50 protein-coding genes, 1 tRNA gene and 3 pseudogenes (1 of these 54 only partly in view) are annotated in these 52,866 nt (G+C 61.8%); 26 read left to right on the top strand and 28 right to left on the bottom strand.

Annotation, left to right across the window (positions count from 1 at the left end):
* Nucleotides 1-101: pseudogene (locus FHW92_RS18275) on the top strand (electron transfer flavoprotein subunit alpha/FixB family protein); the annotation flags it as partial.
* Between the two features lie 34 nt (nt 102-135).
* Nucleotides 136-1,005 carry a 3-hydroxyacyl-CoA dehydrogenase NAD-binding domain-containing protein gene (locus tag FHW92_RS18270; RefSeq protein ID WP_168604687.1) on the top strand — a complete coding sequence of 290 codons (870 nt, stop codon included), beginning with the start codon at nt 136-138 and terminating at the stop codon, nt 1,003-1,005.
* 221 nt (nt 1,006-1,226) lie between these two features.
* Here FHW92_RS18270 and FHW92_RS18265 read toward each other — a convergent pair.
* The 10 genes and pseudogenes from FHW92_RS18265 to FHW92_RS18220 all read right to left on the bottom strand — a co-directional run bounded on the left by FHW92_RS18265 (nt 1,227) and on the right by FHW92_RS18220 (nt 10,804).
* Nucleotides 1,227-2,116 (bottom strand): annotated as a pseudogene (locus tag FHW92_RS18265) (IS30 family transposase).
* 164 nt (nt 2,117-2,280) lie between these two features.
* Nucleotides 2,281-2,466 (bottom strand): hypothetical protein, encoded by a 186-nt coding sequence (locus FHW92_RS18260; RefSeq protein WP_168604686.1) that lies wholly within the window; start codon nt 2,464-2,466, stop codon nt 2,281-2,283.
* Entirely contained in the window at nt 2,463-3,242 is a 780-nt protein-coding gene (locus tag FHW92_RS18255) for an MBL fold metallo-hydrolase (RefSeq protein WP_168604685.1), read from the bottom strand. Before FHW92_RS18255 ends, FHW92_RS18260 begins: the two co-directional genes overlap by 4 nt.
* On the bottom strand, nt 3,239-4,012 hold the full coding sequence (locus FHW92_RS18250) for a TatD family hydrolase (RefSeq protein WP_168604684.1): 774 nt from the start codon (nt 4,010-4,012) through the stop codon (nt 3,239-3,241). The genes FHW92_RS18255 and FHW92_RS18250 overlap by 4 nt, the downstream gene beginning before the upstream one ends.
* Entirely contained in the window at nt 4,012-5,556 is a 1,545-nt protein-coding gene (metG, locus tag FHW92_RS18245) for a methionine--tRNA ligase (RefSeq protein WP_168604683.1), read from the bottom strand. The genes FHW92_RS18250 and metG overlap by 1 nt, the downstream gene beginning before the upstream one ends.
* Before the next feature lie 101 nt (nt 5,557-5,657).
* Entirely contained in the window at nt 5,658-6,608 is a 951-nt protein-coding gene (locus tag FHW92_RS18240) for an AAA family ATPase (protein WP_292694013.1), read from the bottom strand.
* Nucleotides 6,605-7,246 carry a dTMP kinase gene (gene tmk / locus FHW92_RS18235; RefSeq protein ID WP_168604682.1) on the bottom strand — a complete coding sequence of 214 codons (642 nt, stop codon included), beginning with the start codon at nt 7,244-7,246 and terminating at the stop codon, nt 6,605-6,607. Before tmk ends, FHW92_RS18240 begins: the two co-directional genes overlap by 4 nt.
* A complete protein-coding gene (locus FHW92_RS18230; protein ID WP_168604681.1) occupies nt 7,246-8,496 on the bottom strand; it encodes a D-alanyl-D-alanine carboxypeptidase family protein in 1,251 nt (416 codons plus the stop codon). Before FHW92_RS18230 ends, tmk begins: the two co-directional genes overlap by 1 nt.
* 84 nt (nt 8,497-8,580) lie before the next feature.
* Nucleotides 8,581-9,798 carry an RlpA-like double-psi beta-barrel domain-containing protein gene (locus FHW92_RS18225; RefSeq protein WP_168604680.1) on the bottom strand — a complete coding sequence of 406 codons (1,218 nt, stop codon included), beginning with the start codon at nt 9,796-9,798 and terminating at the stop codon, nt 8,581-8,583.
* 19 nt (nt 9,799-9,817) lie between these two features.
* The gene (locus FHW92_RS18220; protein WP_246870266.1) at nt 9,818-10,804 is read right to left on the bottom strand and encodes a lytic murein transglycosylase; all 987 of its coding nucleotides are present in this window, start codon (nt 10,802-10,804) and stop codon (nt 9,818-9,820) included.
* Nucleotides 10,805-10,964: 160 nt separating this feature from the next.
* On the opposite strand from FHW92_RS18220, the gene FHW92_RS18215 reads away from it, so the two are divergent.
* From FHW92_RS18215 to FHW92_RS18190, 5 genes are all read left to right on the top strand, one after another.
* Nucleotides 10,965-11,054, top strand: a tRNA-Ser gene (locus FHW92_RS18215).
* Nucleotides 11,055-11,139: 85 nt separating this feature from the next.
* Nucleotides 11,140-11,301, top strand: coding sequence for a hypothetical protein (locus FHW92_RS18210; RefSeq protein WP_168604441.1), 162 nt, complete (start codon nt 11,140-11,142; stop codon nt 11,299-11,301).
* A 395-nt stretch (nt 11,302-11,696) separates the two neighbouring features.
* On the top strand, nt 11,697-12,710 hold the full coding sequence (locus FHW92_RS18200) for an aldo/keto reductase (protein WP_168604678.1): 1,014 nt from the start codon (nt 11,697-11,699) through the stop codon (nt 12,708-12,710).
* A gap of 126 nt (nt 12,711-12,836) precedes the next feature.
* Nucleotides 12,837-13,682: a VOC family protein gene (locus tag FHW92_RS18195; protein ID WP_168604677.1), complete on the top strand. Its 846-nt coding sequence runs from the start codon at nt 12,837-12,839 to the stop codon at nt 13,680-13,682.
* 26 nt (nt 13,683-13,708) lie between these two features.
* Nucleotides 13,709-14,125, top strand: a complete 417-nt coding sequence (locus FHW92_RS18190; RefSeq protein ID WP_168604676.1) for a putative quinol monooxygenase — start codon at nt 13,709-13,711, stop codon at nt 14,123-14,125.
* A gap of 50 nt (nt 14,126-14,175) precedes the next feature.
* Here FHW92_RS18190 and FHW92_RS18185 read toward each other — a convergent pair whose 3' ends face one another.
* Complete coding sequence (locus FHW92_RS18185) at nt 14,176-15,081, bottom strand: LysR family transcriptional regulator (protein WP_168604675.1); 906 nt, start codon at nt 15,079-15,081, stop codon at nt 14,176-14,178.
* Nucleotides 15,082-15,295: 214 nt separating this feature from the next.
* Here FHW92_RS18185 and FHW92_RS25580 point away from each other — a divergent pair, with 214 nt between their 5' ends.
* On the top strand, nt 15,296-15,868 hold the full coding sequence (locus tag FHW92_RS25580) for a hypothetical protein (RefSeq protein ID WP_210428570.1): 573 nt from the start codon (nt 15,296-15,298) through the stop codon (nt 15,866-15,868).
* 40 nt (nt 15,869-15,908) lie between these two features.
* Nucleotides 15,909-16,322, top strand: a complete 414-nt coding sequence (locus FHW92_RS18175; protein ID WP_168604674.1) for an SRPBCC family protein — start codon at nt 15,909-15,911, stop codon at nt 16,320-16,322.
* 273 nt (nt 16,323-16,595) lie between these two features.
* Here FHW92_RS18175 and FHW92_RS18170 read toward each other — a convergent pair whose 3' ends face one another.
* Nucleotides 16,596-17,501 (bottom strand): AraC family transcriptional regulator, encoded by a 906-nt coding sequence (locus FHW92_RS18170; protein WP_168604673.1) that lies wholly within the window; start codon nt 17,499-17,501, stop codon nt 16,596-16,598.
* Between the two features lie 99 nt (nt 17,502-17,600).
* On the opposite strand from FHW92_RS18170, the gene FHW92_RS18165 reads away from it, so the two are divergent.
* Together FHW92_RS18165 and FHW92_RS18160 are read left to right on the top strand one after the other, a co-directional pair.
* The gene (locus FHW92_RS18165) at nt 17,601-18,350 is read left to right on the top strand and encodes an SDR family oxidoreductase (RefSeq protein ID WP_168604672.1); all 750 of its coding nucleotides are present in this window, start codon (nt 17,601-17,603) and stop codon (nt 18,348-18,350) included.
* Nucleotides 18,351-18,601: 251 nt separating this feature from the next.
* Complete coding sequence (locus FHW92_RS18160; RefSeq protein WP_168604671.1) at nt 18,602-20,836, top strand: EAL domain-containing protein; 2,235 nt, start codon at nt 18,602-18,604, stop codon at nt 20,834-20,836.
* A 57-nt stretch (nt 20,837-20,893) separates the two neighbouring features.
* Here the strand turns inward: FHW92_RS18160 and FHW92_RS18155 are convergent, their stop codons facing one another.
* Both FHW92_RS18155 and FHW92_RS18150 read right to left on the bottom strand, forming a co-directional pair.
* Nucleotides 20,894-22,273 carry an ATP-binding protein gene (locus FHW92_RS18155; RefSeq protein WP_172249317.1) on the bottom strand — a complete coding sequence of 460 codons (1,380 nt, stop codon included), beginning with the start codon at nt 22,271-22,273 and terminating at the stop codon, nt 20,894-20,896.
* A 5-nt stretch (nt 22,274-22,278) separates the two neighbouring features.
* The gene (locus FHW92_RS18150) at nt 22,279-23,001 is read right to left on the bottom strand and encodes a response regulator (protein WP_168604669.1); all 723 of its coding nucleotides are present in this window, start codon (nt 22,999-23,001) and stop codon (nt 22,279-22,281) included.
* A gap of 163 nt (nt 23,002-23,164) precedes the next feature.
* Here FHW92_RS18150 and FHW92_RS18145 point away from each other — a divergent pair, with 163 nt between their 5' ends.
* On the top strand, nt 23,165-23,560 hold the full coding sequence (locus FHW92_RS18145; protein ID WP_168604668.1) for a hypothetical protein: 396 nt from the start codon (nt 23,165-23,167) through the stop codon (nt 23,558-23,560).
* A gap of 68 nt (nt 23,561-23,628) precedes the next feature.
* On the top strand, nt 23,629-24,054 hold the full coding sequence (locus FHW92_RS18140) for an EF-hand domain-containing protein (RefSeq protein WP_168604667.1): 426 nt from the start codon (nt 23,629-23,631) through the stop codon (nt 24,052-24,054).
* A gap of 142 nt (nt 24,055-24,196) precedes the next feature.
* Here the strand turns inward: FHW92_RS18140 and mdlC are convergent, their stop codons facing one another.
* The 4 genes from mdlC to FHW92_RS18120 all read right to left on the bottom strand — a co-directional run bounded on the left by mdlC (nt 24,197) and on the right by FHW92_RS18120 (nt 30,569).
* Nucleotides 24,197-25,762: a benzoylformate decarboxylase gene (mdlC, locus tag FHW92_RS18135; protein ID WP_168604666.1), complete on the bottom strand. Its 1,566-nt coding sequence runs from the start codon at nt 25,760-25,762 to the stop codon at nt 24,197-24,199.
* A 9-nt stretch (nt 25,763-25,771) separates the two neighbouring features.
* Complete coding sequence (locus FHW92_RS18130; protein ID WP_246870251.1) at nt 25,772-26,815, bottom strand: amidohydrolase family protein; 1,044 nt, start codon at nt 26,813-26,815, stop codon at nt 25,772-25,774.
* A gap of 99 nt (nt 26,816-26,914) precedes the next feature.
* Nucleotides 26,915-29,290, bottom strand: coding sequence for a TonB-dependent receptor (locus FHW92_RS18125; RefSeq protein ID WP_168604664.1), 2,376 nt, complete (start codon nt 29,288-29,290; stop codon nt 26,915-26,917).
* Nucleotides 29,291-29,345: 55 nt separating this feature from the next.
* Nucleotides 29,346-30,569: an MFS transporter gene (locus FHW92_RS18120; RefSeq protein ID WP_168604663.1), complete on the bottom strand. Its 1,224-nt coding sequence runs from the start codon at nt 30,567-30,569 to the stop codon at nt 29,346-29,348.
* A gap of 127 nt (nt 30,570-30,696) precedes the next feature.
* On the opposite strand from FHW92_RS18120, the gene FHW92_RS18115 reads away from it, so the two are divergent.
* Complete coding sequence (locus FHW92_RS18115) at nt 30,697-31,368, top strand: TetR/AcrR family transcriptional regulator (RefSeq protein WP_168604662.1); 672 nt, start codon at nt 30,697-30,699, stop codon at nt 31,366-31,368.
* Nucleotides 31,369-31,546: 178 nt separating this feature from the next.
* On the opposite strand, the gene FHW92_RS18110 is transcribed toward FHW92_RS18115, so the two are convergent.
* A complete protein-coding gene (locus FHW92_RS18110) occupies nt 31,547-31,813 on the bottom strand; it encodes a hypothetical protein (protein WP_168604661.1) in 267 nt (88 codons plus the stop codon).
* Between the two features lie 21 nt (nt 31,814-31,834).
* On the bottom strand, nt 31,835-32,986 hold the full coding sequence (locus FHW92_RS18105) for an AAA family ATPase (RefSeq protein WP_168604660.1): 1,152 nt from the start codon (nt 32,984-32,986) through the stop codon (nt 31,835-31,837).
* Nucleotides 32,987-33,033: 47 nt separating this feature from the next.
* Here FHW92_RS18105 and FHW92_RS18100 point away from each other — a divergent pair, with 47 nt between their 5' ends.
* Genes FHW92_RS18100 through FHW92_RS25575 form a run of 3 tightly spaced genes read left to right on the top strand, consistent with a single transcriptional unit; the run spans nt 33,034 to nt 33,760 of the window.
* A complete protein-coding gene (locus FHW92_RS18100) occupies nt 33,034-33,219 on the top strand; it encodes a hypothetical protein (RefSeq protein WP_168604659.1) in 186 nt (61 codons plus the stop codon).
* On the top strand, nt 33,216-33,341 hold the full coding sequence (locus tag FHW92_RS26115) for a hypothetical protein (protein ID WP_282599799.1): 126 nt from the start codon (nt 33,216-33,218) through the stop codon (nt 33,339-33,341). Before FHW92_RS18100 ends, FHW92_RS26115 begins: the two co-directional genes overlap by 4 nt.
* Nucleotides 33,338-33,760: a hypothetical protein gene (locus tag FHW92_RS25575; protein ID WP_210428569.1), complete on the top strand. Its 423-nt coding sequence runs from the start codon at nt 33,338-33,340 to the stop codon at nt 33,758-33,760. The genes FHW92_RS26115 and FHW92_RS25575 overlap by 4 nt, the downstream gene beginning before the upstream one ends.
* Here the strand turns inward: FHW92_RS25575 and FHW92_RS18085 are convergent.
* Both FHW92_RS18085 and FHW92_RS18080 read right to left on the bottom strand, forming a co-directional pair.
* Nucleotides 33,697-35,646 carry a tetratricopeptide repeat-containing sulfotransferase family protein gene (locus FHW92_RS18085; protein ID WP_168604658.1) on the bottom strand — a complete coding sequence of 650 codons (1,950 nt, stop codon included), beginning with the start codon at nt 35,644-35,646 and terminating at the stop codon, nt 33,697-33,699. The two genes, FHW92_RS25575 and FHW92_RS18085, sit on opposite strands and share 64 nt — an antisense overlap.
* Before the next feature lie 95 nt (nt 35,647-35,741).
* Complete coding sequence (locus FHW92_RS18080; RefSeq protein WP_168604657.1) at nt 35,742-38,258, bottom strand: TonB-dependent receptor; 2,517 nt, start codon at nt 38,256-38,258, stop codon at nt 35,742-35,744.
* A gap of 20 nt (nt 38,259-38,278) precedes the next feature.
* On the opposite strand from FHW92_RS18080, the gene FHW92_RS18075 reads away from it, so the two are divergent.
* The 5 genes and pseudogenes from FHW92_RS18075 to FHW92_RS25835 all read left to right on the top strand — a co-directional run bounded on the left by FHW92_RS18075 (nt 38,279) and on the right by FHW92_RS25835 (nt 41,057).
* Nucleotides 38,279-38,590 carry a hypothetical protein gene (locus tag FHW92_RS18075; protein ID WP_168604656.1) on the top strand — a complete coding sequence of 104 codons (312 nt, stop codon included), beginning with the start codon at nt 38,279-38,281 and terminating at the stop codon, nt 38,588-38,590.
* 66 nt (nt 38,591-38,656) lie between these two features.
* Entirely contained in the window at nt 38,657-39,016 is a 360-nt protein-coding gene (locus FHW92_RS18070) for a metalloregulator ArsR/SmtB family transcription factor (RefSeq protein WP_172249319.1), read from the top strand.
* Nucleotides 39,013-39,444 carry an arsenate reductase (glutaredoxin) gene (arsC, locus tag FHW92_RS18065; protein WP_168604654.1) on the top strand — a complete coding sequence of 144 codons (432 nt, stop codon included), beginning with the start codon at nt 39,013-39,015 and terminating at the stop codon, nt 39,442-39,444. The genes FHW92_RS18070 and arsC overlap by 4 nt, the downstream gene beginning before the upstream one ends.
* Nucleotides 39,441-40,490 (top strand): ACR3 family arsenite efflux transporter, encoded by a 1,050-nt coding sequence (gene arsB / locus FHW92_RS18060; protein ID WP_168604653.1) that lies wholly within the window; start codon nt 39,441-39,443, stop codon nt 40,488-40,490. The genes arsC and arsB overlap by 4 nt, the downstream gene beginning before the upstream one ends.
* Before the next feature lie 70 nt (nt 40,491-40,560).
* A pseudogene (locus FHW92_RS25835) lies at nt 40,561-41,057 on the top strand (hypothetical protein).
* Nucleotides 41,058-41,360: 303 nt separating this feature from the next.
* Here the strand turns inward: FHW92_RS25835 and FHW92_RS26110 are convergent.
* Nucleotides 41,361-41,492: a hypothetical protein gene (locus tag FHW92_RS26110; RefSeq protein WP_282599798.1), complete on the bottom strand. Its 132-nt coding sequence runs from the start codon at nt 41,490-41,492 to the stop codon at nt 41,361-41,363.
* Between the two features lie 234 nt (nt 41,493-41,726).
* Complete coding sequence (locus tag FHW92_RS18050; RefSeq protein WP_168604005.1) at nt 41,727-41,933, bottom strand: cold-shock protein; 207 nt, start codon at nt 41,931-41,933, stop codon at nt 41,727-41,729.
* A 310-nt stretch (nt 41,934-42,243) separates the two neighbouring features.
* Here FHW92_RS18050 and FHW92_RS18045 point away from each other — a divergent pair, with 310 nt between their 5' ends.
* Nucleotides 42,244-42,753: a YaiI/YqxD family protein gene (locus FHW92_RS18045; RefSeq protein WP_168604726.1), complete on the top strand. Its 510-nt coding sequence runs from the start codon at nt 42,244-42,246 to the stop codon at nt 42,751-42,753.
* Here FHW92_RS18045 and FHW92_RS18040 read toward each other — a convergent pair.
* Nucleotides 42,745-44,283: a tryptophan halogenase family protein gene (locus tag FHW92_RS18040; protein WP_168604652.1), complete on the bottom strand. Its 1,539-nt coding sequence runs from the start codon at nt 44,281-44,283 to the stop codon at nt 42,745-42,747. The genes FHW92_RS18045 and FHW92_RS18040 overlap by 9 nt on opposite strands.
* Entirely contained in the window at nt 44,273-44,995 is a 723-nt protein-coding gene (locus FHW92_RS18035; RefSeq protein ID WP_168604651.1) for a SapC family protein, read from the bottom strand. Before FHW92_RS18035 ends, FHW92_RS18040 begins: the two co-directional genes overlap by 11 nt.
* A 63-nt stretch (nt 44,996-45,058) precedes the next feature.
* On the opposite strand from FHW92_RS18035, the gene FHW92_RS18030 reads away from it, so the two are divergent.
* Nucleotides 45,059-46,054: a cupin-like domain-containing protein gene (locus FHW92_RS18030; protein ID WP_168604650.1), complete on the top strand. Its 996-nt coding sequence runs from the start codon at nt 45,059-45,061 to the stop codon at nt 46,052-46,054.
* A 61-nt stretch (nt 46,055-46,115) separates the two neighbouring features.
* Here FHW92_RS18030 and FHW92_RS18025 read toward each other — a convergent pair whose 3' ends face one another.
* Both FHW92_RS18025 and FHW92_RS18020 read right to left on the bottom strand, forming a co-directional pair.
* Nucleotides 46,116-49,046: a TonB-dependent receptor gene (locus FHW92_RS18025; protein ID WP_246870249.1), complete on the bottom strand. Its 2,931-nt coding sequence runs from the start codon at nt 49,044-49,046 to the stop codon at nt 46,116-46,118.
* A gap of 40 nt (nt 49,047-49,086) precedes the next feature.
* Nucleotides 49,087-51,510, bottom strand: coding sequence for a glycoside hydrolase family 3 protein (locus tag FHW92_RS18020; RefSeq protein WP_172249321.1), 2,424 nt, complete (start codon nt 51,508-51,510; stop codon nt 49,087-49,089).
* Between the two features lie 152 nt (nt 51,511-51,662).
* Here FHW92_RS18020 and FHW92_RS18015 point away from each other — a divergent pair, with 152 nt between their 5' ends.
* Complete coding sequence (locus FHW92_RS18015; protein ID WP_246870248.1) at nt 51,663-52,712, top strand: LacI family DNA-binding transcriptional regulator; 1,050 nt, start codon at nt 51,663-51,665, stop codon at nt 52,710-52,712.
* A gap of 4 nt (nt 52,713-52,716) precedes the next feature.
* Nucleotides 52,717-52,866 carry the beginning of an MFS transporter gene (locus FHW92_RS18010; RefSeq protein ID WP_168604648.1) on the top strand. Its footprint extends 1,128 nt past the window's final position, so the window shows 150 of its 1,278 coding nt (coding positions 1-150); the start codon lies at nt 52,717-52,719; the stop codon falls past the right edge of the window.

The following is a 52,866-nucleotide window of genomic DNA, read 5'->3' as shown; positions in this document are numbered from 1 at the left end:
CCATCAACAAGGACGAGGACGCGCCGATCTTCCAGGTGGCCGATATCGGGCTGGTCGCGGATCTGTTCCAGGCCGTGCCCGAACTGACGGGGAAGATCTAAGGCTGTCGTCTGAGGGATTTGAAAGGCAGAAATCATGAAAATCGTTGGTGTAATCGGCGCGGGCCAGATGGGCGTGGGCATTGCCCAGACTGCGGCGCAAACCGGACATAGTGTGCGGCTCTCGGACATCAGCCTGGAGCTGGCTGAAAAGGGCAAGGCGGGCATCGGCAAGTCGCTTGCACGGCTGGTGGCCAAGGAAAAGTTGAGCGAGGATCAGGCGCAAGCCATCCTTGCGGCGATCACGCCTGTGGGCGAACTGGCCGCCATGGCCGAGGCCGATATCATCATTGAGGCCGCGACCGAGCGCGAGGAGGTCAAACTCAAGATTTTCGAGAGTACGGCAAGTATCCTTGCCCCTTCCGCGATTCTGGCGACCAATACCAGTTCGCTCTCGATCACTCGAATGTCGCGTTCCGCGCCGGACCAGAGCCGCTTTATCGGCATGCATTTTTTCAATCCGGTCCCCGTTATGCCTTTGGTGGAGATGATCCCCGGCCTTGCGACCAGCGATGATGTCATCATCCGCACCAAGGCTTTTGGCGAAAAGCTGGGCAAGACGGTGGTGCTGGCGCAGGACGATCCGGGCTTTGTCGTCAATCGCATCTTTGTGCCTTTTATCAACGAGGCTATTTTCGTGCTGGGCAATGGCACGGGCAGTATTGTCGATATCGACGCCGGTGTGAAATTAGGGCTGGCGCATCCGATGGGGCCGCTAGAACTGGCCGATTTCATCGGGTTGGACACGCTTTACGAAATCATGATGGTCTATCTGCGGACTACGGGCGACAGCAAGTATCGGCCCGCGCCCTTGCTTCAGAAATATGTCGAGGCAGGCTGGTTCGGTCGCAAGAGCGGGCGTGGTTTCTATGATTATTCAGGCGAAAAGCCCACGCCCACGCGCTGATTTCATCCGATCCGTCATCGGGGATCTTGAATGCCGATCCTGATGGACAAGAAGACCAAGGTCATCACGCAGGGGATGCCCGGCAAGAGCGGTTGCAAGAAGCCGATGGCTGGCTTCATCGCTGGTCGTGTGATTTCCATTTGAAGCGCGAAAGTCGAGGGATTGGTTATCAGATCGCCGTGGGTGGGGCTCGTCCCACCCACGGCGATCCTACGTTATGCCTACAAGCAGGCGACAATCTGCTCTTTGAAAACTGCGGCCGGAGTTCTGAAGCCGAGGCATTTTCGGGGTATATTGTTCAGTCGATGGGTGAGTGCGGCCAAATCGGCATCGGATATCCGGTTGATGTCCGTGTCGGGTGGGAGGAAGCGACGGATCCTGCCGTTGCTGTTCTCGACACTGCCCTTTCGCCAAGGCGCTGAGGGCCGACAGAAATAGGCTGTCATGCCCAACTTACACTCCAGAGTGGAAAAAGCGGCAAATTCTGTCCCCCGGTCGAAGGTAATGCTCCGACGGAGTGGTTGGGGAAGGGGCCGAAGATACTGCTCGATGCCCTCCATAACACCACTGGAATATCGACTGGGGTTCCGAGCCAGTAGAAGGTAGCGACTGCATCGCTCGACCAGTGAGGTTAGGTTCGATTTCCCGTAATCCTTTTTGAAAGCAATGAGATCACCTTCCCAATGTCCGAACTGGACGCGATCTGCGATGATCGCAGGGTGCTGTTCGATGGTATTTCTGAGCGGAATATTCAGACCACGAGGCTTGCGCGCATACCGTCGACGGCGCACCTTGCGTTGCCTGGGCAAATAGTGTCAGAGGCCGAGCCTTCTGCCTTCGGGACCATGTATGAATTGGTAGATCGTCTCATGGCAAACCTTGGTCAGGTCATCATGCGCGAAACGGAAATGTCCCAAAATCTGTTCTGGTGACCAGCCTTGCGATGCGCCACACGGCTATAATAGCCACGGTACCAAGGATCTTCACCATACAGGAAATTGCGGCTGATTTCTCGATAGATCGTCGATGGATGACGGCCTAGTTCATGCGCAATTCGGCCAACAGGTACCCGTGCATCGCGGCGTTGCATGATCGTGTTTCGCTCGGCCATACATCGTGCATCCTTTCGAGTGGGGCATAAAATGCCCGGAAATCCTCAAAATTCGCACTTCCAATTAGAATCCACCTCGCCCTTGGAGGTTTTGGCATAATGGTAATTATGTAAAAAGAGATTCGTGGCTCTCTCCGCGCATGGGCTTCTGACCCTGTACGCTCCTACATTCCAAACTGCGCCGCCAGCAAGGCAATCAGCCCAAAAGCCACCAGCCACAACAGCGCCATGCCCAGTTTGCGACCCGCGCCCAGCCGATAGCTCGACAGATTGCGCCAAGCCAGCATCAGCATCAAAGCCACCGCGATCAGCGCGACAATCTGGTCCATGCTGATCGCGGCCGGGTTCATGCCGTGATGACCATCCCGTCAAAGCCGACATCGACATGGGCCGGTATTTCATGGCTCAGCGTTGCGTAATCCATGCTCTTATCCAGATGGATCAGCGCCACCTTCTTCGCCTTGGTCAGGTTCGCCAGTTCCAGCGCCATGGTCAGATTAGCGTGGGTCGGATGCGCCTCGCGCCGCAGACAGTCGGTGATCAGCACGTCCGAGCCGTAGAACAGCGAAACCATCTCATCGGTAATCTCGCTGAAGTCCGTAGCGTAACTGATTGTCTTGCCATCACAATCAAATCGAAAGCCGGTGCTCTTGGCCGGTCCATGCGGCATTACCGTCCAACCGATGCCGATCCCGGCGCACATCCGCAACTGGTTCAGCGTTTCGAGCTGAACAATCGTGTGATAGCCAAATTGTCCTGCAAAAACATAGCCAAACCGCTGACGCAGTCGCCGCACGGTTTCATCCACGCCATAGCCGGGGATCGGACCACCCCGACCATAGCGCAGCGGGCGCAAATCATCGATGCCATGGGCATGATCGGCATGATCGTGGGTCCAGAAAACAGCGTCTATCTTATGGATATTATTGGCGATAAATTGCTGACGCAGATCGGTGGACGTGTCCACCAGCAGACGCGTTCCGGCATCGTTTTCGATGATGATCGAGGCGCGCGTGCGGCGGTTGCGCGGCTCTTCGGGATCGCAATCGCCCCAATCCAGCCCGAATTCGCCGCCAATGCGCGGAACGCCCGTCGAGGTGCCGCTGCCCAGAATGATCGCCTTCATGCCGCTTTTCCAAACAGCTTGCGGAAATTCGCCGTGGTCTGCGCGGCCAGTTCCTCAACACCAACGCCCCGCAGGCCCGCCACAAAACGCGCGGTGTAGGCGGTATAGGCCGGTTCGCAAGTCTTGCCCCGATGCGGCACCGGCGCCAGGAAAGGCGAATCCGTTTCGACCAACAGGCGATCCGCCGGAATTTCGGCGGCAAAGGCCTGCAATTCGCGCGCGTTCTTAAAGGTCACAATGCCTGAAAGCGAGATGGTCAGCCCAAGTTCCACCATCCGCGCCCCAAATCCAGCCGAGGCAGTGAAGCAATGGATTAGCGCCGGAAAGGTCCCCTCTCCCATCTCTTCCTCGATGATGCGCGTGGTGTCCTCCTCGGCATCGCGGGTGTGAATGACCAGCGGTAGACCCGTTTCGCGCGCCACGCGAATATGGGTGCGGAACAGGGCTTGCTGCACCGCGCGGTCGGAATGGTCGTAATAATAATCGAGGCCCGTTTCCCCGATCCCGATCACCTTGGGATGGCGCGTCGCCTCCAGCAAAGCCCCCTCGCCCAGATCAGCATGCTCGCCCGCCTCATGCGGATGGATGCCCACCGTGGCCCAGACATCGGGGTTGCGATCTGCCGTGGCGATCACCGCATCCCATTCGCTTTGCCGGGTCGAGATGTTTAGGAAACCGCCGATCCCGGCCGCGCGGGCGCGGGCCAGAACCTTGTCCTGATCCTCGACCAACCCCTTGTAATTGAGGTGACAATGCGAATCGATCAGCATCAGTCCTCCGTAGGCAGTTCGAGGCGGGGGAATACGCCGACCGGCTGCGACAGGGTGAATTGCCCTGCCAGCGCGGCCAGCCAGTCGGTATCAAGCGCATCATAATCGCGCGCTTCAACGCCCATCTGGTCGAGCAGACGGTCAATCGCGCTCGGCACCACCGGCCGCACCGCCAGCGCCAGATCGCGCACGCAGCGCAGCAGTGTCATTAACACCGCCTCCATCCGCGCCGGATCGGTCTTGCGCAGGGTCCAGGGGGCCTGTTCATCGACATAAGCGTTGCAGGCGAAAACAGCGCGCATCCAGCCATCAAGGCCTGCGCTGAAATCATAATCGGCAAAGGCCTTGCGCATTTCGGCAATGCCGGCGGCAACCGCATCATGCAGCGCCACATCGGCCTCGGCCACCGCACAATCGGCCTTCAAAACCCCGCCCATATTCTTGAAAATCATGGACAAGGTGCGCTGCGCCAGATTGCCGAAACTGTTGGCCAGCTCCGCGTTGCACCGCGTGACAATCGCCTCGGCGCTGTACGAACCGTCATTGCCAAAGCTGACCTCGCGCAGGAGGAAATAGCGCAAGGAATCCACCCCGAACCGTTCGGCCAATTCGAGCGGATCGACCACATTGCCCAGCGATTTCGACATCTTCTCGCCGCGATGCAGCAGGAAACCATGGCCGAACACCTGCTTGGGCAGGGCCAGATCCGCGCTCATCAGGAAGGCGGGCCAATAGACGGTGTGGAAGCGGACAATATCCTTACCGATCAGATGGATATCGGCGGGCCACCACTTGTCCATCTCCGGCGTCTTTTCCGGATAGCCCAGACCCGTCAGATAGTTGGTCAGTGCATCGACCCACACATACATCACATGCCCCGGCGAACCCGGCACCGGCACGCCCCAATCGAACGAAGTCCGGCTGATCGAAAGATCGCGCAGGCCGCCTTCGACAAAGCGGATCACTTCGTTGCGGCGACTCTCGGGCTGAATGAATTCGGGATGCTCTGCATAAAGCGCTAGCAGCTTGTCACCATAGGCCGAGAGACGGAAGAACCAGCTTTCCTCCACCGTCCATTCCACCGGCGTGCCCTGCGGCGAGAGCTTAACGCCATCCTCGCCCGCGACCAGTTCGCTTTCGTCATAGAAAGCCTCGTCGCGCACCGAATACCAGCCCTCATAGCGGTCGAGGTACAGGTCGCCCTTGGCCTCCATCGCCTGCCAGATTGCCTGGCTGGCGCGGTAATGCGCCTCGTCGGTGGTGCGCTGAAACTTGTCATAGCTGATGTTGAGCGCATCACACATCGCCTGAAAATGCGCCGACATTTCATCACACAGCGCGCGGGGCGTGACGCCCAACTCACGCGCCTTCTGCGCCATTTTCAGCCCATGCTCGTCGGTGCCGGTCTGAAACCGCACATCGCGGCCGGAGGCGCGCTGAAAACGGGCGATGACATCGGCGGCAATCGCCTCATAGGCATGGCCGATATGCGGCTTGCCATTGGGATAGGCGATGGCGGTGGTAATATAGAATGGTTCGGCCATGAGCCTGCGGCACCTGCAATAAAAGAGATTTGCGCCTCTCTAGGCAAGCATCCGCCCGCTGCAAACCGCTTTTTTGCCTATCTCCGATTTACGGTGTCCGATTATCGCCCGGATGCGGAGGCCAGCAAGGCCCCCATCTCCATCGCCAGCATCGGCGGCTCATAATTGAAGATCGGCGCTTCGGCCCCCAGCCGGACCAGCGCGGCATGGGCCTCGATCATCCGCGCCTGCCGCTCAGGGCTTGCCGCGCGCAGATTATCGGCCAGCACCGCACGCGCCAGTTCGAACGCCGCCTGCACCCGCGCTCGGCTCGGCCGCGCCCCCATCACCGTGGCCAGAGCGCCCCGCAGCGCCAGATCGGGATCGCCTTCGACCGCCAGCCTCTGCATCAGCGCATGGACCGGGGCCAGATCCTCCTCAACAAATTCCAGCGCCACGCCGGGCGAGCCCTGCGCCGCCGCAATCGCCGCCGCGCGCGTCGCCGCATCAGTATGGGGCGCGGCGCGGCTCAGCACCAGATCGACCTGTCCATCCTCCAGCGGGGCAAAGCGCAGGATGCGGCAGCGCGACCGGATCGTGGGCAGCAAACGCCCGATGCGATGCGCCACCAGCAGGAAATAGGTCCCCGCGGGCGGTTCTTCCAGGGATTTCAGAAGCGCATTAACCGCGTTCTTTTCCAGATCATCGGCCGTGTCCAGAATGACCACGCGCCGATTGCCCAGCGTGGGCCTTGTGTTCAACCGGTGCTGCATCCGGCGGATTTCGTCGATCGGGATCGAGCGCTTGCGATTATAATCCTCGCCCGCCTCGCGCTTTTTCTCGTCTTCCTTGGTGGCGGGTGGATATTCGGGGATCAGAATATCGGGATGCGCCTCAACTGGAGGCTGGGCCACGCCGGGCTGCGCCACCAGTTCGGCCGCGGCGATCCGGGCAAAGCTGCCCTTGCCCACGCCCTGCGGTCCGGCCAGAATCCACGCATGATGCATCCGCGCGCTGCCCAGCGCCGCATGCCATTCGCGCCACGGCGCATCATGGCCCAGCAGGCGCGTCACAACAGCGGGCCAATCGCCGACATCACGGCGTCATGCACGACATAGACATCCTCGGCCCCGTCGATATGGACGAAACGCTCAGGCTCGGCCTCGGCAAAGCGTTCGAAGGCCGAACTGACGCGGGCGTGATATTCCGCCGCGCGCCCGCCGATCCGGTCCGAGCCATCCGCGTCGCGCGCCGCCAGCCTGGCCGATGACACATCAACCGGCACTTCGAACAGCAGGGTCAGGTCGGGCAACAGACCTTCACTGCCGATCCGGTGGAGGGTGAGCACATCCTCGTCCGACAATCCGCTGCCGCCGCCCTGATAGGCGCGGCTGGAATCGATGAAACGGTCGCAGATCACCCATGCCCCGCGTTCCAGCGCCGGGCGGATCAATCGCTCGACATGATCGGCCCGCGCGGCGGCAAACAGCAAAGCCTCGGCCCGCGCGCCCCATCCCTCGCCTTCGGTGTTCAGCAGCAGCGCGCGGATGGCCTCGGCCCCCGCCGTGCCGCCCGGCTCGCGCGTGAGCACCACCTCATAACCGCCCGCCCGCAAGGCTTCGGCCAGCAACTTGCTCTGGGTCGACTTGCCAACGCCCTCACCGCCTTCGAGCGCGATGAAGCGCCCCGGTGCCCTGACCTGTTCCCCCATCAGGAAATCAACCTTGAAAAACCAAACTTTACCCGATCCATGACCCCGCCTTTTTCGACCTCCTGCGCTGCCGTCAATGGCAAACGCACAGGCGCGGCTCCCCCAAGCCGCACTTCCAGTTCGGCCACCGGCGTTCCCTTGGCAATGGGCGCCACCAGCGGTCCGTTATAAATCACCCGCAAACTGGCCGGAGCCGAGGCCCCGGCAGGCATGGTGGCAAACATATCGCGCGGCGCGACCAGATCGACCGAGCCGACCTTGCCCCCCTGCACCTGCGCGCTTGCCAGCTTGGTCCCGGCGGCCACCAGCGGCTTGTCCTCCCATGCGGAAAAGCCCCATTCCAGCAGAGCCTTGGCCGCCGCCGTGCGTTCGCGCGGGGTCGGCACGCCCGCCAGCACCATCAGCAGGCGCCGCCCGTCGCGCTGGGCCGAACCGAGGAAATTGTAATGCGCTTCACCGGTAAAGCCGGTCTTGATCCCGTCCGCGCCGGGCACCACGCCCAGCGTGGGGTCATGGTTGGGCTGGGTTATGCCGTTCCATGTCATGCCGGGCTGACCCACAAAGCGGCGGTAATAATCGGGATAGCGCGTCAGCATCGCGCTGGCCAGTTTCACCAGATCATTGGCCGAGACATAGGTGTTGCCCTTGTCCATCCAGCCGTTGGGCGTGCCGAAATGGCTGTGCGTCATGCCAAGGCTGCGGGCGGTAGCATTCATCTTCTCGACCCAGCCCGCCACGCTGCCCCCCGCCCCTTCGGCCATCACCACCGCGCCGTCATTGGCCGAAACATTCATGATGCCCATCAACAGGTCATGCACCGTCGGCTTGCTGCCCTCGGACAGGAACATGCGGCTGCCCTTGGAATGCCATTCGCGCCACGCCTCGCGGCTGACGGTAAAGGTCTGATCCTCGCGCAACTCGCCCTTGGCCAGCATTTCGAAGGCGACAAAGGCGGTCATGGTCTTCGTTACCGAGGCAGGCAGGAAGGGCGTGTCGGCATTATGCGCATAAAGCGTGCGCCCCGAGCCCAGATCATAAAGCAAAGCCACCGGCGCCGCCCCCACCTCGGGCGGCGGCAAGGGATCATCGGCCCGCGCGGCCAGCGCCACATTGGCCGCATTCGATGTGGGCGCAGGCAGAGGCGGGGCCAGCGGCACAACCACCTGACCCGAATTCACCCCGCCATGCGCAGCCAGCGCCGCCAGCCCCGCGACCGAAACCGTAACGCCCGCAATCAGCAGCTTTTTCATTCGAGAAATTTTCAAACCCGTTCCCGCAACCTGTCCGGTCCCCCTCCGTTTTGGATGGAGGCCGCCAGACGCGGGGAACGACCTTTAATCCCCGCGCTGGATTCGCGCTTCGGTATAGCCAGCAGCCTTGGCTTTAGCCAGCGCGGCTTCGGCGGCCGGGCGCGAAGGGTAAGCGGTTGAGCGCACACGCCAGAGTGCGCCGCCGCCCACGATCTGCGCCCCTGCGGCGCGGGCCAGCGACTGGGCGCGGCTCTTTTCCGAAAAGGCGCCATATTGCACCACGAAACCGCCCGCAGCCGGGGCGGGCGCTGCGCTGACGCGCGCCTCCAGAGCAATGGGGGCGGCAGGCTTGGGCTTGGCGGCCGGTTTGGCAATCGCGACGGGTTTTGCGACGGCGAGCGGCTTGGTCACGGGCTTGGCCGGAACAAAGCTCTGCGCCGGTTGCCCCGGCGGGGCATAGGCCAGTTCAGTGGGCGTCTTCACCGGCGCAAGCGCGGTAAAACGCGGCGTGGCGTAGGACGCGCCCGTAACCGGCGGCGCAATGGGCTGGCGCGGCGTGGGGGCCACGGGCATGGGCGTGATGGCCGCCTTGACGGGCTTTGCCGCCGGTGTCGTGGCGGCCAGTTTCGACGCGGGCTTGGCGGCGAGGGTATCGTCGTCGTCGTCATGGGCCGCGCCCACCAGCACGCTGGTCGCCAGCGAGGCGCCAGCGTGATTGGCATTGGGATCGGTGGCCAGACGGCGTTGCAGCACCGCCAGCAAGGGCTTGGGCGTGGCCATCCGCTCGGGCGCATTCATCCCGGCGCGCAGCAGGGCACGCTCATTTTCCAGTGGATTGACCCGGCGCACGCGCACCGGCGCCTGACCGTCAGCGCTCGCCCCCAGTTGGGCCAGCGCGGCGGGCGAGAGTTCGATCGTATGATTGCTGTCCATCGGCCCGCGCCTTTCGACCCGCACCAGAATCGTGCGGCCATTGGTCAGCGACGTCACCTCGACATAGGAAGGCAGCGGCAGCGTGTGATGCGCCGCCGAAATGCCGGTCGATGGCCCGCCCACGGAAGCATAGCCCACCGCGTCATAATTCATCGCATTAGCGGGCGAAAATACCGTGTCGCCCACCTTATAGGGCTCGCCCAGCACCACCGGATAATCGGCCGCCGGACCCGATACCGCGCGCGGCGTGTCGGGCGTGGCGGGCGCGGGGGGCAATTTGCCGCCGCCCGAAACGAAGGGGATCTTCAGCCCTGCCATGGCGGGCATTCCAGCCCCCAGCGCGGCCCCCGAAGCGGCCAATCCCAGCATCAGGCGCGCTACTCGACGTTTAACGGGCAATCTCATTGGCCAGCAATCCCACACTCAAGGCGTAATAGTTCGAGCAGTTATAATCGAGGATAACCCGATAATTACCGGTTAAGAGGAAAGCAGGTTTTCCTGCGCCATCCGGCTCGATCAGCGTAGTGAGTTCAGAATCCCTGATATTTCCCTCCGCATTGACCCCTAATGCGCGCCATTCGGCCACGGTTTTCCATTGGCTCATGCGCGCATGGACGCGCGGACAAACTGGCGAATCGAGTCGCGAGGCGACACCGGCCCGGTTAAAACCGTCCGGCACAGATGCCGGCACACCCCATGGCACCCCCGGCTTCCACCCGGCATCGCGGAAATAGGCGCCGATCGAGGAAAGCGTGTCGACCCGGCTGGTCCAGATGTCGGCAAAACCGTCGCCATCGCCGTCCTGCGCGATCCGCAGATAGACCGAGGGCAGGAATTGCGGGTTGCCAAAGGCCCCTGCCCAACTGCCCTTGAGGCGGTCCTTGGGTACCCCGCGATCGACCATCTTGAGCAGCGCGATGAATTCGGCGGCAAACAATTCGCGCCGCCGCCCTTCATAGGCCAGCGTGGCCAGCGAACCGGCCAGATCGAACCCGCCCTTGGCCGCGCCATAATCGGTTTCGGCGCCCCAGATGGCCAGCAGGATCGGCAAGGGCACACCATAGCGCGCCTCGATCCGCGCTGCATCGCCCGCCACATTGTTATAGACCGCCCGCCCCCGCGCAATGCGCGAGGCATCGACATGCTTGATCCGATAGGGCGCATAGGCGGGCGGCGTGGTGGTCGTGCTGGCGCCGGGCTGGCTGCGGTCAAGCTGGATCACGCGGGCATTATAGGTCAGCCCCGTCGTCATCGCCTGAATGGTCGCCTCGCTGACCCCCTCGCCCCGCGCCCTCGCCGCCAGCAACTGCATATAAGCGTCAAATCCGGCCGGGCTGGCGTCCTCCTGCGCCCACAGGCGGGAGGGCGGCATCATCGTGGCCGCCATCCCCAAAGCCAGAGAAAACAAGGCAGTCATACAGCGGTGGCGCGTGGAGCGGATCGTCATAGGACCGCTTATGGCACAGGCATCCGCGCAAAAAAACCCGCCAGCCCTTGCGCTTGGCCGGGAATCGGGGCTATGCGCCGCAACACAAGGACAGGTGGCCGAGTGGTTTAAGGCAGCGGTCTTGAAAACCGCCGTGGGTGGAAGCTCACCGTGGGTTCGAATCCCACCCTGTCCGCCAAGACCACCACTAACGCCTTGATTGGCTTAGAAATGGCGGTATTTCAAGGCTTTCAGAATCGCTCAGGTCCAAATGAGCGATCCAAATGGCACTTAGAATGGCAAAGCTTTATCGCACCAAATCGGGCCGCTGGGCCTCCCGCAAGGCGATCCCCAAGGACGTAAGAGCCGCCTATGGGCAGGGCGAGGCCACGCTGCCAAGGTCGGGCCGATGGTGCAGCTGGGTGGTCCTATGCGACCATCGCTGAGCGCCTGACCGCTGACCGTGTGGAGACACCGAGGGGCGGCGCATGGACGCCCACGGGGGTTAAGCGGGTGATGGAGCGGACGCTCAGCGCGAAAGGAAGCGCGGATGCGCATGAACTGAGGCGTTGGCAAGATAAGCCGCAACCTCACCCTGCAACTGTTACGCCGCCTCTGGGCAGGGCTTGCATTTAACAGCCCAAGCGCGCCCCGGATGAACCACATCCCAGCGCGTGACCATTCCGGCTCGCTACCTCGCTATCTCAAGTTCCATAGCAATCTGTGAACGCGCTTCCAAAGTGCTGCGATCTCGGCCCGGCTACTCGTCATCGCGCCAAGGACATATTCCTTTCTTCAACGCCGAACATGGGGTTCGGAACGGAAATGAAAGGTTAGAACCATGGCACTCAAGGATATTCTGCCCGGGCAACTCGGCTTTGGCGCGGCGCCGCTGGGCAATATGTTTCGCGATATTCCCGAAGACGAAGCGCTGGCAACGATTGAGGCTGCGTGGAATGACGGCATCCGTTATTATGACAATGCGCCCTTTTATGGCGCGGGTCTGGCCGAGATCCGCATGGGCGCGGCCCTTGCCGAGAAACCGCGCGATGAGTTCGTGATCAGCACCAAGGTCGGCCGCATCATTCTCGATGAAGTCGAGGACGTCGGCGCCCGTGACCTGGGCGAGAAGGGCGATGTCTTTAAATATGGCCGCCCGAACAAGATCGTTAACGATTATTCCGAAGAGGCCACCTACCGCTCGATCGAGGACAGCCTCAAGCGCCTGAAGACCGATCACATCGACATCGCCTGGGTCCATGACATCGCGCAGGACTTCTATGGTGATGAATGGCTCGGCATGTTCGAGCAGGCCCGGCGCGGCGCGTTCAAGGCGCTCGACCGGATGCGCGACGAAGGTGTGATCAAGGCCTGGGGTCTTGGCGTCAACCGGGTCGAACCTATCGAACTGCTGCTCGATCTCGACGGGCCGCGCCCTGACGGCTTCCTGTTGGCCGGTCGATACACCCTGCTCGACCATGATCGTTCACTGCAGCGCGTGATGCCCAAGGTGGCCGAGCGCGGGTTGGGCATCGTGGTGGGCGGTCCCTACAGTTCCGGGGCGCTCGTTGGCGGGCCGAACTTCGAATATGCGCCTGCCACGCCTGCGATTCTCAACAAGGTTGCGCGCATCAAGGCAATTGCCGACAGCCATGGCATCACCATGAAGGCCGCGGGCCTGCAGTTTGCGCTGGCCAATCCCGCCGTCGCCGCGGTGATCCCGGGCGCAAGCCGCCCCGGCCGCATCGCCGAGGACAGCGCCGCGCTTGCCGAGATCGTGCCCGCCGACTTCTGGCGCGCGCTGCGCAGCGAAGGCCTCGTCAACCCGGCCGCTCCGCTCCCCATCGCGGACTGACGCGGCCCCCTCCCCCCGCTGCATCCCCAAAAAATCCCAGCACACCCCGGTCGAGGTTGCGCCTCGGCCGGAGGGTCCCCCGCGCGCTGTTGATACGCGCGCCGTTCAAGAAGGAAGGAAATCATCATGTCCGAAGCCAAGACAATCCATGAAACCGCCCTCGACCGCCGCAATATGCTCCGCGCCTCGGGCGCGGCGCTGGTGGCTGGAACGGGCCTTGCGGCGCCTGCCTCCGCGCAAAGTATCGAGCGCCTGTCGCCCGCAGCGCGCAATATGGCCCCGCTCGGCGCGCGGCTGCAAGGCGTGCAGCATTTCGGGCTGACCGTCCAGAACATGGAGCGCGCCTACGAATTCTACACAGAGGTGCTCGGCGGCACCGAGGTGTTCCGCCACGGCGATTTTCAGGGCGATTCGGTCCAGAATACGCTGCTGGCCGATCAGGAAATCCGCGCCAACGAGCTCCACGTCAGCCCCGCCGCCATCGGCGTGCCGAACCTGCGTGACGGCGATCAGCGGCTCGACGTGCGCTTTATCCAGTTCGACAATGTGGTGATCGAACTGCTGCAATATCGCAATGCCGATGAACCTCTGGGCGGCCCCAACAGCTTTGCCCCGCCGCTGGAGAACATGAGCCCGGCCTTCCCGCGCATGATGCACATTTGCTTTTATGTGCGCGACGATGTGGACTTCAACAAGTTCATCACCGACCTCGAAGCCGAGTCCGCCCGGCGCGGCATGACGCAGGTGCGCGCCAATCGCACCATCCGTCTGCGCAGCGAGGCCGAGCGCCGCGCCGCGCCTCAAAGCACGAACACCAACAAGGTGACGGTCGCGCCATCGGACGGCTGGGAACTGATCTACTGCAAAGGCCCGGAAGGCGAGCAGCTTGAATTTGTGAAGGCGCTCGGCCCGGTGAAGCAGCGCTTCGCCAATGCCCTTGCCACGCATCAACGCAAGCGCGCGGGAATGTAATCGTCGCCAACCAGAAGGAATTGATCATGCCTAGTGTTTTCAAATCGCTGGGATTGGCCGCCCTGATGCTGACGACCGCTCCCGCTCTGGCCCATGCACAGCCGCTCTTGCCACCCAAATCCGGCATCCAATACGCGCAAATCCCGCAAGGAGCCTGGTCCATCATCGCCGAGGTTCGCGCCAAACCGGGCAAGGAAACGCAGTTGCGCGAAGCGACGCTGCCGCTTGTGGCTCTGGTGCGCAGCGACCCCAAGAACCTTGCCTATTTCCTTCAGGAGGATCGGGCCGAGCCGGGCCACTTCATCTTCTACGAGGTCTTCGCATCGCGCGAGGATTTCGAGGCGCACAATGCCATGCCCTATGTTCAGGCATGGTTCGCCAGATTGCCCGACCTTGCGCAAGGCGGCGTAAAGGTCATGCGCATGGAAGTATTGGGCCACTAATCACCCTGAACAGGCGTGGCCGGTTCGTCATTGCGGCGGATCGGCCACGCCTATTTTTGCTCCAGAAACGCCTGCATGCGCGGCACCGTGAAGTCCAGGAAGGCGCGGACCCGCGCGGGCAGAAACTGCGATCCCTTGAACAGGGCGTGGATATCATCCGCCTCGCCCAGATCGCTGTCGACCAGCAGTTCGACCAGTTCCCCGCGCGCAATCGGCCCGCGCAGGTGATAGTCGGCAAGCCTGATGATGCCGACACCCGCCAGCGCCATACGGCGCAACGTCTCACCATTGTTGGCCAGCAGCGAACCGCTGAGCATCCGCTCGACAATGCGCCCGTCCTCCCGCATCGGCCATACCGGCATCGCCCGGCGGAAATTGAAGCCAAGGCAATTGTGATGGACCAGATCCTCCGGACTGCGCGGTGTGCCATGGCGGGAATGATAGGCGGGCGATGCGACGATTCGGCGACGCGTCTCGCCGATCTTGCGGGCCATCAGATTGGAATCCGCCAGTTTGCCGACGCGGATCGCTATGTCGGTGCGCTCCAGATAGAAATCGGCAACATCGTCCGACAGGGACAGATCAACGACAACCCTGGGATAAGCCTCGAAGAAGGCAGGCAGGATCGGCTCAAGCGCAGCCGTGCCAAAGGTCACCGATGAGGTGACGCGGACAATCCCCTCGGCCTCTGCGCCGCCCTGCGCGATCTGCTGCTCGGTCTCGTCCAACTGCCCCAGCAAGGCCTGGCTGCGCTCATAGTAGAACTGCCCCTCGCCGGTCAGCGCAAGGCGCCGCGTGGAGCGTTCGATCAGCCGCACGCCGAGCCTCGCCTCCAGCCTCGCGATGAGCTTGGACACCGTGGAGGGCGTCATCAGCATCAGCCGCGCCGCCTCGGAAAAGCTGCCCGCCTCGACGACCCGAACAAACACCATCATCTCGCCGGCACGATTATCCATGCAACACCTGTGATCTCATTTCCCCCAAGCGGTTCATGGTCTAATGCAAACGGGCACTCTTGTCGCCCGATCTGTGAACCTGACTATCAAATCCCGTGAAAAGCCGCTGTCTAATCAAGTGCCCTGCGATGTGCGATCTCCATTCGCGAGGGATTGCCGGACCGCTCGAATTCACCGGCAATCACCACGGTTCAAGACGAAAAGGAACGCGACAATGGCGGCGGAGCGGAAGGTTACACCGACTTCCCGGCATTGGCCGACTGAAACCAGCCCAAAATCGCAGGAGAACATTATGAACACGTCAGCATCGCTGGCGACGGGAGAGCAGTGCCTGCAAGGCGCACACCCGGTTGCTCTCACAATCGAAAACCGCGATGAAAGCACCGGGCGCGGCGGCACCATGACACTTCTGGCGCTGGCCTTGGGCAGTTTCGTAATCGGCACATCGGAATTCGCCAGCATGGGGATCATCCAGCTCTTTGCCGGAGATCCCCTCCTGCTCTTCCTCGGCCTGTTCGGTGTCGGCGCGGCCATGATGATGGCGATCCCGACAATTCAGGTGCGCCTGACGCGGTTCGCGCCCGAAGCCGCCAGCCTGGCAGGCGCTATGAACCTCGCGGCGCTCAACGCTGCCAATGCTTTGGGCGCCTGGACCGGGGGCCTGAGCATCGGCGCAGGCTTTGGCCTCTTGTCGGCGGTATGGGCCGGCTTCGGCCTCATGCTCGTCGGCCTCATCCTGTTCGGCCTGACCCTTGTGAGTCAGCGCCCTGCCGTCCGGGTCATCTGACCTCCCATTCTCCAAAACCAACGTCGAGAGGAAACTTATCATGGCAAAAGCATACGCAAGCATCGATATCGCCCGCAGCGCGGCCGAAGTCTGGCAGCTCACCGGCGGTTTCAACGCGCTCCCCGATTGGCTTCCCTACATTCCTTCATCACAGCTTGAGGAAGGCGGCCGGGTTCGCCGGATCCGCAATCTCGATGGCGAGGAAATAGTGGAACGGCTCATGGCGTTCGACGAAGAGGCGCGCAGCTACAGCTATCACATCCTGAAGGCGCCATTTCCGCAGGCGAACTATCTGGCAACCTTGCGCGTCTTGGACGTCGATGGCGGCCGCGCCGCCCGTGTCGAATGGTTCGGGCAGTTTGACCCCGTGGGCGTGACGGAAGACGAGATCGTAAGCCTGTTCAAAGGCATCTATGACGAAGGTCTGGCAGCGCTGGCGAGCAAGTTGGGATGAATGAGCCAAGCAATGGCGAACGGCGGGTTTGCCTGAAATCCGCCGTTCACAGCCGATCAGCCAGATGGCTCGAGTTGGGCGGGACCGACCGGTTCAAGGGCCGCCGAGCACTTCATCCCGAGACGCCGCCAAAGCCGACGTCCACGGGACCGATTGACCTCCCTTATAACTGATGGTCGTTCATCTCGTGCATGTTGTCCATGAATGAGCGATTTTGGGACATTGCGATCCCACCCAACCGCACATAACGTGCGGGGAAACCAGCCATCCTTGCTAAACCGCACGCATTGTCCGAACATAGCGCATCGGCGGCATGCCAACGTGGCGGGCAAAAGCGGTGCTGAACGTGCTCGCCGAACCATAGCCGACCTGGGCGGCGACATGCTCGATAGCAAGTTCACGCGTGCGCAACAGCCGCTTGGCCAGCGCCATGCGCCACGCCAGCAGGTATTCCATCGGCGGAAGCCCAACAACGCGATGAAAGCGCGCACAAAAAGCCGAGCGCGACATGGCCGCTTCCGCGGCGAGATCGGCAACTGTCCAGCCACGCGCAGGCCAGCCGTGCATGGCGCGCAAGGCAGAAACCAGTCGGTCATCCGACAGCCCACGCGCGACACTTGGTACTGACATGATATCGGCGCCAAAGCGCAGCGCCTCGATCAGCAACACTTCCAGCAGGCGTTCCAGCACCAATTCGCGCCCCGGCCTCGTATGGCGGGTTTCATCGCCCACCAGTTGCAGCAACAGCGCAAGCCGGGGCGCCCCACGCGCCACAATCATCGCCGGCAACAGCGACACGAGCAAAGCGGCATCAGGCGAGGAAAAGCTGCACAGTCCCACCTGCATCCGCAGATTAACCGGCTCTGCAGGCGGCCCGACCCGAAATCGTCCCTCGCCAATATCCACCGGCATCATCGCGATGCCGTGCGGCGGTGCCTCGATGCTTTCCACGATGTGATCGCTGGTCGATGGCGAAAGCACGAAGTCGCCCTGACGCACGATGATCGGCGGGCGACCCGATGACACGACCCGGCACTCCCCCTCCAGCACCGCGAAAAAGACCGGCTTACCTTCGATGTCGCGGCGAATACGCCAACGCCCGCCATATTCGACGAGCTTGGAATAGCTGGCCGAAGGCTGGAGCAGCGTCACGATCTCGGCAAGCGGGTCAACGGACATAACAGGACTATCGCCAATGAATTCGAGACAGTTGACCATAGCTGATCCTGCAAGCCATGGCCACATTGAGATGACCGTTCACACTTGCGGAGTAATCTCATGCCCACCATTCTCATCACCGGCTGTTCCTCGGGCTTTGGCCTCGAAACCGCCAGACACTTCCTGGCGAAAGGCTGGAACGTCGTTGCCACGATGCGCCAACCCAAGGTCGACATCCTGCCCGCGTCCGATCGGCTCACCATCCTGCCGCTCGACGTCACCGATACTGCAAGCATCGCAAAAGCGCTGGCGCAGGCGGGCGATATCGATGTGTTGGTCAACAATGCGGGCTTCGGCGCCGCCGTGCCGATCGAGTTGATCGAGCCGGATACCGCGCGCCAACTGTTCGAGACCAACACCTTGGGCACGCTGGCGATGGTGCAGGCGATTTTGCCCCAATTTCGCGCACGCCGCAGCGGCACCATCATCAATGTCACATCAACGGTCACGCTCAAACCGCTTCCCCTGGTCAGCGTCTACCGCGCGAGCAAGGCGGCCGTGAACGCGCTTACCGAAAGCTTGGCGGTTGAAATGCAGCCGTTTGGTGTGCGCGTGCATATCGTCCTGCCCGGACGCTCGCCCGAGACGAGCTTCGGCAACAACGCCCTGCCGCACCTGCGCGGGCTCGATAACCCCGATTACAAGCCGATGATCGAAGGCATGATCGCCAACTTCCGCGAGGAGAGCGGGCCGGTTACCCATGCGAGTGACGTGGCCGAGGCGGTGTGGCAGGCTGCCACTGATCCGGGCGCGCCGCTCAAGATCGCGGCCGGAGAGGATGCGGTGCAGTGGATGACCGAGGCAGGATAAGCGCCATCGAACCATGAGCAAGGCTGTTCCGGCCATGAACAGTCTTTGCAAGGCGGGCGTGCGGTCTCTTACCCGCGCGCCTGCATCTTTGGCCCATTACGGGCAGTTTCCGTATTCCCAATAATCAAGGTCGAAGGGCGATGTTTGTCACAAAGTAAAGCGAGTGTTGGCCCGGAGCAGCTGTATCTTCAAGTATGCATTCCAGTGGGAGGATTTACCCCACTTTAAACTATTTCGAGCAGTTTCCTCCAATGGCAAATTTCTACGCCGCGCTAGGGAAGCTGTACCGCGTGGCGTTGCGTGTCTCGCGAGCGGGCAGCACGTCTAACGCGGCATTGCTGACCGTACTGATATGTCTTTCCGTCTTGACCTCTGTGCTCATTGTCAATTTCCTCGTCTGGAATGCAGACGAGCATGCCGACCAGTTGTCGGCCGTCTCGATTTCCGGGGCAATTGATCGCGAACGTTCGCGTATCAGCAATGAAACGTACATCAATGCACATTGGAATGATGCCTTCGCTCATGCTTACGGCTCCTTGGACGATCCATGGATCATGTCGCAATGGGGAACGCCCATAGCGTTGAGTTATGTAATTGACGCAAAAGGACGAACGTTGTTCGCGCATCTTCCATCTGGAAGGAAGCCCCCTCTTGCTGACTTGATCGGGCCAAGCACGCTGAAAACTTTACTTGCCAGTGTCCCTGCAAACGAAACAGCGGTAAGGCAACGCGGCGACGCAGTGGTGCTGCTCGGAAAGGCCGGCACGACGCCGGCTTTGATAGCGTTTTCGCCGATCGTCCGGGAAAATGGCCCGGCAACACTCGACAAGTCCTCCTATCGCATTTTTGTCGATATACGCTTGCTTGATGACAAACTGCTCGAAGAATGGGGGAAAGGCTTTGGTTTGCGGCATCTTCGGTGGTCCCGGGACGGCGCTCCCTCCGAGGACGAAGCCTCAACCGGGGTACGCGATTGGTCGGGTGCGCTGATCGGCACGATTGCCTGGAAACGCCTTGCTCCCGGTTCTTTGGCAGTTCGCGAATTGCTGCCGGTAATCTGCCTGTGTATCGTATCGTTTCTGGCGGTCGCCGCCGTTATCGCGCGCCGTGTTCAAAGTCTTAGTCGAGAGCTGACGGTTCAATCCCACAGCGCCATCGAAGCAGGTCGGCAGGAGCGGGAGGCACGCCTGCTTGCCGACAGCGACGAACTCACAGGGCTGTACAACCGGCGGCGTTTCTATGCCGATTTGGAAAGTGCGGTCATCCCGGCAAACCTCAACGCCATGACGGTGGGATGGATTGATCTCGACCGCTTCAAACCGATCAATGATACGTTCGGCCACCTGGTTGGAGACCGGGTGCTCGTGGAAGTCGCCCGTCTGCTTCGCGACACGGCCGGCCCCATCGCCACGCTCTATCGCGTGGGCGGGGACGAGTTCGCGATGATCGTGTGGCTTGATGGAAAAGCCGCACTGCAGCTTGCGGAAAAGATATGCGCGGTTGTGGCTGCTCCGATGCGAATTTGCGACCGACAGGTGAGCTTGGGTGTGTCAATCGGGCTTGGTGCATTTGTCGATCCCGAACTCACTCCGGTCGATCTTGCCAAACGTGCCGACCACGCGCTCTACCATGCAAAGCGGGAGAAGTCCGGACAAGCCGTTCAATTCAACCTGGAACTGGAACGTCAACTGCTGGACGATCACGTCATTGAGGGGGAACTGCATACGAGTGAATTCGAAACCGAATTGTATTTTGATGTGCAGCCAATCGTTTCGGTGAAATCAGGCGCGGTGGTGGGCGGCGAGCTCCTGGCGCGCTGGACGAGTACGCGACTGGGGGTGGTCGAGGCCCAGCGCTTCGTCAAAATAGCGGAACGCAGCACCCTTATCCATGTGATCACGCGAAACGCCATGCGTCGCGCGCTGGAACTGCTGGAAGTTCTGCCGCCTGGCAAAACGCTCTCCGTCAACGTATCTGCCTGCGATCTGCATTCTGCTGATACGGTGGATGTGATTCTCGACATGGTCCGCAATTCGCCTGCTGATCCATGCCGCCTCTGTATCGAGGTGACTGAGACGGCGGTGATGCGAAACCTTGACGCTGCCATTGATGCACTCCGCCGATTTCGCGCGATTGGCATGCAGGTGGCGCTGGACGATTTTGGTACTGGCTACTCCAGCCTTAGCAATCTTCATCGCCTGCCGCTCGACAAGGTGAAGATCGATCGCAGCTTCGCCCTTAATTTAGACAACAGTTACAGCGTGTCGATCATCGACGCAGTCGTCAACCTTTGCCATTCGCTCGGACTGGTTTGTATTGTCGAGGGGGTTGAGACCGCTTCACAGGCCATCAAGTTGCAAAACATCGGCTGTGACCTGATGCAGGGCTATCTCTTCAGCTATCCGCTGAATTCAAAAGTGTTTGTCGCATTTGCCTCACGTTGGTTTGCACTGAGAGATGAGGACCGCCCGCGCATTGCCGGCTGATCCGATATGCCCGCGAATCCCTCCTGATTGCCTTTGCGATGGCCTTATCGGAAGCGGCTAACGGCCGGATTTTGGGCCATGCTGACGTTCATCAAGCGGCAGCATCCAAATGCTCACCACGAAGCCCCCATCGACGCGGTTAGCGAACAAAATCTTGCCTTCTTGCGCTGCGACCAGCGCCCGGACGATCGCAAGCCCAAGCCCCGCACCCGCGCCGGCGCTGCGGTCTCGTGAAGGATCGATCCGGCCAAACGGCTCGCCCAATGCGCCCAGCCTGTCGTCAGGAACACCGGGGCCATCATCCTTAACATCGATCCGCCAGCGGCCGTTATCTTCACAAAGCGTCAAAACGACCTGCGTCCCATGCCGCAGGGCATTGTCGACCAGATTGGACAATATCCGGCGGATCGCGAGCGGGGCCGCGACCACAGGCGCCTGCTCGACCGCGAGCGACAGCGAGACCGTGTCGCCCATCTCCTGTCGTATCTCGACCATGCGACGAAGCTCGGCGGCGAGATCGAGGCGTCGCCTGCTTTCGTCCACCCTGGCCTCGGCGCGCGCCAGGAGCAGCGTATCGTCCAGCAGCGCCGCCATCTCGTCGAGGTCACGGGCCGCCCGCTCGCGCTGCTCTGCATCGTCGATGAACTCGGCACGCAGGCGGATGCGCGTGATGTAGGTCCGCATGTCGTGCGCGATTGCGGCCAGAACGCGGGTGCGTTCGGCGATCAGTTCGGCGATACGGCCCTTCATCTCGTTATAGGCCTGGGCCAGATCACGCAGCTCGGGCGATCCGGCGACTACAAGATCGGGAGAAGCCGGCTCGCCGCGATAGGTTCGGATGTCGCGGGCGAGGCGGACGATCGGACGGGTGGTGGCGCGCACTGCAAAGGCGAGCGCCACCAGCGCGGCAATGCCGCCCAGACCCAGCAGGGTTGCGCGTCGGCGCAGTACGACGAGGACCGATTCGGACGGCTGGCTTTCAATGGACAACATGGTGGGACTGTCGCCCGACAACGCGACATGCACGGACAATGGGTCGGCAATCCACCCCGGCCATGGGTTGAGGCGGGCGAGCCTCGGGAATCGTGCGACGCGGCCCGTCACGGAAAGACGACGCCCTGGCATCCCGCTGCTGTAGATGCGGCCGATGCTCATTCCTTGGGCGCTTTCGACCGATGGAGGGAGAGAGCCTGGCTCAACGCGGACGTGATAGAGAGCGCCATCGAACGCGATGACTTCGGCGGCTCGCCGCCCGGGCGGCATCGCCTCGATCAGATCGACTATGGCGCGCATCTGTCCAACACTGGGCAGGCTGGCGGCGCCAGAGCGCGGCGCGCGGCCGGCCTCGCTGGTCAGCGCGAACATCGCGAGCTGCAGCAGGACGAAGCTGCCGACCAGGATGACGGTGATCCGGAAAGCAAGCGTGCCCCGCTGCATGGCGTTCAATTCTCCTCGACATGGGCGGCAAGGCAATAGCCGCCGCCGCGCACCGTCTTGATCAGTCCGTCACCCGCCGAATGGGTTTCGAGCTTACGGCGCAGCTTGCCCACCTGAACGTCGATCGCGCGGTCGAAGGGTTGGGCGTCGCGCCCTCGTGTCCAGTCGAGCAACTGATCGCGTGAGAGCACACGCCGCGGGTGACGAACGAAGGCTGCGAGCAGGTCGAACTCGCCGCCGGTCAGCTCGACATCGGCACCGGCAGGGTCCGCCAAGTTCCGCCGGCTCATATCCATGACAAAGCCCCTGAAGCGCCAGCGCTCCTCCGGGACCGATGCAGGCGCCACACGATGCCGATCGCGTGTGCGCCGCAGGATCGCCCGGACGCGCGCGACCAGCTCGCGCGGGTTGAACGGCTTGGGGAGATAGTCGTCGGCGCCGATCTCCAGGCCGACGATGCGGTCGATATCATCGCCGCGCGCGGTGACCATCAGCACCGGTATCTCGCCTTCAGCGCTCAGCCTGCGGCAGATGGAAAGGCCATCTTCGCCCGGCAGCATGACGTCGAGCACGGCAAGATCAATGCGCCGACGCGCCCGCAGGCGGTCGAAGGCGTCCCCAGTCGGGCAGAGTTCGGCCTCAAACCCTTCGCGGCGCAACAGGCCGGCAACGAGCGGGCCAATCTCGGGATCATCTTCCACGACGGCAATGACGGTCTGGCTGTCCATGCTCGCCATCATGCTTGCCCGCAGGCGCGAGGGAAAGCAGCGATCGGCCCCGCTTACATTTCTTCACATACGCTCATGTGCCGCTCATCTGCGGCTTACCCCCGGTCTCCACATTGCGTGGCGTCGGACAGCCCCCCGTCCGCCTCGTACAAGGAGTATCGACATGAAGACTTTCATCATGATCGCGGCCAGCACCTGCATGATCGCAGTCGGTGCCTCGGCCGCCGACGCACGGGCGCGCGGCGGTCATTTTTCGGTCCAGGGTTCAGGCGGTCGCGGCTTGAACGTCTTTCGCAGCATCAACCGCCAGCCCGGCAGTGTCGCTGCTACCCGGAGCATCCAGACCAATGGCGGCCATGGCGTGACGACAACGCGCGGCGGCAGCTGGTCGAACGGCGTCTATTCGGGCGGCGCCACGCATACCACCAACAACGGCACGACCTGGGGCCGCTCCACCAGCGCAACCGCCAATCCGAACGGCGGCGGCAGCTTCAACTCGACCGTCACCGGCCCGGCCGGTGGCCACGCAACCGTCTCGGGCTCGACCGGACAGCAATAACCAGCTCGCACCCCTCCCTCCAGGCCCCCTGCCCCCGCGCGGTGATCCGGTATTTCAAGGACAGCATCATGAAGACATATATGATCCCGGTCGCCGCAGCGCTTCTCGTGCCGGTCGCCGCCCATGCGCAAACGGGCGGCCGGATGGCAGACCTGTTCGCGGGTGCCGATACCGACCATGACGGCCGCATCAGCCGGACGGAATTCGTTGCTGCGCGCAACGCTCATTTCGCCCAGCTCGACCGCAATGGCGACGGCGTCGTGAGTGCCGCCGATTTCCCGCGCGCTGCGCGCTTCCCAGCGGCGAAAGCAAAGATCGACGCGATGGTTGCGTCAGACGATGTCAATCATGACGGCGCGGTAACGCGCGCCGAGATGGTGAATGCGCCGACCACAATGTTCGACAAGGCCGACACCAATCATGACGGATATGTCGATCAGGCCGAACTCGCCGCCTTCCGCGCGAAAGCACGGACAATGCAGGGAAGTTTGTGAGATGATAACACAACCGCAATTACGATCCGGCATCTATGGCTCACCGGGAGTTATATCAGCGCTGTTTGCATCACTTGCCGGTCCAAAAATCGAACATACGTTTCGTGATCATGCGTATTGTTCAACCCCGGCCTTGATCGTTTCAAGTCAGTCGTATCTCCACCAGGGTCGGCCCCTGCATCTGTAACGACCAAAGCAAGGCCGCATCTAGCTCCTCCGTTTGGGTTACGCGATGGGCCGAGACGCCATGCGCGGCGGCAAGTGCAACAAAATCAAGCCCCTCGACCACCGTGCCTGGAAGCTGATCGAGCCCAAAGCGGCGGGCGAAGTTATTGAGCGCTTCATAGCCGACATTGTTGAGGATGATGAAGCTGATGTTGGCGCCTTGGTTTGCCGCACTCCACAGGCCCTGGCTGGTGTACATGGCCGATCCGTCACCGAGCAGACAGACGAGCTTGCGATCGGGTTGCGCGCGAGCAATGCCGATTGCGGCAGACAGGCCGTAACCAAGCCCCCCGGCCGACGTGGTGTAAAAGCCACCCTCTTCGGTGATCGGCAGATGATCGTGCAGCGCGTCGCGTGCTGTCGGTGCTTCCTCGACGATAATCGTGCCCGCAGGCCTCAACGCTGCAATGCGTGCCATGACAAAGGCAGGGGTCAGCGCGGGCGCTGCAGGAGCGATGGGCGCCCGGGCAGGAGCGCGCGGCGTATCCCGCTGCGCGACCTGCTCGGTTAGCGCGGCTATCCCTGCCCGCACATCACCAAGCACACCGATGCCTGCGCGCAGTGTGGCAAGATGCTGCGGGTCGTCACTCAGCAGCGCGAGAGAAACTCCCTCCGGCCAGGCGACAGCATCACTCTCGGCGTGCCAGGTGAAGGCGGGAGCGCCGAGCACAGCGACGATGTCATAGCTCTCCAACATCTTCACCAGCCGCTCCTCATACCCCGGCAAGAAGCCGGCAAAGCGCGGATGTGTCTCGGGAAAAACCTCGCGCCCGGTGAGCGGCGCAACCCAGACATCGGCGCGGATTTTCTCGGCAAAGGCGATGCATTCCCCCCACGCACCCGACCGGGCGATGCCTGCACCAAGCACCAGTGCAGGCCGCCGGGCGCCGTCAAGCATTGCTGCCATATCGGCGATGCCCGAGGGATCGGGCAGAGTGCGCAGCGATAAGCGCGGCAAGGTCGGCATCACACATTCCCGGTTCCAGTCGTCGACAGGAATGGAGACGAACACAGGCCCCATGGGCGGCGTCAGCGCGATCTGGAAAGCGCGAACGAGCGCGGCAGGCACATCCTGCGCACGCAATGGTTCGGCCGCCCACTTCACGTAAGGCCGGGGGAACTCTGTCGCCCGCTCTGCGCCGAGGAACGGGTCCTGTGGCAGCAGCGAGCGAGCCTGCTGCCCCGCCGTGACGACCAGCGGCACACAGCCGCGATAGGCCGTAACAAGACTCCCCAAGCCATTGCCGGTGCCTGCCGCCGAATGAAGATTGACGAGCGCAGGGCGGCGCGTCGCCTGCGCGTAGCCATCGGCCATGGCCACCACCACCGCCTCGTTGAGACCGAGCACATAGGTAATGTCGTCCGGCATTGCCTGAAGCATCGGCAGTTCGGTCGAGCCTGGATTGCCGAACAGGGCGTCCACGCCAAAGTGGCGAAAGATCGCATAGGCCGCATCACGCACGGTGGAGATGGCAGTGGGCATCGGCTTTTCCTAAAGCTTGAACCAGCGCTCGGCGTTGGTCTGGAAAAACTTCTTTTTGATCTCGGGCGCGATGTCGAGATTGTCCATGGCGCGGACCTCGGCCTCTTCCACCTGATAGGGATAGTCCATCGCATACATAATGCGGTCCTCGCCCACGACCTGCTGGGCGAAACGCACAGCAGGTTCCCAAGCCACGCCGCTGTTCGTGATCAGCACGTTGGAGCGCATATATTCGGCGATGGTTTTCTTGAGTGGCTTCAGCCGCTCGTAACGCTGCGACCGCACGCCCGCCTGATGCATGTAGTCGAGACGATAGAGCCAATAAGGCAGCGCTTCGCCCATGTGACCGACCATGATCTGGAGATCGGGATAGCGGTCAAAGATACCGGTGGTGATGAGGCGCAGAAGATGCATGCCGGTATCGACGCCGAAGCCGAAGACGGCGCCGTCGAGGCCAGCCTCCAGCATGGGGTCGATCATCGAATCCGGCGGCGTCGAGGGATGGATATAAAGAGGCTGACCGGTCTCGGCGAGGGCACGGAAGATCGGGTCGAACTTGGCCTCGTCGAGATATTCGCCCTGGGTGTGGCTGTTGATCTGAACGCCCTTGAACCCCAGTTCGCGCGCGCCGCGACGGATTTCCTCGGCTGACCAATGGGGATCCTGCGGCGCAACGGCGGTCATGCCGATGAACCGGTCAGGATAGGCGGCGCAGCGTTCGGCGAGGAAATCATTAGCGCGTCGCGCGATGTCCTTTGCCTCATCGAGATCATGCAGCGGTTGAACACCGGGCGCGGTGAGCGCGAGGATCGCCTTGTCAATGCCGTGGGCATCCATGTCGGCGATGCGGCGCTCACCCACATCAAGCAGGCGCTCCATAACCTGTACAGTGCGCGCCGAGGGCGACTGACCATAAAAGCCCCAGAGCGATGTCATGCCCTTATCCGCTGTGCCTTCGCGCAACATCCGCAGATAGGCATCGACCTGCTCTCTCGTGGCGAAGGCCTCTTCGGTGGCGATGCGCAGATAGCCGCGATCACCGCCCGTCTTCAATTCATGGCTCATGGGGGATGCTGTCCTTAAGGCGTTAGAGAAAGAACCGGGGAAGAAAAACCGGGGGGAAGCGCGCGGGCGTTTCCTCCGGCGCTCGGATCAGAAGCTTTTCCTGACGGTGATCGCCCATTCGCGCGGCCTGCCCGGCTGCGCATTGGCGACGCCGGTCGTCACCGAGACTTCCGAGGCGGTGAGGTAATAATATTGGTTGAAGAGATTGGTGACTTCCAGCGAAGCCTCAAGATCGCGTTTGGGGTTGCGCCAGGTCAGCCGCGCATTGGCGAGCGTATAGGCGTTGATCTGCGTGCGCGGCGAATTGACCGCGACACCCCAGATCGTGGACTGGTGCGAGATGTCGAAGCGCGGCGTAAACGAACCGATGGAGTGCGCATCGATCTCATACTGGATGCCCGAGCTCCATTTCCACTTCGGCGTATAGGGCGGCACCATGCCGAACTGCACGCCATTGGGATTGCCCGCGCCCCCGGCCTGGGGGGCGATGGTCTTATAGGCGAAGTCGGTATAGCTGATCGCGCCGTCATACATGAGGCCGCCGAACAGGCGTATCGAACTTTCCGCCTCGAAGCCCTTGATGCGCGCGGTGCCGACATTGGCGGGCATGGCGCAGGGCAAGGTGACGCCGGGCGGGTTATACTGCGGGCAACTGTTCAGCGTGAGCTGGATGTCCTTGTAGTCCGATGTATAGGCGGCAAGGTTCAGACGGACGCGGCGATCAAACAGATCGCTCTTCACGCCCACTTCCCATGTCGAAAGCTTCTCCGGATTGAAGTTCACGACCTGCGAGGCCGAATAAGGCCGTGGGTTGACACCGCCTCCCTTGAAGCCCGTCGACCACTGTACATAGGTGTTGATGCGTGGGGTGATCTGATAGGAAATGTTGGCGCGATAGTCGACATTGTCACCGCTGTAATTGCCGGTCTTGCCGTCCAGAGTTGTATATTGGCCGCCGAGCAGATTGCCGTCACGGTCCCGGCGGCGGAAGGTGTAATTCTTCTCTTCCTTGGTGTAGCGGATGCCGCCGGTCAGGGTGAGCTTGTCGGTAAGGTCATAGGCGGCGTGGGCAAAGACGGCGCGGCTTTTGGCCGGAACCGGATCGCCCGAGACGAAGACCAGCGCGGGGACCGCATAGCGGATGTCCTGACGCGAGACGTAAAAGCTCTCCTGGTCGATCATATAGCCGCCCAACGTGTAATGCAGGCGATGGCCGAGCGTGTCGCCCGTCAGGCGCAGCTCATTGCTCCAGGCGTGAAACTTGACGTTGTTCGGACCGCCCAGCACCACCGACATCGGCGACAGGTCGTCCTCATTGGAGAAAGTCTCGTCATATTTGCGATAGGCGGTGATGCCCACGAGCTGGATATTGTCGGCAAGCTTCCATTCGACCTGCCCGGAGAGGCCCCAGCCGGTGTAATCGAGGCGGCCGGGGATCGTCGAGGCGGCAAGCGCGCCGTCGGCGGGCGAAGTATAGGTGGAATAATTACAGTAGCGGCCGCAGATAAAGCGGGAATCGAACGGGATGGGCGTGGCAAACGGGTTCACATCGCCCGCGCCCTTGTAGTTGGCGTAAGTTAGAACACCACCGGCAATCTCGTGCTTCTCGGCCGTATAGTCACCGATGATGTTTACCTCAAGGTTGCTCGACGGCTTGTAGCGCAGCGCAGCGCGCGTCGCCCAGTAACCCACCTCTCCCTGACGGGACAGAACGCAGTTGGGCGCATCACGGGTGGCCGGGATGCCCTGCCCCGGATGGTCGCAGCCATAGTCGCGACGCTCGATATAGCCGTCCTGCGAGCGGGTAACGCCGGTCAGGCGGAAGGAGAGGTCTTGAGCGATTCCGATGTCGGCCATCGCGCGCAGGTCGAAACGGTTGCGCGAGCCATAAGTACCGGAAACATAACCGCTGTTGTCCCCGGTCGGCCGCTTGGAATAAAGTTTGATGGCGCCGCCGATCGAGTTCTTGCCTGCGAGCGTGCCCTGAGGGCCGCGCAACACCTCAACGCGATCAAGATCGAGCAAATCGAGGACCGAGCCGGTCAGCGTCGCATAATAAACATCGTCGACATAGAGACCCACGCCCGGCTCAAGCGCAGGGTGGAAGTCAAACTGGCCGACACCGCGGATGTTGGCGGCGAGCGACGAGCCGTAATTGGCCGAATTAGGCTTGAGCGTGACGGACGGGGTCTGCGCCGCAACATCGGCGATGGAAACCTGGCTGCGGGCCTGCATCATCTCGCCCGAAACGGCGGTGATGGCAATCGGGGTGCGTTGCAGGTTCTGACGGCGGAACTGCGCGGTGACGATGATTTCCTCTACCTTGCGATCTGGGACGGCCGGGACAGCCTGTGCCGCCGCGTCACTGCCGCCTGCCTGCTGCGCGAAAGCCGCAGGCGCCGCCGCGAATGCCATGGCCAGCCATCCGGCAGACTTGAGCAATATGGATCTGGTGGTCTTCATGTAGCTCCACTCCCTTTCCGACTGCATTTTTTTCAGGCTTGGTCTCCGTGACAGCTCAGGCGTGGTCGAGCTCCTGCCCGACCCGACGGGCCACGAAGGTGGCGAGCACCAGCACAATGAGCAGAGCGGCTGCCGGGATCAGGAAAAAATGGCCGCCCCGATCAAGCCCGGCAAGCGAGGCGAGCGAGCCGACCATCGGTCCCATGATCGCCCCGATGCGCGCAACGCCCAGCGCCCAGCCAAGACCGGTTGCCCGGCTCTCCGGCGGATAGAGCGCGCTTGCCGTGCCGTTCACGCCGTTCTGGATGCCCGTGACAAAAAAGCCCGCGCAGGCGATGAGCAGAACCGTGATCACCCCGCCGACCGGCAGCAAGGCCAGAGCGGTCATGGTAAGCGCCGCGCCGCCGGCGAAGATGGCCACCGCATGCCAGCCCGCGCGTCGCAGCCACAGGCTCGCGACAATGCCGCCTACAACCCCTCCTGCGTGAAAACCGGAAGTGACCAGCGCGGCAGCGGAGGTCGACAGGCCCGAGCCTTTCATGAGCAATGGAATCCAGCTCGCGAGCAGATGAATGTTGAGCGCAATGAAGACGAACATGAGCCACACCATCAGCGTGGTGGCGCGCATCGACGGGGCGAGGATGGTGCCGATCATCCCGCGTGGATGGCGCGGCGCCTGATCTGCGGCAGGCGTGACTTCGCGCAGCGCTACCGCGATGATGGCGGCGATGACGAGCGGCAGCACGCCGCCGACGACGAACAGGCCCTGCCAGTGATAGATCGGCAGAACATGCGCCGCCGTCGTGCCAGCCACCACACCGCCGAGCGTGATGCCGATGCCGGCGAAGGCTGTCGCGCTGGCATGGCGCGGCCCCGCATAGAGGGCTCCGGCCATGGCCAGACCATTGGGCATTACAACACCAAGGCCGACACCGATGAAGAAACGCAGCACCGCGAGCTGTTCAAGAGATACCGCAGCGGCCGCGAGCAGCGAGAGCAGGCCATAGGTTGCGCTGGCGATCACCACGAGGCGCTTGCGCCCGAATTTATCGCCGAGCGGGGCGACCAGCGTGGCGCCGACGAGGATGCCGAACAGGCTGGCGCTGAGCAGAGGGCCAAGCTGGGCGCGGGTGATGCCGAAGGCCGCCATGATCGAGGGACCGGCCAGATTGGCTGTCTGGAGGTCGAAACCCTCCACCATCAGGGCGAGGATGACGAGCGCAAGCCCCAGCGCGCCTTGGCGCGGCGGATTACCGACTGCGGACTGCGTGGCCGCCATAATGCACCTCTCCACAAGGTTCTGTTTCATTTTTGATTGGAAAAACTAGAGCACGGGGTCTATTTTTGCGCAAGCGGAAAGTTCGCCGGATGCTTGACTATCTTTTGGAAGGATGGACTATGGTGTCATGTCCGCCACAGTCAGCGCTCCGCTCCCTCCCAGGCCCCCCGTCCAGCAGCGCAGCCTGACCAGTCATCGGCAGATGGTTGATGTGGCCCTGCGCCTCCTCGACGAAAGGGATATTGACCAGATCTCAATCCGCGACATCGTGGGGGCATCCGGCACGTCCAACGGCAGCTTTTACCACCGATTCGGAACAAAAGAGAATTTTTTCAACTATTTGATTGATGACATGCTGGAGCGGCGCGAAAGCGGTGCGATACAGCAGCTCAACGATCCGTCGATAGCTTTCGATGCTTTGTCCGAAATCCTGGCCCGCAGCGCCATGGCCAATTTCCAGCGCCATGCGGGTCTGTTGCGCTCGGCCATTCGCCGTCACATCGCCGGTGACGATTGCTGGAACCGGATCAGCAAGATGTCCCGCCGGATCGTTGTCCTCTATCTAGAGCGCGCTGCGGCATTCGTTGGCCGCCCTCTGGACGCAGCCGAAGCGGAGCGGGTCTACTTCGCCTTCGTGTGGCTCTACGGCCTGCTGGCCTACAGGACACTCGGCCTCAATTCAGTCCACGGCTATGCCATGCCCGACCAGTCTTTCGAGGCGGAAACGATCCGCAATTTCCGGCACCTCATTGACCAGGCGCTGCCAACAGGCAAACAGAAACAAAACAGCGCAAGCTGAGAGAAGCTGAAGCGGGCATCAACCTATCGTCTTGATTGCGGTTACGCCTCAACGCCCTTGAACAACCCATTTCTCCGTCTTGAATGGTCAGTTCAGGATAATCTGGACACTTTCTATGGCTGCCACCCGTACTGCAAGATGATTCTGATCTGCTGGAATGGTCGAGAGCGCGCTTCTATCAGGCCTGATTGGTGCGGCTGGTCGGTACCGCGCGGCACGGGATAGAGAACACCGATCCGCAGAGCCAGAAAACCAGAAACGGCTCGAAATGCTGCATGAGTTGGGTGATGGCTGCGATATCCCCCGCCGTCCATCCAGCCAGCCAAACTGGAAGGAAAAGCATCGGAACAATCTGACGTTTGGCCTTGATCCGGATCTGCTCCCCTTCGAACGTGCGCTCCACCGTGAAGCGTTCCTTGCCAAGGGGGTGGTAGCGGACAGTCATCCCACGCTCCTGCATGCAATCTCAGCGCTTTGGCCATGTCCAGCGCGGGGCATCGTGATCCTCGACATGAGTTTCGCCCATGGTTTTTGACAAACGGATTTCCTGAAGCTCCCCTGCCCTGCGCAGGCCAGCAATCAGCCGATCACTGTGCGACACCAGCACAATCTGGCTGCGGCGCGATGCCTCGATCAAAAGGCGGGCCAGCGCGTCGAGCAGGGAGGGATGCAGGCTGGCCTCCGGCTCATTGAGGATCATGATCTCGGGCGGGCGCGGAGAAAGCAGCGCGGTGACCAACAGCAGATAGCGCAAGGTGCCATCCGACAGTTCCTTGGCCTCGAACGGGCGCAACAGGCCGCGCTGGTGCATCACCGTCATGCCATATTCATCGCCCTCGATCTCGATCCGCGATCCGGGGAAGGCATCGTCAATGGCTTCGGCAAAGGTATCGCCATCCCCGATAGCCTGAATTGTGGCGATGGCGGGGGCTAAATCCGCCCCATCCGCGCCCAACACCGGCGTGTAAGTCATCACATGCGGGCGTCGAGCTGGGGCTTCGGCATCAGTGCGCAGGCTGTCGTAAAAGCGCCAGTTGCGCATCCGCTCACGCATCAGCAGCAATTCCAGCCCATCGACCGGATCGGCGCAATGGGTGACCATGCTGTCAAATGCGGACAGATTGGCGAAGGCGCTGCGCCATTCCCCGGTGGCGGAGGAACGCAGGCTGACCGCGGGCCCCCGCCTCTCGGCAAACAGGTTCGTCCGCCCCAGCACCTCGCCGGTCCACATTGCCTCGACCTTGATCTCCGGGTCATGCTGGAATGGGTGCATCGGTTCGGGGCGGCCAAGATCAATGGCATAGCCGAAATCCTCGCCGGAGAAGCCAAGGCGCAGGCTTACCGGGCCGGACCGCACCGTGCCGGTTATGCGTTGCCGGCCGCTCAGCATCTCGCGACTGAACTTTTCCGGCCCGGCCCACATTGTCGATGACAAGCCGCCCTCGCCAGCCAGCGTGGCGATCAGGCGCCCTTGGGCGGCTTCAGACAACAAACGCAATGATCGATAGAGGCTGGATTTGCCACTCCCATTGCCGCCGGTGATCAGCGTCAACTGGCCCAGTTCCAGAACCACATCGCGCAAGGATCGATAGCCGGCAACGGCAAGACGGGTGATCATGAGGCACACGATAGCTCAAGGTTTTGACGGAGAATAGTTCTGTTCGCTTGCGCCGCCAGATCGGACTTTCCCGGTCGCTGACCGGGCTGTCGGAACCGGCTCACCGCATCCAGCCGCTCCAGCACAGGGGCAGCCAACCGCTCGGTCAGGTCCAGTTCGATGCTGAAATCCGGGTGCTGCTCCATCAGCGCATGGGCAATGGGGATAACATAGTGCTTGCCAAAATGGCGTGACCAGAGCGGAACTGGGGGCGCTGATCACGCATCTTCCGTTCTACGTCGGTTTCCCCGCCGCGATCACGGCCTCGGCGATCGCGGCCGCCACACTGGGCGCCCAGGCGGGAGGAGACCAATGAAAGCCATTCAATTCGACGCATTTGGCGATGCCGATGTTCTCCAGATCCGCAATGTGCCCGGCTATAAGGTGGGCGACCGGGTGATGGGCATTACCGGCGGCGGGGCCTATGCCGAATTGGCCCGCCTTGATTATCGTATGGCGCTGCCCCTGCCCAACAATCTGGGTCTGGTCGAGGCGGCGGGCATCATGGAGGTCTTTGTCACCGCCCATGAGGCGCTGATCCATCTGGCGCAGCTTCAGCCTGCCGTTCCAAAGGATAGGGTTGAAATGGTTCAGCGCCGAGGCTGCTTTGACAAAACCTCCGTGCGCGTATGGGCGTTCGGTCCAAGCCGATGCTTGTTCCTCAATGGCGTTCAGTGCCAGTTTGAACCAGCATCCCCCAAGGCCTGCTCTAGTGGCCCAAGAAATGCCTCGTAATGGCGCCAATGCTCAAGGGCGGAACGATAGATCGGCTGTCGCACCTGCTCGGAACTGACGGTCCGCACGGCCCGCCGGTTCTCGTGAAAGCGCAGGCATTCCGGCGCGAAGTCCACTCCTGCCGCATCGAGCAGCGCGGCAATCTGTGTCTCGGGTTCTGCGACGAGGTCCTCGTAGACCTGCGTATAGATCTTGCCCGGCTGGACCCTGGCAAAGTGCTGCATCGCGAACAGATAGAACCGATAGTACATACCTACCTCGGCCAGATCGTAGGAATAGTCGTGGCCTTTGGCGAAGAGCTGCTTGAAACACGAAAATCCCGCTGCCATCGGATGGCGCCGCACATCGATGATCCTCGCATTCGGCAAGATCAACCGGATCAGCCTGACGTGGCGGAAGTTATTCGGCATCTTGTCAATAAAGTGTGGCCGCCCCAATCGGCGGTGAATCTCCGCCTGCGCCAGATATTCCTCCCCAAGCGCCCGCACCTCCGGCTCGGTCAGGCGGGATACGGCATCCGGGCCTGTGGCCGCCAGACGACCGGCGATGCTTCCCATATAGGGCAATTCCATCGTGCCTTCGATATCCGGGTGCGTAGCGAGGATCTGCTCCACCAGCGTCGAGCCCGACCGAGGCAGGCCGACGACAAAAATAGGCGCCGTGCTCCTCGCTCCCCAACCGGATCGGAGGGCGAAGAAATCCTCGGAAAAGAGCACGCCGATTTCGGCCGCCAATTGCCCATAGTCGGGCGCGGGTGCCTGGCGCTGCCGAAGGGCGAATGCTGCTCCTGCTGCATAATGTTTGAAACTCTCGGCAAAACGCCCCGCATCCTCAAGCAACCGGCCCAGCGCATAGGACAATCGCATGCGATCCCGCTCATCCAGATCCGGCCTCTGCAGAATACGGCGCATCTCGCTTTCATCCGCATCGCCCAGTACGCCGATCTTGAGGTTGGCCAGACTCCACCACGCCTCACCGTTCGTCGGCTGCAGCGCGGCGGCGCGACGGTATGCGGCAATCGCGCCGTCGCGATCGCCACGCGTGCGCCACGCGTGCCCGAGGTTCACCGCAATGCGCGGGTTGGCAGGATAGCGCGCCGCCAGCTCGCCCTGGATCGCTGCCGCACCGGCCTCATCGCCCAGCAGCGCAAGACAGGCCCCCCGCAGGTTGCGATAGGCCGGGTTGGCCGGATCAGCCCGCTCCAGCGGCGCCAATTCCAGCAGGGCCGCTTCGGCTCGCTGCGCCGCAAACAAGGCCCGCGCGAGAGCAAAGCGCAGTGGGGCGAGCTCGGGCTGAATCGTCAGGGCATGGCGCAGGAGCGCTTCGGCCTGTTCATGCGCCCCGGCGACAGAGAGGCAGTCGGAGAGCAGGCGCAAGGCTTCGACGTGATCGGGATGGCTTGCCAGATAGTCCCGCAATACCGGCTCGGCATCCTCGCAGCGGCCCAGCGCCACCGCCTCGGCCGCTGCGGCAAGCCGGAGGTCTGCAATGGAAAGCCGCGCCAGCCTCGCTTGCGCCTGCGCTTCGGTTGCATAGCGCCCTAGCGCAAAGGCCGTGTTCGACAGGGCTTCCCACGCCTCCACCAGCCCCGGCTCGATGGCAACCGCCGCCTCCAGATGCGCGATGCCCTCCTCTTCGCGCCCCAGCAGCGAAAGCGACAGGCCCAGTTCATAACGCGTGCGGGCGGCACGGGGCCACTGCGCCGCCAGCGCGACAAGCAGCGGCAGGGCTTCGCTCGGCTTGCCCAGACGGCGCAAAGCCGAAGCGAGGATCAACCGGGGTCGCGGATCGGCCGCGTTTTGCATGACCAGCGCCTGCGCCAGTCGGCTTGCCTGCGTGGGATTGTCGGCGAGGGCTGCGGCCGCTTGCTCAACAGGATCGGTCATGCCGCTCTCCGGGCGGGGTCAATTCCCCCGCATGTCCATAGTCTGGCAGCGCGAGGGCCGCCCCGCAACATCTTGCGGAACGGCCCCGCCCAGCCTCAGAAGTTGTAGGTAACCCGCCCGTAATAGTAACCGCCGTTGATGCCCCAGGGCGTAAAGGCGATGGCGGCATTATAGATATTGTTGAGCAGCGGCCGCTGCGTGCCATTGACGGTGACAGTCGGCATCATCGGCGCCTGCTTGTTGAACAGGTTGTTCGCGCCCGCATTGAACCGAAGCTTTGGCGTCAACGCATAGCCGATGTCGAGATCGGTGATGAAGGTCGTGCCGATCCGGACCAACTGCGCGCTGCTGCCCTGCCCGGAGCCATCGGGGCTGAAGTGCTGGCTGGTGACGCCATACATCGTCTCGCGCAGGTTCACCTTGAGCGGCCCGTGGCTCCACAATGCGTTGGCAATCGCCTTGACCCGCGGCGAGGCCGTGGTCAGCGCATCCATCGCATATTGCGTCATCAGCTTCGTCTGCCCCTGGCTGGCGTTATAGACCGCCGCAGGCAGATCGATGATGTTGGTGATCTCGGTTTTGTTATAGTTTACCCCCAGCGACCAGTCGACGTGATTGGCCTCGCCAAAATCGCTGGCATAATTGGCGGTTGCCTCAACCCCGCGGGTGCGGGTGTCGGCCCCGTTGGTGAAGATGTCGATACCGGCATAGGACGTTGCATCCGCCACCGAAATCTTGCGTGCCGACAGCGCATCGAGCACGGCCTGAGACACCACCGTCGACCCGTTGGAGCCGAAGATGTCGCCCGATCCGACGATGCGGCGCTTGATGCTGATCTGATAGGCATCGAGCGTCAATTGCAGTTTGGGCGCCGGATGGGCGACGATCCCGAGCGACAGGTTGGTCGACCGTTCAGGCTTGAGCTGCGAGAAGCCCAGCAGTTGCGAGGAGGCCGAATTGGCCGGGAACTGGCCATAGACATAGCCCGGCCCGACATTGACCGACGAATAATGCTCTTCGGCCAGGCAGGGCGCGCGGAACCCGTTGGCGACAGTGCCGCGCAGGGCGAAGGCGGGCGAGAAGTCATAGCGGGCGGTCAGCTTACCCGTCGTGACCGATCCGAAGTCGGAGAAATGCTCATAGCGCCCCGCAAGGTCGGTGTGCAGCCCCGCCACCGGATCGGCGGCAAGGTCGGCATAAAAAGCATAGCCGGTGCGGCTGAATACGCCCGCGTCGGTTTCGGCAAAACCCTGATAGCCCTGACCGCCGCCATAGGCATTGGCGGCCCACTCGCCCTCACCGATGGCATAGGTGTCGCGGCGATACTCGGCGCCCAGAGCCAGCGTGATCGGCTTGGCAAAGCCCACTTCGAATTCACGGTTGAGGTCGAGGTTGGCCGCCCATTCGCTGTTCGACAACTGACCGTCATAGAAATCGCGCTGCAGCCCGGTGAGCGGCGTGGCACTGGTCGACTGGAGCGCCGAAAACAGGCCACGGTTGGCCGAGTTCAGCGTGAAGAGCTTGACCGTGTCGCGGCCATAGGTGCCCGAGAGGTCATAGTTCCACCCAGCCGCCTTGCCCTTGATGCCGGCGGTCAGCGAGAAGTCTTCCTCACGCACGCCTTCCTGCGGGGTAAAACCATTGGGCAAGGGATAGACGGTCGTCCCCGTGGCCGTCGTGCCGGAGACGCGGTTACCGACGCGATAGTTCTGGTTCGAGCGCGCGCTGCGGTTGCCATAGCTGCCGAAAGCATAAAGCTGCGCGCTGCCCAGATCATAGCCCGCGCTGAAGCTCACGTTGTAGATGGTGTAGCGCGCATCGCCATTGATGCGGTTGACCCGGGGGAACCCATCCGACGCCTTGAGACCGGCGACGATAACCGGATTGGTCGCGGTGATATTGCACTGCGGGTCGAAATAGCGGCGGTCGCAGGTGCCGTGCTGGGTGAAATCGTGAAACTTGTACTCGCCGGTCAGGTTGATGAAGCCGTTTTCGCCCAGCTTCATGCCCGCATTGATCGCGGCCGAAGCGGTGGCGCCGCCGTTTTCGTAGTTTTTCCCGCCCGAGGCGGTCACCATGCCGCCATGATCCGCCGTCTTGGTGATGATATTGACCACGCCCGCGATCGCATCGGATCCGTATTGGGCCGCCGCGCCATCCTGCAACACTTCGACCCGCTGGATCGATGCCACCGGAACGAAGCTCAGGTCGGTCGTGGCACTTCCGGAATAGGGGCTGCCACCGGCAACGGCGAGGTTGGCCGTAGTATGACGGCGCTTGCCGTTGATCAGCACCAGCGTTTCGTTCGGGCTGATGCCGCGCAGCGCCGCCGAAAGCGTGAGATTGGCCGTATCATTGCCAAAGCCCTGAAAATTCAGCGAAGGCAGCGATGCCGAAAGCGCCGGTCCAAGATCAGGCGGGCCTACATTTTGCAGGGCCTGCACCCCGACCACCTGAACCGGCGCCGCGCTATCCTGCGCGCGCATCCCGGTCAGGCGCGTCCCCGTCACGATGATGTCTGCGGCGGGCGGCGGGTTTGCTGCATCGGCCGCATAGGCCGGGGCCGCCGCGCACAGGACAAAGGCGGTGCTCGAAAGGAGATGAAGCTTCATGGTTTGGAACCCTCCCGGGAATGATTCTGGTTTTATTTTTGCGCCGGGCACACCGCATCAGCCATGTCGATATCAGCCATGTCGATATCAGCCATGTCGATGCTTCCCCAAGCCCGACAAAGCTATCTATTCCGCTCCGGGATACACAGCCGCATATCACCGCGCGCCGCGATACCTTCCGCTGTTTTCACTTCTGCTCCGGCATGAAGTTTTGTGATGTGGGTTTGGCCCGCCGCTATAAGGGGCACAGTCTCTTCGGCATCCTTTATCGACCAAAGTTCCCTTTCGTTTATCGCGCAACAGCGGACTCCGAATTGGTCCGAAATGAATGACGATCATCAATTGACTCTCCTCCGCCACATCCATATTTCCATGCCTATCGAATTATGGAGAATCCGGTGGACGCTGCCGAAGTCATTCGCTCACTAGGAGCACTTGCTCAAGAGCATCGGCTCGCCGCCTTTCGGCTGCTGGTGCAGGCAGGCGAAGAAGGTTTGCCTGCTGGTGTGATTGCTGAAAAATTGGGGATGGTCTCATCCTCGATGAGCTTCCATCTGGCCGCGCTCGCCAATGCTGGCCTCGTTACGCAACGCCGCCAAAGCCGTCAGATCATCTACAGCGCCAACTATCCGGCTATGAACGGACTGATGGGCTATCTGACTGAAAACTGCTGCGGCGGCCTGCCTTGTGTGGATGACGTCTGCTGCCCGCCGTCTGGCGCCATCATCACCCCCGATCCCGAGGAGAGTGTGGCATGACCACCGATATCATTATCTATCACAATCCCGAATGCGGCACCTCGCGCAATGCGCTGGCGATGATCCGCAATGCCGGAATCGAACCCCATGTGGTCGAATATCTCAAGACCCCGCCCTCGCGCGGAATGCTGGAAAGCCTGATCGCGCGGGCGGGCATCACGCCGCGCGCTCTGCTTCGGGAAAAGGGGACGCCCTTTGCCGAACTTGGCCTAGGCAATCCTGACCTCACCGATGCCCAGTTAATCGATGCCATGATGGAGCATCCCATCCTGATAAACCGGCCGTTGGTGGTCTCGCCGCTGGGCGTGAAGCTGTGTCGCCCATCGGAAGAAGTGCTTGATATCATCCCTGCCCGGCAGCGTGGCACTTTTGCCAAAGAAGACGGCGAGCAGGTGGTTGGCGCCGATGGCCAAAGGCTCAAGTCGTGAGCCGCCTGTCGTTTCTTGATCGCTACCTTACCCTGTGGATCTTTTTGGCTATGGCTGTGGGCATCGGCCTTGGCCATTTTGTGCCTGCGGTTCCGGCCGGATTGAACGCCCTGTCGGTGGGCAGCACCAGCATACCGATTGCGATCGGGCTGATCCTGATGATGTTTCCGCCGCTGGCCAAGGTCCGGTATGAGGAATTGGGACAGGTGTTTCGCGATACGCGGATCTTGAGCCTCTCCTTTGTGCTGGCATGGATTGTCGGTCCGGCGCTGATGTTTGCACTGGCGGTGACATTCCTGCCCAATTCACCTGAATATATGACCGGGCTGATCCTGATCGGTATCGCTCCCTGCATCGCGATGGTGCTGGTCTGGAACCAATTGGCGCATGGCGACCCGCAATATGTGACAGGGCTGGTGGCGTTCAATTCCTTGTTCCAGATCTTTTTCTACACACCCTATGCTTGGCTGCTGCTGACTGTCTTGCCGCCCGCATTCGGGTTGCAGGCGCATGTGGTCAACGTGGAATTTCCGATGATCGCGCGGGCGGTGCTCACCTATCTCGGAGTGCCGTTTGCCGCCGGTTATCTGGTGCGCCGCAGCCTGATCGCGCGCAAGGGGCAGGATTGGTACGAGCACCATTTCATCCCCGCGATCAGTCCGTTGACTCTGGTGGCACTGCTGTTCACCATCGTCGCCATGTTCAGCCTGAAAGGCGGCGAAATCCTCGCCTTGCCGATGGATGCGGTCAAGGTTGGCGTGCCGCTGGTGATTTTTTTCGTCGTGATGTTCCTGTTGAGCTTTGCTTTGGCGAAGCTGGCTGGAGCGGATTATCCGCGCGCGGCGGCCCTGTCTTTCACGGCTTCGTCGAATAATTTCGAATTGGCCATCGCGGTGGCGATTGCGGCTTTCGGCCTCGCCTCACCGGTGGCTTTTGCCGCCGTGATCGGCCCGCTGGTCGAAGTGCCGGTGCTGATCACGCTGGTCAATGTGGCGTTGTGGATTGGTCGGCGCTGGTTTGCTGATACCGCGCCGATGGGGGCTTGAAGATTGGACGAGACTGCCTTTTCCGCCTGCGCGTTCTGACATAGGCCCGCGCTCAGGCCCGAATAGGCTCATCGTAGCCCGGCCGGCATTGGGGCTGGGGGCGTTGGCCCCGCCACCGCGCATCCTTCTGCCCTACGGCAGCTTGCGCGAGCGGTCCTATTCGCGGCTGGTGGTGGAGGAAGCGGCGCGCCTTCTACGCTGTTTGGCTGCGAGACGCGGATCGGCCATTTGCCGCTGGCGACGAAGGGCATGCGTCCCACCCAAGGGCGGACAATGGCCGTGATGCAGCTCTGCGCCGGGTCGCAATCGCGCATACTGGGCCGCTGAATGCGCATGTTCACCATTCCAAACCAGTCCTCTTTGGCCAAAGCCCATGCGGAATTCGTTCAGACGGGCCGCATGAAGCCCACGTCCTATTACGATCGTATCGTCGTTGTGTGCGAAGAACTGATGTGCTTCACGGTCCTGTTCCGCCCCCACGCAGACCAATTTGCAGACCGCTATTCCGAGCGTGTGAAACGAGATTGCCCAGTTGAGATGCCGGTTGAGAAAGCCAGAAAGGGATAAACCCAACTCTTGAGCGTGCCCGACATGGGCAGCACATAATCCAAACCCACCCGGGTCAATTCTTATTGATATTCCTGGGTCAATTCTCGGTGCTACTCAACATATTTAAGGCCCCCTTTCAGACATCTTGCGAAGTCTTGGAAAAGGGTGACTAGCGGGGGACCCTGCCCGCCAATTACCAATCCATGGTTGGTGGCCGGTAATTTCGTAAAATAGAGATTATTATGGGGACGATGCCCAAATCGGGCCAATTGTCCGGTCAATAGTCCCCACGGGATCGCACCCTTGGGGACAATTGCTCAATCAATCCACCATATCGGCCACCAATCTCTGCATTTCGGCGGGGGTGAGGACGCCCGACGGCAGCGGGTTGGCAAAAGAGCGGTGCATGGAAGAAGATTTCAAAGAAGCGATAAATTTCAGAATAGTAAGCATATGGATTGTCAAAAACTCAGGTAAGCGGCGGCCTCTTGGCCGCGTAAGGATGGGTTGGGTTGAATAGGCAGCGGCCCTCCCCGGCCAGAGGCGGGGCAGAGGGCATTATGGGCTGCATTTCCCGTGCCCGGCCGCGATCACGCAGAGCGGATCAAGCAGGCCAGACACGGGCCGCCGCGTCGAAACGCGGCGGACAGTCACCGGCGCCCCTGCGGACGCCGGCGAACACTTGAATCAGGCAGAAACCAGATTGACTGCGGACTGCTTGCCGCGACGATCGGTTTCGACCTCATAGCTGAGACGCTGGTCCTTGTTCAGCGTGGCCATTCCGGCGTGCTGAACCGCGCTGATGTGGACAAAGCTGTCATTGCCGCCATCTTCGGGCGCAATGAAGCCATAACCTTTGTCAGTATTGAAGAACTTGACGGTGCCGATGGGCATGGGTGTTTCCTTTTCACGAAAACAAGAGAACCCACCCGCAAAAGCGCGGATGGAGCTGGCAGCATGTGAAAGGAAGGATAACCGAACGAATCGGAGTCAAATTCCGTCGCAGGCGACGTTAGCAATGCTCCATATAGGTGGGCCTTTTGCAAAAGTCAATTTAAGCGGAACAAAATAGATTGCGCGATTATCGTGGCAACTTGGCGCCATATAATTTAGGCGCCAAACCATCCAATTTGCCCGACATCCCCACGCGGCCTGTTTGCAAGGCATCGTGGATCGTCGAGCGCCTTTGCCGGAGTTTCATCCCATTTCCGCGCCCGATTCCAGCCCCGCCACAGGATCACGCCACGTCCTGGTCGACGCCGATGCCTGCCCGGTGAAGGAGGAGATCTACAAGGTCGCGCTACGCCATCAGGTACCGGTCACCATCGTCAGCAATCGCCCGATCCGCGTGCCGGATCATCCCCTGGTGCGCCGTGTGGTCGTCAGCGATTCCTTCGATGCCGCCGACGACTGGATCGCCCAGGCCAGCGGACCGGGCAGCGTGGTGATCACCGCCGATATCCTGCTGGCCGATCGCGCGATCAAGGCGGGCGCGATGGTTCTGGCGCCGACGGGCAAGCCTTTTACCGCCAGTTCGATTGGCGGGGCGATTGCCACCCGCGCAATCATGGCCGATCTGCGCGCCGGGGCCGTGGGCGATGCCATCGGCGGGCCGCCGCCTTTTTCGAAGGCGGACCGTTCGCGCTTTCTCTCCGCACTGGATGAGGCGCTGACCCGTCTGATGCGTGGGATGCAGGCGGGCCGATCAGTCTGATTGCACTTGGCCAAGCCAATCGCGGTTTGGCCCAAGAACCCGCCCAAACCGAGCGGCCAATGCCCTCACCTCCTCCAGATCGCGATGGTGGCTTCCAGCCCCCACCCTGCCCGTAACGGCGGCATCAGACGGAGCGGGATCGCGCATACCATAGAGGATATATTGATAGCTGGCCGGACCAAACAACTGACAGGTCAATGGAAAGTCACCACCGATCGGCGGGCGGTCTTGCCAGATCCGCAAATTGTCGCGCAGGGAAGCCGGGATCGAGCGCGGGTCACGATTGGCCACCCAAAAGGGCTCGCTGCGGTCGCTCAGCACATAATGCAGTTTGAGAAAGTCGATGGCATCGCGCCATAGTTGATCGATTTTGCGGTTAAATCGCCCTGCCTCAATCGCCATGACCTCGCGGTCAAAACTCAGGTGCTCGGCCAGATGGTTGGCCGACACCTCAATCATCGCAATGCTGGAGGCTTCGAGCGGCTCGACAAAGCCCGATGACACGCCGATGGCCGCGCAATTGGCAACCCAGAACCGTTCACGATAGCCCGAATTGATGGCGATACGGCGCGGCTCTGCGGTCAAGGGCCGCCCCGAGATCGCGCGGACATAGCGATCAAGCCGCTCGCGCGCCTCGTCATCCGAACTGTATCGGCTGGAATAGACATAGCCCACGCCGCGCCTTGTGGTGAGGCCGATATCCCAGATCCAGCCCGCCTCCTGCGCCGTGGCCAACGTGACCGAGGCAATCGGGCTGTCGGGTTCGGGATAGGGCACCTGAATGGCCAGAGCGGTGTCGACGAACAGCACATCGCGGCAATTGACCAGCGGCACCTTGTAAACCCGGTCGATCAGCACGCCATGCTGGCCGCTGCAATCCACGAAGAAATCGCCCGCCAATTCGCCATGACGGGCGGTGTGCAGGGCCAGAATTGCCCCCTCGTCATCCATCCGGCAGCCTTCCACATCGTCGCAGAGATAGCGCACGCCCAATCGCGCGATGCAGTGTTCCTTGAGGAAACCGGCCACTTTGCCCGCGTCAAAGTGATAGGCGTAATTGCCGATGCCCTCAAACTCCGGGCTGCTGCGCGTCTTGGGCGCAAGGCCCGCGCGGCACAGGGCGGTCTGGAAGCAGACGGCCTCGTCAAATCCGGTCGTGGGCGCGGCGAGCCATGCAGAAGCCAGATCAACCTCGCCAAAGCGGTTGGGCGGGGTGAAGGGGTGGATATAGCTGTGCTCGCCCGTCGCGCCCTTCTGTCGCCATCCGACGAATTGCGAGCCTTGCTTGAAGGTCGCATCGCAGGCCGCCAGAAATTCGGCCTCGCCGATGCCCATGACCTGAAGGCTCTGGCGGATCGTCGGCCATGTGCCCTCGCCCACGCCCAGAATGGGCACACCGGGCGATTCCACCACCGTGATGCTCAGATCACGGCGCGAAGGCAGGCCAAGGCGCGCCGCCAGAATACCCGCGGTCAGCCACCCCGCCGTACCGCCGCCCACGATGATGATCGAGCGGGGATCAGAGGACATGGGGCGCCCTCCCCCGGTTTTTGCGCAGGATGAGATTGGCGATCTGGCCGACCGAGGCCGCCTGTTGATAGACCCAGCCCAGATAGCCCTGTCGGTGCAGATCGACCATTGCCTCGGCGGGTAATTGTGCCAGACGCGCCTCGGCAATGGCAAAGAGGCCCGATGGATTATGGCTGACCCCGCCGCCCAGATCGATCCGCACATCGACCGGCTCGATCAGACCCAGCGCATCGAGCGCCGCGGCATAAGCGCTGCCCTGTTGCGCGCCCTTTACCAGCGCTTCGAGGGAGTCGATGATCGCCTGCAAACGTTCGGATGGGCGCCCATCGGAGAAGAACAGCACATCGCCGCCCGCGCGGGTCAGACGCGGACTGTCGAGGTCGATCATCAGGCTGTTACGGTCGGGATTGGCGGGGCTTTGCTGCACGGCAAAGGGTTCGCAGCGGCGCACGAGCGGGACATAGGCCGCATCCCAGCCATCGTCGGCCAGAAACAGATTTTCCTCTGCGGCAAAACCCAGCATCGCGCCCAATTCAAACGCACCTGTGATAGGAGAGACGCGGAAAAACAGCGGATAGGAATTGACCAAAGCCGGAATTTCCGTGGGCACCACACCCACCATGCCCAGCCCATCGCCCAAAGACGCACCATAGCCATTGGCAAGGCGCAACAAGCGATGTTCTGCAAAGTCCAGTGGAACGAAATTTGCCATAATTGATTGACCCATCCCCAAAATATAATATTATTCACCAAAATATTTTGAAAAGATAATTATATGAATAATATGTCGGAATACTTTGACGTAACGCCTCAGGCCTTCCTTGAAGAAATAAAGCCGATGGCGCAGCCCGCCGTATTGAAGGGCGTCATATCCTCATGGCCTTCTGTTCTTCTCAGCCCTGACGGCTTGCTTGATCATCTTTGCGCCATCAGCTCCGGTCTTCCCATCCCTCACTTTGTCTGCGATCCGGTTCATCGCGGGCGGTTTTTCTATGAGTCCGGCTATACCAGCTTCAACTATCGCAAGGAACTGACCCCCATCGCCGATTTTGTCGCGCGCCTGCGCGCCGAGGCGGCCCTTGCGGAGCCATCCGCCCTGTTCGCCGGATCGCTGGCGCTGGCCGGATATTTCCCCGGTTTTGCCCAGAGCCACGACATCACGCCCTTCATCCCGGCCAGCCAGTTTCTGCAATCCATCTGGATCGGCAACCGGACGATGACCGCGCCCCATTATGACAATGTCGAAAACATCGCCTGCGTGGTGGCGGGGCGGCGCCAATTCACCCTGTTTCCCATCGAGCAATTGCCCAACCTCTATATGGGCCCGCTCGACCTGACGCCTGCTGGCCAACCGATCAGCCTGGTCGATATACGCGCGCCTGATTTCGAGCGCTTTCCCCGCTATCGCGAGGCGGAGGCGCATGGATTGACCGCCATTCTCGAACCGGGCGATGCGATCTATATTCCGACCTTGTGGTGGCATGGCGTTGAATCGCTCGATAGTGTCAATGTCATGGTCAACACATGGTGGCGCGATGTGCCGGCTTATTTTGGATCGCCGATGACCGCCTTGCTCTCCGGCCTGCTCACCCTGCGCGATTTGCCCGAAGATCAGCGCGCAGCGTGGAAGGTGGTGTTCGACAATCTGGTGTTTGAAACCAACGGTCCGGCCTTCGACCATTTGCCCGAGGCGGCGCGCGGCCCCTTTGGCACACTCACCCGGAACAGCGCGGCGCATTTGCGCGAAATGCTTTTGCAGACATTGGCGTGAAAAAAGGGAGCCGCCCCAATCAGACATTGAGGCGGCTCCGATCCGGTTCAGCTCTCAGGCCTCACAGCTTGACGCGCACGCCCACCTGATAGCGCCCATAGCCCTTGGCGGCATACAGGAACTGGTTGGTGAAGCGCCCATACTGGTTCTGCGATGCGCCCAGGATATTGACGGCATCGATGAACACCGTGGCGTGGGGGGTGATGTCATAGCTCGCGCTGGCATCAAGCTGACCATAGGCCGCGGTATAGGTCGGCTGGTTGGCATAGAGCGGCTGGGACAGCGCGGCCAGGAACGCATCGCGATGGTTCCATGCAACGCGGGTCTGGAACCCGTTCTTTTCATAGAAGCCGACGATGTTGTACGACTTGCTCAAACCGGGCAAGGCGAACTGTTCAAGGATATTGGTGTTGTCATAATGCGCGCCGCCTGCAGGCAGCGACACGTTGGCCTGAAGGCCAAAGCCGGTATCGCCAAACACATACTGGCCCGCAAATTCAAAACCATGGATGTTGACCGTCGGCCCGTTGCTGGGCTTGGTCAATTGCCAGGTGATCAACGGATCGTTGGGCTGGCCGACAAAGGCCTGCTTGCCGGTATCGGCCACCATTTGGGCAAAGATATTCTGCGGGCTGGCCTGTTGCCCCGCGGCCAGAACCTCGGCCGTCGCCTTTTGCGCCAGCGCGCCTGCCGAGGAATCGGTCAGGCCCGGAATGGTGACATTGCTGGTGGTCTGGGTAATGAAGTTCGACACCTGCTTGACGAAATAGTTCGCCGAGAAGTAGCTGTTATTCTTGATATAATATTCGAACGACAGGTCGAAGTTCTGCGACGTATAGGGCAGCAGGCCCGGATTGCCCGACGAGATCGTGCGGTTGCCCACATGTGGGTTGGCATTGACCACCTGCGTCGAGACAAGCGAGGTCAGATCCGAACGGGTGATCGTCGTGCTGTAGGACGCACGCGCCACCAGTCGCTTGGTGATCTGCAGGCTCATGTCGATGGCGGGCAGGAAGTCATTATAGCTGCTGCCAGCGGTATAGATCTGCGCGCCGGGCAGGAACTGGGTCTGGAACTCGGTGGGGTTGTTCCAGGTGACGGACACCGGCGTCTGCTGAAGACTGGCCGAGTTGACGCTGGTATGTTCATAGCGCACACCCGCCTGCGCCCGGAAGCGCATGCCGTTGAAATCGGCATCAAACTGCATCTGGGCATAGGCCGAGAAGGTGCGCTCCTTGATCAGATTGTCCGTGGCGGGAACGGTGCCATAGCCATAGCCCGAAGGATAGGCGGGCGCCGGGCCGGTGCCATTGTAATTGGGCAGACCCGCCAGTGCCTGCGACACAGCGAACGGATTGAAGCTGTAGAAATAGGGCACCAGAATATCTTTGCCGCCGCCCGACATGCCGTTCAGCAGCGAGGAGGAATTGACCTTGGTGAACAGCGACGAGGGCAAGGCGCCGTCAAGACGCGGATCATAATAGCCGTTCGAGATATTGCCGCTGTTGTAAACGGTAAAGCCCGTCTTGGTCTGCTTGTAGTTCACGCCCACCTTGATGGCGCGCAACCCGCTGTCGCCATTGTTGCGCCATTCGGTTTCCAGCTTGGCCTCATCGACAGCGGTGCGCTGGCGGCTGAGATTGTGCTGGCCAAACAGCGGCGTGATCAGCGAGGTATTGAGATTGTTCACATTATACGGCGACTGGAAGGTCCAGGTCGTCGTGGGGATGGCGGTCTTGGTCGAATCAAAGATCTTGTTGATCGAATAATTCTGGTCCTGACCCACGATGTAGAACTGGGACTCGTCGGTCGAATTGTTGACCGAATGATGGGCGTCGGCCGTAATGGTCAGATTGTCGAACGCCTGCCACTTCACATTGCCGCCCAGCGAGCCGAGCTGGTTGCGCTGCTGGTCGTCGGTGCCGGTATAGGACAGGTCGGAACCGGCATCGACCAGATTGGTCATCGTGCCGTTCTTGTCGATGGTCGCGCTGCTCAAGGCGCCGCCATAGCCAAACCATGCGCCAAAGCTGTTCTTGAGCGCGTGGTCCTTATACAGCGCATAGGTGTAGTCGATGGTGCCCACGATCGTGTCGGTGGGCTTGAATTGCAGCACGGCCTGACCGTTGATGCGGATGCGGTGATGGTTTTCCACCGCCCAGTTGGCGTCCTGCGGCGCCCAATAATTGCCCTGCGGGTTCGTGTTATTATCAATCAGCGCCGCGTTGCCGAAGTCGCTCTTGGCGGGATCGGAATTTTTATGGAGGTTCAGCCACCCGCGCGTATAGGCCGACTGGACTTGGCTGTCGCGCTCGGAATAGGAGCCGTTGAGCAGGACGCCGATGCGATCATCGGCAAACGTGTCGCTGACCAGACCAGAGAATTCCGGCGTCACATGGAAGCCTGAGCGCGACGTGTCATCCGTGCCCTTGACCTGCGCCGACGCGCGCAGACCATTGTGGTCGAAGGGACGCGCGGTGTGGATGTCGATGGTCGAACCAATGCCGCCCGAGGCCACATCGGCGCGCCCGGTTTTGAACACATCGATGCCCGACACGCCATCGGCCGAGATATTGGCGAAGTCAAAAGAGCGCGTGCCGCCGGTGCCGCTGCCCGGCATCGAGCGGCCGTTGAGCGTCACCAGATTGAACTCCGGCCCAAAGCCGCGGACGGTAACGCGCGAGCCTTCGTTGTTCGAGCGGTCGATCGAAACGCCCGGAATGCGCTGGATCGATTCGGCCAGGTTGGTATCCGGCATCTTGCCGATATCTTCCGAGGTGATCGCATCGACCACACCTTGGGTGTTGCGCTTGATGCCCACGGCATCGGCCAGAGATTTGCGCAGACCCGTCACGACGATGGCGCCGGGTTCTTCGGCGGCGGGCGTTTGCGCGCCCGTCGCGGCCTGTTGGGCCTGCGCGGCGCTGGCCCCGCAGGCAAGAACGATGGCGACCCCGGCAAGCGAGACCACAGTTTTTTGTATCTTCCTCATGACCATCCTCCTGATAGATGTTTTTCTTCAGAGCTTTTCTTCAGAACTTCGCTTCGGTGCAGCTGGTGGTGGCCCCGCCGGGGCGCACCTCGATCGTGGCGATTTTCATGCCAAGCGGCGCGCCCACGTTCAGATCGACCCCGGCGATGGCGCCACCGGCTTTGCCCGCCAGACAGGCGAGCGGGATACGGGCAGTCTGCCAACCGCGCCCCGCCGCCGCGCGCAGCGTGGACGCGAGGTCAACCTGGGTCCCGCCCGCGCCGGTTTCCGTAATGCCGGTCAGAGTGACGGGGCCGCCCGGCGCCTGGTCGATGGTGTAGCGCAGCACGACCTCGCCCGAGGTCGCCCCGGCAAAGGGCTTCATATTGGCAACGGGCCAGCTCAGCCGCAGATCGGCGGGGCCTTTCCAGATCAATTCGCGCGCATCCTCCTGCGCCGAATAGTCAAAGCCCAGCACGCGCAATTGCTTGCCCGCGCCCACAAAGCCATGCAGCAGCGTTTCGTCCGCGCCCTCACGGATACTGGCATCGACGCCAGCGGCCAGACGCTTGTGAAACACCTCGAACGTGCCGCTGGCGCTGGCATTGAGCGCCGCGCAGGTTTGGCCCAGCACAGGCAGACGCGGCGCGGGTTGGCGATAGCTGCCGCCATAATTCACGCCGAACAAAGGCTTGCCGCTGTCATCGCAGGTAGCGGGCCAATGAAACGGCAGACGTCCGGTAAAGTCGGTCTTGCCGCCGATCAGCACATCGGCAATCCCCTCGCCCTCGCTGCCCGGCAACCACGCCGCGACAAAGGCATCGGCCAGCGCCAATTCACGATTGACCCACAAGGGGCGCCCGGACAGCAGCACGGCCACGGTCGGAATATGCGCGGCCTTGAACTTGCGCAGCAGGTTCAGACCTTCCTCGTCATGCAGCGCATGATCGGGCCGGTCGCCCACAAATTCGGCATAGGGCTGTTCGCCAAACACGACGATGGCCACATCCGGCCGGGCGGAATAGCTGCCGTCTGCCGCGAGGGTGGTCTTGGCCGCCGCCTTGGCGATGCCGCCATAAATCGAGGTCGCCCCGGGGAAATCGGCATTCGTCAGATCGCCGCCGCCCTGCCAGGTGATGGTCCAGCCGCCAGCCGCCTGCGCGATATTGTCCGCCGCGTGTCCGGCCACCAGAATGCGGGCCGAGGATTTGATCGGCAGAATGCCATTGTTTTTCAGCAGCACGAGCGACTTGGCCACCGCCTCACGGGCCACGGCGCGGTGCTCGGGCGAACCCAGAAGCTCCCACTTGCCCGCCAGTTCACGCTGTGCGGGCGCGGGCTTTTCAAACAGGCCATCGCGCAATTTAACGCGCAGCACGCGCCCCACCGCCTCATCCAGCCGCGCCATGGGGATCGTGCCGTCGCGCACCTCGCGCAGCAGATTGTCATACAGCGCGCGCCAGTCATTGGGCACCATGAACACATCCAGCCCGGCCAGCAGCGATTTCGGGCAATCGCCGTTGCTGCATCCGGGCACCTGCCCATGAGCATTCCAGTCGCCCACCAACAGCCCGTCAAAACCCATCTTGCCGCGCAGCAGATCGGTCAGCAGCGCCTTGTTGCCATGCATCTTTTCGCCGTTGATGCTGGAAAAAGAGGCCATGACCGTCTGCGCCCCAGCCTTGATCGCGGGGATATAGGCGCTGGCATGGGTGGCGATGATTGTGTCCAGATCGCCGCGCGTATCGCCCTGATCGACGCCGCCCGTGCCGCCATCGGCAAAGAAATGCTTGATGCTGGCCAACACATGGCGCTGATTAAGGAAATCCTTGGTGCCCAGCTTGCCCTGCAGGCCCTCGACCTCGGCCACGCCCATGCGCGCCACCAGCGCGGGATCCTCGGAATAGCTCTCGTAAGAGCGGCCCCAGCGGGTATCCTTCACCACAGCAAGCGTCGGCGCAAAGGCCCAGTCGATGCCGGTGACCGCGATCTCTTGCGCCGTGGCCGCGCCGATGCGCTGCACCAGAGCCGGATCATGCGCCGCGCCCAGCCCGATATTGTGCGGAAACAGCGTCGCGCCAATGATGTTATTGTGCCCATGCACCGCATCCGTGCCCCAAAAGGGCGGGATGACCGGCTCGCCTGCCGGCAGCGGCTCGGTGCCTGCGCGATACATCGTATCGGCCAGCGCCAGCCATGCCGGAGCCAGAGCCTTGTCATTGCCGCCGGGGCCGGAATTGCCGCCGTTCAGGATCGTGCCGAAGCGATAGCGGCGCATATCCTCGGGCGTGATCGAGCCGATGTCGGGCTCAACAAGCTGCGCCACCTTATGCTCGACGCTCATATGGGCGAGCAGATCGGCAATGCGCTGCGTTTGCTGGTTTTGCCCCTGCTCCTGTGCCTGCCCCGCGACGGGCATCCCCATCGCCATAGCAGCCAGACTCAGGCCGCAGATCAGCCCCTGACGGGCCCATTGCCGGTTCATTGCGCTCTCCCTTGCCGCCGCATTGGCGGCCGACTCATTGTGCGAGAGAGCGAATAGCCAAGATTGAGAGCGTTCACAACATATTTTGTGAACGCTCTCAATTGGCTTGCGATGATGGCCCTTTGTGGGGATAACCGCCCAAAGGGATCACGATGCACAAACCTGCCAAAGTCACGATCGAAGATGTTGCCGCCGCCGCCGGTGTCTCGCGCCAAACGGTGTCGCGGGTCATCAACAATGGCCCCAATGTAAAACCCGCCGTGCGCCAGCGGGTCGAGGCGATGGTGGAACAACTGGGCTATGTACCCAACCTGTCGGCGCGGCGGATGGGGGGCGCGCGCTCCTATCTGATCCTCTCGATCAATGACCGCGCGCGCACCTTTGAAAACTGGACATCGGGCCGCGGCAATGACTGGGTCGATCAGATGCTCTATGGCGGCATGAGCGAATGCGAACGCCACAATTACCATATGGTGCTGGAATTGATCGACACCGATGCGGGCACGACCATCCCGCAAATCGCGCGCGCGGTCGGTTCCCTGCGCCCCGATGGCGTGATCCTGACCCCGCCGCATTGCGACAATCTGGAACTGGTGGACTGGCTGGAGCGGCAGGGAATTCCCTGTGCTCGCGTGGGCCATTACGAAGGCGGCAATTTTGTCGATGTCTATATGGATGACGAAGGCGCCATGCGCGAAGTCACCCGCCACCTGCTGGAACTGGGGCATCGCTCCATCGGCTTCCTTGCCGGGCCTCTCAATTACGGGCCCTCGCAAAAGCGCCGCAAGGCTTTTCGCGAGGCTTTGGCCGAGGCCGGGATTCCGCCCGAAGCCGGGCCGATCGGGGCGGGCAATTTCTATTTCGACATGGCGGTCAGCGTGCTGGAAACCATGCTGGCCGCGCCGAGCCCGCCCACTGCGATCATTGCCGACAATGACAAGATGGCCTTTGCCGCGCTCCATGTGGCGGCCGATCTTGGCCTTAAAGTCCCTGATGATCTCTCCGTCATCAGCTTTGAGGACACGCCGGGCGTGCGTTTCAGTGTGCCGCCCCTTACGGCGATCCGCCAGCCCACGGCGGCGATGATCGGCAAAGCCTGTGCCCAATTGATCGCCCTTTCCAAGGGTGAGGAAGGCATGGGCGCTTTCGAACTCCCGTATGAATTCGTCGTGCGCGCCACCACCAAAGCACCGCGCGGCTAAACCGATGGTGGGCAAAAGACCTCTTTCGGTGGGCGAGGCCTTCTATGTTCTGGCCTATATGGGCGCCAATATCGCCTTTATGCCCTTTCTGGTGCTGCTCCTGCCGCGCCGGGTGGCCTCGATCGGGGTTGCGGCGGGCGGCGAACATCTGCTC

Origin of the sequence: Novosphingobium sp. SG707 (assembly GCF_012275515.1) — a bacterium.
GTDB lineage: Bacteria > Pseudomonadota > Alphaproteobacteria > Sphingomonadales > Sphingomonadaceae > Novosphingobium.
The sequence above is the reverse complement of the archived record's forward strand: the minus strand, read 5'-3'. Positions and strand labels throughout refer to the sequence as shown.

Bases quoted from the DNA above. Each gene is read 5' to 3' on its own strand.
- FHW92_RS18210 (WP_168604441.1), top strand. From the start codon at position 11,140: ATGGCACTTAGAATGGCAAAGCTTTATCGCACCAAATCGGGCCGCTGG.
- FHW92_RS18225 (WP_168604680.1), bottom strand. From the start codon at position 9,798: ATGCTGGGATTGGCCGCTTCGGGGGCCGCGCTGGGGGCTGGAATGCCC.
- FHW92_RS18075 (WP_168604656.1), top strand. From the start codon at position 38,279: ATGATTCTGGTTTTATTTTTGCGCCGGGCACACCGCATCAGCCATGTC.
- FHW92_RS18125 (WP_168604664.1), bottom strand. From the start codon at position 29,290: ATGAAGACCACCAGATCCATATTGCTCAAGTCTGCCGGATGGCTGGCC.
- FHW92_RS18255 (WP_168604685.1), bottom strand. From the start codon at position 3,242: ATGAAGGCGATCATTCTGGGCAGCGGCACCTCGACGGGCGTTCCGCGC.
- tmk (WP_168604682.1), bottom strand. From the start codon at position 7,246: ATGGGGGAACAGGTCAGGGCACCGGGGCGCTTCATCGCGCTCGAAGGC.
- FHW92_RS18120 (WP_168604663.1), bottom strand. From the start codon at position 30,569: ATGGCGGCCACGCAGTCCGCAGTCGGTAATCCGCCGCGCCAAGGCGCG.
- FHW92_RS18195 (WP_168604677.1), top strand. From the start codon at position 12,837: ATGTCCGAAGCCAAGACAATCCATGAAACCGCCCTCGACCGCCGCAAT.
- FHW92_RS18040 (WP_168604652.1), bottom strand. From the start codon at position 44,283: ATGTCCTCTGATCCCCGCTCGATCATCATCGTGGGCGGCGGTACGGCG.
- mdlC (WP_168604666.1), bottom strand. From the start codon at position 25,762: ATGCCCACTGCCATCTCCACCGTGCGTGATGCGGCCTATGCGATCTTT.
- FHW92_RS18080 (WP_168604657.1), bottom strand. From the start codon at position 38,258: ATGAAGCTTCATCTCCTTTCGAGCACCGCCTTTGTCCTGTGCGCGGCG.
- FHW92_RS18030 (WP_168604650.1), top strand. From the start codon at position 45,059: ATGAATAATATGTCGGAATACTTTGACGTAACGCCTCAGGCCTTCCTT.
- FHW92_RS25580 (WP_210428570.1), top strand. From the start codon at position 15,296: ATGGCGGCGGAGCGGAAGGTTACACCGACTTCCCGGCATTGGCCGACT.
- FHW92_RS18165 (WP_168604672.1), top strand. From the start codon at position 17,601: ATGCCCACCATTCTCATCACCGGCTGTTCCTCGGGCTTTGGCCTCGAA.
- FHW92_RS18020 (WP_172249321.1), bottom strand. From the start codon at position 51,510: ATGAACCGGCAATGGGCCCGTCAGGGGCTGATCTGCGGCCTGAGTCTG.
- FHW92_RS18170 (WP_168604673.1), bottom strand. From the start codon at position 17,501: ATGTCCGTTGACCCGCTTGCCGAGATCGTGACGCTGCTCCAGCCTTCG.
- FHW92_RS18050 (WP_168604005.1), bottom strand. From the start codon at position 41,933: ATGCCCATCGGCACCGTCAAGTTCTTCAATACTGACAAAGGTTATGGC.
- FHW92_RS18250 (WP_168604684.1), bottom strand. From the start codon at position 4,012: ATGCTGATCGATTCGCATTGTCACCTCAATTACAAGGGGTTGGTCGAG.
- FHW92_RS26110 (WP_282599798.1), bottom strand. From the start codon at position 41,492: ATGCTTACTATTCTGAAATTTATCGCTTCTTTGAAATCTTCTTCCATG.
- FHW92_RS18145 (WP_168604668.1), top strand. From the start codon at position 23,165: ATGAAGACTTTCATCATGATCGCGGCCAGCACCTGCATGATCGCAGTC.
- FHW92_RS18015 (WP_246870248.1), top strand. From the start codon at position 51,663: ATGCACAAACCTGCCAAAGTCACGATCGAAGATGTTGCCGCCGCCGCC.
- FHW92_RS18220 (WP_246870266.1), bottom strand. From the start codon at position 10,804: ATGATGCCGCCCTCCCGCCTGTGGGCGCAGGAGGACGCCAGCCCGGCC.
- FHW92_RS18175 (WP_168604674.1), top strand. From the start codon at position 15,909: ATGGCAAAAGCATACGCAAGCATCGATATCGCCCGCAGCGCGGCCGAA.
- FHW92_RS18155 (WP_172249317.1), bottom strand. From the start codon at position 22,273: ATGCAGCGGGGCACGCTTGCTTTCCGGATCACCGTCATCCTGGTCGGC.
- FHW92_RS18160 (WP_168604671.1), top strand. From the start codon at position 18,602: ATGGCAAATTTCTACGCCGCGCTAGGGAAGCTGTACCGCGTGGCGTTG.
- FHW92_RS18085 (WP_168604658.1), bottom strand. From the start codon at position 35,646: ATGACCGATCCTGTTGAGCAAGCGGCCGCAGCCCTCGCCGACAATCCC.
- FHW92_RS18035 (WP_168604651.1), bottom strand. From the start codon at position 44,995: ATGGCAAATTTCGTTCCACTGGACTTTGCAGAACATCGCTTGTTGCGC.
- metG (WP_168604683.1), bottom strand. From the start codon at position 5,556: ATGGCCGAACCATTCTATATTACCACCGCCATCGCCTATCCCAATGGC.
- FHW92_RS18025 (WP_246870249.1), bottom strand. From the start codon at position 49,046: ATGAGGAAGATACAAAAAACTGTGGTCTCGCTTGCCGGGGTCGCCATC.
- arsC (WP_168604654.1), top strand. From the start codon at position 39,013: ATGACCACCGATATCATTATCTATCACAATCCCGAATGCGGCACCTCG.
- FHW92_RS18185 (WP_168604675.1), bottom strand. From the start codon at position 15,081: ATGGATAATCGTGCCGGCGAGATGATGGTGTTTGTTCGGGTCGTCGAG.
- FHW92_RS18140 (WP_168604667.1), top strand. From the start codon at position 23,629: ATGAAGACATATATGATCCCGGTCGCCGCAGCGCTTCTCGTGCCGGTC.
- FHW92_RS18150 (WP_168604669.1), bottom strand. From the start codon at position 23,001: ATGGACAGCCAGACCGTCATTGCCGTCGTGGAAGATGATCCCGAGATT.
- FHW92_RS18115 (WP_168604662.1), top strand. From the start codon at position 30,697: ATGTCCGCCACAGTCAGCGCTCCGCTCCCTCCCAGGCCCCCCGTCCAG.
- FHW92_RS25575 (WP_210428569.1), top strand. From the start codon at position 33,338: ATGAAAGCCATTCAATTCGACGCATTTGGCGATGCCGATGTTCTCCAG.
- FHW92_RS18105 (WP_168604660.1), bottom strand. From the start codon at position 32,986: ATGATCACCCGTCTTGCCGTTGCCGGCTATCGATCCTTGCGCGATGTG.
- FHW92_RS18260 (WP_168604686.1), bottom strand. From the start codon at position 2,466: ATGAACCCGGCCGCGATCAGCATGGACCAGATTGTCGCGCTGATCGCG.
- FHW92_RS18270 (WP_168604687.1), top strand. From the start codon at position 136: ATGAAAATCGTTGGTGTAATCGGCGCGGGCCAGATGGGCGTGGGCATT.
- FHW92_RS18200 (WP_168604678.1), top strand. From the start codon at position 11,697: ATGGCACTCAAGGATATTCTGCCCGGGCAACTCGGCTTTGGCGCGGCG.
- FHW92_RS18190 (WP_168604676.1), top strand. From the start codon at position 13,709: ATGCCTAGTGTTTTCAAATCGCTGGGATTGGCCGCCCTGATGCTGACG.
- FHW92_RS18110 (WP_168604661.1), bottom strand. From the start codon at position 31,813: ATGACTGTCCGCTACCACCCCCTTGGCAAGGAACGCTTCACGGTGGAG.
- FHW92_RS18230 (WP_168604681.1), bottom strand. From the start codon at position 8,496: ATGAAAAAGCTGCTGATTGCGGGCGTTACGGTTTCGGTCGCGGGGCTG.